The sequence below is a fragment of the Sphingomonas sp. S2-65 genome, from assembly GCF_021513175.1.
Lineage (GTDB): Bacteria > Pseudomonadota > Alphaproteobacteria > Sphingomonadales > Sphingomonadaceae > Sphingomonas.
The window spans coordinates 2155800-2213307 of record NZ_CP090953.1 but is presented as its reverse complement, the minus strand read 5'-3'; the positions used below and the strand labels follow the sequence as shown (position 1 = coordinate 2213307).

The 57508-nt window shown below is 62.3% G+C and carries 48 protein-coding genes (1 of these 48 running past the window's edge); 21 read left to right on the top strand and 27 right to left on the bottom strand.

Going from position 1 to position 57508, the window contains the following annotated elements; translation table 11 throughout:
• On the bottom strand, positions 1–963 hold the 5' portion of the coding sequence (locus LZ586_RS10400; RefSeq protein ID WP_235076230.1) for an alkaline phosphatase D family protein. The gene continues 849 nt to the left of window position 1, outside the view; the window shows 963 of its 1812 coding nt (coding positions 1–963); the start codon lies at positions 961–963; its stop codon lies beyond the left edge, outside the window.
• Positions 964–1161: 198 nt separating this feature from the next.
• On the opposite strand from LZ586_RS10400, the gene LZ586_RS10395 reads away from it, so the two are divergent.
• Together LZ586_RS10395 and LZ586_RS18300 are read left to right on the top strand one after the other, a co-directional pair.
• Positions 1162–1749, top strand: coding sequence for a TetR/AcrR family transcriptional regulator (locus LZ586_RS10395; RefSeq protein ID WP_235076229.1), 588 nt, complete (start codon positions 1162–1164; stop codon positions 1747–1749).
• 212 nt (positions 1750–1961) lie between these two features.
• Positions 1962–2159, top strand: a complete 198-nt coding sequence (locus LZ586_RS18300) for a DNA -binding domain-containing protein (protein ID WP_413777339.1) — start codon at positions 1962–1964, stop codon at positions 2157–2159.
• 222 nt (positions 2160–2381) lie between these two features.
• Here the strand turns inward: LZ586_RS18300 and LZ586_RS10390 are convergent, their stop codons facing one another.
• Positions 2382–2747 carry a hypothetical protein gene (locus LZ586_RS10390; RefSeq protein WP_235076228.1) on the bottom strand — a complete coding sequence of 122 codons (366 nt, stop codon included), beginning with the start codon at positions 2745–2747 and terminating at the stop codon, positions 2382–2384.
• A gap of 140 nt (positions 2748–2887) precedes the next feature.
• Between LZ586_RS10390 and LZ586_RS10385 the strand changes: the two genes are divergently transcribed.
• The 3 genes from LZ586_RS10385 (at position 2888) to LZ586_RS10375 (ending at position 4120) form a co-directional block, all read left to right on the top strand.
• Positions 2888–3238: a hypothetical protein gene (locus tag LZ586_RS10385; RefSeq protein WP_235076227.1), complete on the top strand. Its 351-nt coding sequence runs from the start codon at positions 2888–2890 to the stop codon at positions 3236–3238.
• Positions 3239–3394: 156 nt separating this feature from the next.
• A complete protein-coding gene (locus tag LZ586_RS10380) occupies positions 3395–3619 on the top strand; it encodes a hypothetical protein (protein WP_235076226.1) in 225 nt (74 codons plus the stop codon).
• A gap of 309 nt (positions 3620–3928) precedes the next feature.
• Positions 3929–4120, top strand: a complete 192-nt coding sequence (locus LZ586_RS10375; RefSeq protein ID WP_235076225.1) for a DUF6961 family protein — start codon at positions 3929–3931, stop codon at positions 4118–4120.
• A 200-nt stretch (positions 4121–4320) separates the two neighbouring features.
• On the opposite strand, the gene LZ586_RS10370 is transcribed toward LZ586_RS10375, so the two are convergent.
• The 6 genes from LZ586_RS10370 to LZ586_RS10345 form a co-directional block, all read right to left on the bottom strand.
• Positions 4321–4521 carry a hypothetical protein gene (locus LZ586_RS10370; RefSeq protein WP_235076224.1) on the bottom strand — a complete coding sequence of 67 codons (201 nt, stop codon included), beginning with the start codon at positions 4519–4521 and terminating at the stop codon, positions 4321–4323.
• A 672-nt stretch (positions 4522–5193) separates the two neighbouring features.
• Positions 5194–6186: an acyltransferase family protein gene (locus LZ586_RS10365; RefSeq protein ID WP_235076223.1), complete on the bottom strand. Its 993-nt coding sequence runs from the start codon at positions 6184–6186 to the stop codon at positions 5194–5196.
• A 51-nt stretch (positions 6187–6237) separates the two neighbouring features.
• The gene (locus LZ586_RS10360) at positions 6238–8391 is read right to left on the bottom strand and encodes a BNR-4 repeat-containing protein (RefSeq protein WP_235076222.1); all 2154 of its coding nucleotides are present in this window, start codon (positions 8389–8391) and stop codon (positions 6238–6240) included.
• 462 nt (positions 8392–8853) lie between these two features.
• On the bottom strand, positions 8854–9078 hold the full coding sequence (locus tag LZ586_RS10355) for a hypothetical protein (protein ID WP_235076221.1): 225 nt from the start codon (positions 9076–9078) through the stop codon (positions 8854–8856).
• Positions 9044–9379 (bottom strand): hypothetical protein, encoded by a 336-nt coding sequence (locus LZ586_RS10350; RefSeq protein WP_235076220.1) that lies wholly within the window; start codon positions 9377–9379, stop codon positions 9044–9046. The genes LZ586_RS10355 and LZ586_RS10350 overlap by 35 nt, the downstream gene beginning before the upstream one ends.
• 651 nt (positions 9380–10030) lie before the next feature.
• A complete protein-coding gene (locus LZ586_RS10345) occupies positions 10031–10204 on the bottom strand; it encodes an HNH endonuclease (protein ID WP_235076219.1) in 174 nt (57 codons plus the stop codon).
• A gap of 995 nt (positions 10205–11199) precedes the next feature.
• Between LZ586_RS10345 and LZ586_RS10340 the strand changes: the two genes are divergently transcribed.
• Complete coding sequence (locus LZ586_RS10340) at positions 11200–11340, top strand: hypothetical protein (protein WP_235076218.1); 141 nt, start codon at positions 11200–11202, stop codon at positions 11338–11340.
• Positions 11341–11423: 83 nt separating this feature from the next.
• Here LZ586_RS10340 and LZ586_RS10335 read toward each other — a convergent pair whose 3' ends face one another.
• On the bottom strand, positions 11424–11699 hold the full coding sequence (locus LZ586_RS10335) for a hypothetical protein (RefSeq protein WP_235076217.1): 276 nt from the start codon (positions 11697–11699) through the stop codon (positions 11424–11426).
• A gap of 229 nt (positions 11700–11928) precedes the next feature.
• Here LZ586_RS10335 and LZ586_RS10330 point away from each other — a divergent pair, with 229 nt between their 5' ends.
• Entirely contained in the window at positions 11929–12297 is a 369-nt protein-coding gene (locus tag LZ586_RS10330) for a cupin domain-containing protein (RefSeq protein WP_235076216.1), read from the top strand.
• A gap of 252 nt (positions 12298–12549) precedes the next feature.
• Here the strand turns inward: LZ586_RS10330 and LZ586_RS10325 are convergent, their stop codons facing one another.
• Both LZ586_RS10325 and LZ586_RS18295 read right to left on the bottom strand, forming a co-directional pair.
• On the bottom strand, positions 12550–12693 hold the full coding sequence (locus tag LZ586_RS10325) for a hypothetical protein (RefSeq protein WP_235076215.1): 144 nt from the start codon (positions 12691–12693) through the stop codon (positions 12550–12552).
• Positions 12694–12797: 104 nt separating this feature from the next.
• Entirely contained in the window at positions 12798–13184 is a 387-nt protein-coding gene (locus LZ586_RS18295; RefSeq protein ID WP_413777338.1) for a Crp/Fnr family transcriptional regulator, read from the bottom strand.
• A gap of 572 nt (positions 13185–13756) precedes the next feature.
• Between LZ586_RS18295 and LZ586_RS10320 the strand changes: the two genes are divergently transcribed.
• The 5 genes from LZ586_RS10320 to LZ586_RS10300 all read left to right on the top strand — a co-directional run bounded on the left by LZ586_RS10320 (position 13757) and on the right by LZ586_RS10300 (position 20759).
• Positions 13757–14020 carry a response regulator transcription factor gene (locus LZ586_RS10320; protein WP_235076214.1) on the top strand — a complete coding sequence of 88 codons (264 nt, stop codon included), beginning with the start codon at positions 13757–13759 and terminating at the stop codon, positions 14018–14020.
• A gap of 217 nt (positions 14021–14237) precedes the next feature.
• A complete protein-coding gene (locus LZ586_RS10315; protein WP_235076213.1) occupies positions 14238–14798 on the top strand; it encodes a hypothetical protein in 561 nt (186 codons plus the stop codon).
• Between the two features lie 76 nt (positions 14799–14874).
• Positions 14875–15624 (top strand): fimbria/pilus periplasmic chaperone, encoded by a 750-nt coding sequence (locus tag LZ586_RS10310; protein ID WP_235076212.1) that lies wholly within the window; start codon positions 14875–14877, stop codon positions 15622–15624.
• 8 nt (positions 15625–15632) lie between these two features.
• Positions 15633–18257 carry a hypothetical protein gene (locus LZ586_RS10305; RefSeq protein ID WP_235076211.1) on the top strand — a complete coding sequence of 875 codons (2625 nt, stop codon included), beginning with the start codon at positions 15633–15635 and terminating at the stop codon, positions 18255–18257.
• 1197 nt (positions 18258–19454) lie between these two features.
• Positions 19455–20759 carry a M12 family metallopeptidase gene (locus tag LZ586_RS10300; RefSeq protein WP_235076210.1) on the top strand — a complete coding sequence of 435 codons (1305 nt, stop codon included), beginning with the start codon at positions 19455–19457 and terminating at the stop codon, positions 20757–20759.
• Positions 20760–21100: 341 nt separating this feature from the next.
• Here LZ586_RS10300 and LZ586_RS10295 read toward each other — a convergent pair whose 3' ends face one another.
• Positions 21101–21997 carry an AraC family transcriptional regulator gene (locus LZ586_RS10295; RefSeq protein WP_235076209.1) on the bottom strand — a complete coding sequence of 299 codons (897 nt, stop codon included), beginning with the start codon at positions 21995–21997 and terminating at the stop codon, positions 21101–21103.
• A 149-nt stretch (positions 21998–22146) separates the two neighbouring features.
• Between LZ586_RS10295 and LZ586_RS10290 the strand changes: the two genes are divergently transcribed.
• Positions 22147–22872, top strand: a complete 726-nt coding sequence (locus LZ586_RS10290) for an SDR family oxidoreductase (protein ID WP_235076208.1) — start codon at positions 22147–22149, stop codon at positions 22870–22872.
• Between the two features lie 156 nt (positions 22873–23028).
• Here the strand turns inward: LZ586_RS10290 and rpsU are convergent, their stop codons facing one another.
• Together rpsU and LZ586_RS10280 are read right to left on the bottom strand one after the other, a co-directional pair.
• On the bottom strand, positions 23029–23229 hold the full coding sequence (gene rpsU / locus LZ586_RS10285) for a 30S ribosomal protein S21 (protein ID WP_235076207.1): 201 nt from the start codon (positions 23227–23229) through the stop codon (positions 23029–23031).
• 289 nt (positions 23230–23518) lie between these two features.
• Positions 23519–24433 (bottom strand): HNH endonuclease, encoded by a 915-nt coding sequence (locus LZ586_RS10280; RefSeq protein WP_235076206.1) that lies wholly within the window; start codon positions 24431–24433, stop codon positions 23519–23521.
• Positions 24434–25076: 643 nt separating this feature from the next.
• Between LZ586_RS10280 and LZ586_RS10275 the strand changes: the two genes are divergently transcribed.
• The 3 genes from LZ586_RS10275 to LZ586_RS10265 all read left to right on the top strand — a co-directional run bounded on the left by LZ586_RS10275 (position 25077) and on the right by LZ586_RS10265 (position 28711).
• Positions 25077–25982, top strand: coding sequence for a VOC family protein (locus LZ586_RS10275; RefSeq protein WP_235076205.1), 906 nt, complete (start codon positions 25077–25079; stop codon positions 25980–25982).
• Entirely contained in the window at positions 25943–27409 is a 1467-nt protein-coding gene (locus LZ586_RS10270; RefSeq protein WP_235076204.1) for a Gfo/Idh/MocA family protein, read from the top strand. The genes LZ586_RS10275 and LZ586_RS10270 overlap by 40 nt, the downstream gene beginning before the upstream one ends.
• A 108-nt stretch (positions 27410–27517) precedes the next feature.
• On the top strand, positions 27518–28711 hold the full coding sequence (locus LZ586_RS10265; protein WP_235076203.1) for an alpha/beta fold hydrolase: 1194 nt from the start codon (positions 27518–27520) through the stop codon (positions 28709–28711).
• 138 nt (positions 28712–28849) lie between these two features.
• On the opposite strand, the gene LZ586_RS10260 is transcribed toward LZ586_RS10265, so the two are convergent.
• The 3 genes from LZ586_RS10260 to LZ586_RS10250 all read right to left on the bottom strand — a co-directional run bounded on the left by LZ586_RS10260 (position 28850) and on the right by LZ586_RS10250 (position 34310).
• Positions 28850–30244, bottom strand: coding sequence for a glucoamylase family protein (locus tag LZ586_RS10260; protein ID WP_235076202.1), 1395 nt, complete (start codon positions 30242–30244; stop codon positions 28850–28852).
• A 103-nt stretch (positions 30245–30347) separates the two neighbouring features.
• The gene (locus LZ586_RS10255; protein WP_235076201.1) at positions 30348–33299 is read right to left on the bottom strand and encodes a TonB-dependent receptor domain-containing protein; all 2952 of its coding nucleotides are present in this window, start codon (positions 33297–33299) and stop codon (positions 30348–30350) included.
• Positions 33300–33326: 27 nt separating this feature from the next.
• Positions 33327–34310 (bottom strand): LacI family DNA-binding transcriptional regulator, encoded by a 984-nt coding sequence (locus LZ586_RS10250; protein ID WP_235076200.1) that lies wholly within the window; start codon positions 34308–34310, stop codon positions 33327–33329.
• A gap of 190 nt (positions 34311–34500) precedes the next feature.
• On the opposite strand from LZ586_RS10250, the gene LZ586_RS10245 reads away from it, so the two are divergent.
• The gene (locus LZ586_RS10245; RefSeq protein WP_235076199.1) at positions 34501–36786 is read left to right on the top strand and encodes a glycoside hydrolase family 3 N-terminal domain-containing protein; all 2286 of its coding nucleotides are present in this window, start codon (positions 34501–34503) and stop codon (positions 36784–36786) included.
• Positions 36787–36837: 51 nt separating this feature from the next.
• On the opposite strand, the gene LZ586_RS10240 is transcribed toward LZ586_RS10245, so the two are convergent.
• Positions 36838–38145: an MFS transporter gene (locus LZ586_RS10240; protein ID WP_261345997.1), complete on the bottom strand. Its 1308-nt coding sequence runs from the start codon at positions 38143–38145 to the stop codon at positions 36838–36840.
• A gap of 1571 nt (positions 38146–39716) precedes the next feature.
• On the bottom strand, positions 39717–40679 hold the full coding sequence (locus tag LZ586_RS10235) for a TauD/TfdA family dioxygenase (RefSeq protein ID WP_235076197.1): 963 nt from the start codon (positions 40677–40679) through the stop codon (positions 39717–39719).
• Positions 40680–40917: 238 nt separating this feature from the next.
• On the opposite strand from LZ586_RS10235, the gene LZ586_RS10230 reads away from it, so the two are divergent.
• Both LZ586_RS10230 and LZ586_RS10225 read left to right on the top strand, forming a co-directional pair.
• Complete coding sequence (locus tag LZ586_RS10230; RefSeq protein WP_235076196.1) at positions 40918–43389, top strand: AMP-binding protein; 2472 nt, start codon at positions 40918–40920, stop codon at positions 43387–43389.
• 299 nt (positions 43390–43688) lie between these two features.
• Positions 43689–44249, top strand: coding sequence for a helix-turn-helix domain-containing protein (locus LZ586_RS10225; protein WP_235076195.1), 561 nt, complete (start codon positions 43689–43691; stop codon positions 44247–44249).
• A 43-nt stretch (positions 44250–44292) separates the two neighbouring features.
• Here the strand turns inward: LZ586_RS10225 and LZ586_RS10220 are convergent, their stop codons facing one another.
• The 3 genes from LZ586_RS10220 to LZ586_RS10210 form a co-directional block, all read right to left on the bottom strand.
• On the bottom strand, positions 44293–45162 hold the full coding sequence (locus LZ586_RS10220) for a glycosyltransferase family 2 protein (protein WP_235076194.1): 870 nt from the start codon (positions 45160–45162) through the stop codon (positions 44293–44295).
• A gap of 136 nt (positions 45163–45298) precedes the next feature.
• Positions 45299–46450 carry a glycosyltransferase family 4 protein gene (locus tag LZ586_RS10215; RefSeq protein ID WP_235076193.1) on the bottom strand — a complete coding sequence of 384 codons (1152 nt, stop codon included), beginning with the start codon at positions 46448–46450 and terminating at the stop codon, positions 45299–45301.
• Between the two features lie 81 nt (positions 46451–46531).
• A complete protein-coding gene (locus LZ586_RS10210) occupies positions 46532–48025 on the bottom strand; it encodes a lipopolysaccharide biosynthesis protein (protein WP_235076192.1) in 1494 nt (497 codons plus the stop codon).
• A gap of 304 nt (positions 48026–48329) precedes the next feature.
• Between LZ586_RS10210 and LZ586_RS10205 the strand changes: the two genes are divergently transcribed.
• Together LZ586_RS10205 and LZ586_RS10200 are read left to right on the top strand one after the other, a co-directional pair.
• Entirely contained in the window at positions 48330–49280 is a 951-nt protein-coding gene (locus LZ586_RS10205; RefSeq protein WP_235076191.1) for a glycosyltransferase family 2 protein, read from the top strand.
• 74 nt (positions 49281–49354) lie between these two features.
• On the top strand, positions 49355–50344 hold the full coding sequence (locus tag LZ586_RS10200) for a glycosyltransferase family 2 protein (RefSeq protein WP_235076190.1): 990 nt from the start codon (positions 49355–49357) through the stop codon (positions 50342–50344).
• A 63-nt stretch (positions 50345–50407) separates the two neighbouring features.
• On the opposite strand, the gene galU is transcribed toward LZ586_RS10200, so the two are convergent.
• From galU to LZ586_RS10175, 5 genes are all read right to left on the bottom strand, one after another.
• A complete protein-coding gene (gene galU / locus LZ586_RS10195) occupies positions 50408–51268 on the bottom strand; it encodes a UTP--glucose-1-phosphate uridylyltransferase GalU (RefSeq protein ID WP_235076189.1) in 861 nt (286 codons plus the stop codon).
• An 84-nt stretch (positions 51269–51352) separates the two neighbouring features.
• Positions 51353–52756, bottom strand: coding sequence for an outer membrane beta-barrel protein (locus LZ586_RS10190; RefSeq protein ID WP_235076188.1), 1404 nt, complete (start codon positions 52754–52756; stop codon positions 51353–51355).
• Entirely contained in the window at positions 52689–54818 is a 2130-nt protein-coding gene (locus LZ586_RS10185; protein WP_235076187.1) for a GumC family protein, read from the bottom strand. Before LZ586_RS10185 ends, LZ586_RS10190 begins: the two co-directional genes overlap by 68 nt.
• Before the next feature lie 155 nt (positions 54819–54973).
• Positions 54974–56491 carry a GMC oxidoreductase gene (locus tag LZ586_RS10180; RefSeq protein WP_235076186.1) on the bottom strand — a complete coding sequence of 506 codons (1518 nt, stop codon included), beginning with the start codon at positions 56489–56491 and terminating at the stop codon, positions 54974–54976.
• Entirely contained in the window at positions 56481–57494 is a 1014-nt protein-coding gene (locus LZ586_RS10175) for a glycosyltransferase family 2 protein (protein ID WP_235076185.1), read from the bottom strand. The genes LZ586_RS10180 and LZ586_RS10175 overlap by 11 nt, the downstream gene beginning before the upstream one ends.
• Positions 57495–57508 lie beyond the last annotated feature (14 nt).

Below are 57508 nucleotides of genomic sequence, written 5' to 3'. Positions count from 1 at the left end.
CACGCTGAGCTGGCGGCTGCGTGCGAGCAGGCGGCTTTCGAGCATCACCAGCGTGGCGAGGTCGCCCAGCTCGAAGCTGCGGTTGATCGCCTCGAACGGCCGGCCGGCCTCGGGATCGCGGATTGGGATCCACTCATAATAAGCCCGCACCGCCGCGGTGCGCCGTGCGGCCCAGTCGCCTTCGTTCGGCTGGTGGTTCTGCGCGCCGCCCTGCCAGGCGTCGTTGGCGGTTTCGTGATCGTCCCACACGCAGATCCACGGCGCGCGGGCATGCGCGGCCTGAAGATCGGGGTCGCGCCGGTAACACGCATAGCGTTCGCGATAGTCGGCGAGCGTGATCGTCTCGTTCGCCGGAGTGGGAATGCGGCCGATCTTGAGCCCCACGGACATGCCCAGCTCGATGGGCGCGGTGCCGTAATCGTAGATATAGTCGCCGAGATGGAGGACCAGATCGACCCGCTCGAGCCCCGCGATCGCGCGATAGGCATTGAAGAAGCCGGTCGAATAGAAGGAGCAGGAGGCGACGGCGAGGACCATCTCCTTGGTCCCGCGGCCCTGCGGCAGCGTCGCGGTCTGGCCCGCCGGCGAGGTCGCGCCGCCGCTGCGGAAGCGGTAATGGTAGCGCGCACCGGGCTTGAGGCCGCCCGCATCGACCTTGACCGTGAAGTCGCGCTCGGGGCCGGTCTGCACCGTGCCGCTGCGCACGATCCGCGCGAACGCCGCGTCGCTAGCGACTTCCCACTGCACCGAGACCGGCGCGGCATTGCCGTCCGCCGGCGTGACGCGCGTCCACAGGATCACGCGATCGGCCAGTGGATCGCCCGAGGCGACACCGTGCGCGAAGCTAATCGAGGTACCAGGTCCGGCATCGGCCATCGCCAGGCCGGGAGTTGCAAGGGCAGGTGCGCCGAGCGCAGCCGCGCCCAGGGCGCGCACGAGGGCGCGCCGGTCGAGGTCGTTCATAACCGGACTCCGTGATATCGGATTGTTTGATGGTCGTGCGGACGACGCAGCAAGGCGCCGCCGCGGTGAGGTCACCGCCGCGTATCTATGATCATCTGCGCCCCTGATTGTTTTTTCTAATTACGATGCGAGTCCGTATCGGAATTATGTGACAGATTGGTGTTGTTTCGACATCAAAATGGATGCGAGGATATCGAAATGCATTCTGAGGCTCTAGACGGTGCCCGCCGGCGCGGACGCCCGCGCAATGCGGACCTCGACGACGCAATACGCGAGGCGGCATGGGCGTTGATCGCCAATGTGGGATGCGAGGCACTGACCTTCGAAGCAATCGCGCAGGCGGTGGGCTGCAGCCGATCGACGCTGTATCGCCGCTTCGCGACCAAGGCGGACATGGTTTCGCATATGCTCGACGAGACCGCGCGCTCGTTCGCGCCGCAGTTGCCGCCCGATGCGCCGCCGCGGGAGCTGCTGCTCGCGCATGCCGCGACCTGCTCGCGAATGTATGCGGGGAGCCGGGGCGGCGCGTTGCTCCACATCGCCGCGGCCGCCCGGCGCGATGCGACGATCGCCAGGGCATTTGACGCGCATCAGGGACTGGTCGCGCCGCATTACCGCGCGCCGCTGCGTCTCCTGGCAGCCGAGGCGTGCGACGCGTCACTGGACTTCGCCTTGCAGACGCTAATGGGCAGCGTCGTGCATCATGTCGCTACGCGCAGGCACAAGCTCTCCGCGCTCGAGATTGAGAGGCTCGTCGACGCTGCAATTAGCCTCGCCAATGCATGAGCTCGCGACCTTCCAGTCCAAGAAGTTTCTGGAAGAGCATCTTGGAAGATTATGAGGATAGCAACCGGCCATCTTGAGAGGCCTATTGGTGCAACACAATCGCGCGTGGGGTCGATGCCCATGTCCTGACACTCCGGCGCATGCTGGGGCTTTGCCTCACCGGGCGGTTCCCCGGAGCGCTCTATCCGCCTGAGTTCGGCCTGCCGCGGTGACTGGAGATACTACGTGTCGGCGATGCAATCGCGGCGGGCGCATCCTATCACGAAATGGCAGTCGCCCTTTATGGCGAGGAGCGGGTCCGCGCTGAATGGAAGGGACGCTCCAATTTCCTGATGTCGGGTGCCCGCCGGCGCGCGGAGGACGCTGCGCGCATGGCGGTTGGAGGCTGGCGAGCACTGTTGAGGAGTTGAGTCACAGTGCGGACTCGGTGCGCGCGTCGGAGCGGTGCTTGCAGGCTTCTGGCCAAATCCCGCCGTTCCGCAATGCGCCCAATAGTCGTCGTTCGCCCTGCCTCGCGGTGATCCCGAAAGCTGCCGCTCGTCCACGATGTGATGCGTGGATCGTCACGTCGTCCTGCGGCGGCAGAGGGGCACGAGGACAAGTATCGCGCCTGCGGGCAGATCGGCGCCCCATTACCACATGCCGGCCAGGCTATCGGCCGAGAGGGCCGTAGAGAGCACCACCCATTGCTCAGGCTCGCTCGGCTCCGACGGCGCAAACCTCAGGAGTGCAAAGCGGCGCCACCTCTCGACCCTTGCTCGGCGCCCGCGGCGGTCGACCGCTTCCGCCCCGCTGATCTCGATGACACGTGCCGTGGCAGCATCGTAAGGCTCATCATCCACGAGCATCACCCAGCGCCCATCCAGCACGAGGCCCGGCGTTACCCCATCGACGTGTCGAGCTGATCGCTCATCAACCCCGAGCTGTTCCAGTTCGGCTACGCTCAAGGCCCAAGCGGGTGCCGGCTTCATTTGGCCGGCGATGAGGTCCAACATCATCGTGTTATCCTCCTGTGAGCCCGTTAGAGTACAACTCGCTGTGAGGCGCTGTTTAGAACATTAGGGGAACGATTGCGAATCCTAGGGGCTGGCCGTAGTCTACTCTGCTACTCTCCCAATGCCGGTAAACTGAGGTTTCGATGCCCGATCCAAATCACGCTGCAAGCTACGAAGACAAGTTCGAGTTGGTCCGGAAGTTGGTCGTGCAAACCGCCGACGGGCTGGCCGAAAAGGCACCGGGCCGAAAGCTGACGGCCGATGACATGGTAGACGTCTGGGCCATGGCGCTTGGTGCGCTCGTCGCGAACGATAGCAATCTGAAAACCCCACGCGACTTCCGATTAACCGCGGAGACCGTGGCGGCGCATATCAACAAGCACGCCAAGGAGTTCAGGAAGCTGCAGGATGAAGAAGGTGGCGCGAGCACCTTCCAGCTGTTCCTCGCCTCGGCCCAGCTTGAGCGTCCCGCCCGCGGAAGCTCGTCGCACTGAGATGTGCAATCGGCCCGAAGTGGTCGACCTCCACGACACAAGAAGCTGGCGAAGGTGAGATGCGGTTCGAGGTGACAGGCCAACGCCTGTTCGCCACCGCCGACTTCTGGCAGCGGGGCTGGCAGCCGGGGTTAAGCTGGGCGGAGGGATGAGGTTATGGCTGAACACGTCGACCGCGAAGAATGGGAAGCCCTTCGGTTGCTCAACCGCGAGTCCGGCGCGGCGCCTGGTCCTTCGATGGTGGACCATCTGCAACGCCGGGGCCTAGTTGATGGGCAGCTTCTGGTGACTGATACAGGGCGGGCCTCACTCGAAGAGTATGCGGGCGCCTATCCGGAGCGGCAGGTGCGTCGAACCTTCATCGGGAGCGGACGCAGATGACCCTGATCGACCGCGCAGTCGCAGCGCTCATCGCGGACCTGCATCGGCAGGAGGACACTTCCGGATGCGTTGCTGAGGACAACGGCTCGCTGGCTCGGGTCGACGCCAGCTTCAAGGTTGAGCCTCTGGTCCGTGCGGTCATCCTTACGTTGCGCGAGCCGACCGAAGCCATGGAACAGGCTTGGGCTGGGAACTCGCCCGGGGGATCAACTGCACGGCGCGACTGGCAAGCGATGGTTGACGCACTGCTGGCGGAGCCTGCCCCCGGTGGCAACCTCGACGACTTTATCGACGGCGCGAGCAAGGGGGATGACCCCGGAAGAGAAGCGCCTGGCCGAAGCGCTCGCCGTCGAGCGCATCCACGGCGACAAGGCAGTGGAGTTCATCGCCAGCCCGGTGCGCGAACTGGCGCTTGTCGGCGACGAAGCGGGCGTCGAGCGGTGGCGCGAGATCGCCGCCGCCTATGACTTTCTGAACCCGCCCAGCCCCTTGGTTCAGTAAAGCAGGCGTTCGTAAGCCAAAGCCATGTCCATATGCGCCCGGAAAGCTCTCATCGTCCGCGATCGCATTGCTGCCAAGCGCTCACCGGCGGCGCGCTTTAGAAGGTAATCACGATCGTCCACGGTCGTCTCCATCTGACCGCGAAACTATACCTTACGATATATGAATGAGCACATCGGGACTTTCCCGGAAGCGGCGGATCAGATCGGTGGTTGTGTTGCTATCTCGCTCTTCACCGAAAGCGCCTGCCGCCGCGAAATCCCCTCGCCGCGCTCGGCCATACGCTCCCAGTTTTCGGCTGCGTGAATGCAGCGCGCACGAACATTCACCAGCGTAGCGGCTTCAGCGGCGGCGCGCTGTTCGCGCGCACGTTCACGGTAAAACTCAGGACCTTCAGCCATTCACCCCTCCATCGTCGCACCAACGTACTCCGCTGGAAAACGTTGCGGTCGTCGGAGTGCAGTGCGGGCAGTCCGCAGGATAACATAACCTAGGCACGTGCTTCCCGCGGCCCTCGATCAACCGCTCGAACAACGTCCCGGATACGGGAAAAAACGGAATGTTTACCGTGGCTTCTTGAGAGCTAGGGGGGGCTAGTTCGCTGGAGTTGACGCGTGATCACTATCTCAAGCGCAGCCTCGCTCGTTGAGTGCGAATCTGACCCCGAACCGCAGGCATCCCTCAGGGGCTTGCGGAACGGCGCAATCTTGTCATTGTTGATGTGGGCTGCGATTTTCACAGTCGCGTTTTGATGGGCTGAAAGAGGGCGCAATGAGCTTTCTTTGTCGCTGGGGGTTTCACCGCTGGCTTTGCAGAGAAGCAACTGCTCGTTCGGGGACCTTCGTCTTTCGCTGCATTCGGTGTTCGCGTGTGGTGGTCAAACATAAGCGGCGTAAAGCGCGCGTCGACTCTTCACAGCATTGAGGTCTGATTAACCGACTCGCCTTGACTCCCTTGCGCGGGTCGCTCGGTGCTTAGGTCGGGGCTGTCACTACGGAGCCCCCGACCTCGGTACGCCATATTCATGCTTTGTCGCAGTCGTGCTGCTCAGGCTGATCCACCTGTGTTGCCGGTCAATCTGGCTTCTTAAGCGTAGGCCCGATGCCGCCGCTTTTCCCAAGGAAAATAAAGCGCCCCGCTTCGAACTTGCTTAGGAGCAGGTAGGCTAGGAAGGGGGCGAGCAGCCCCAAGATAAAAATAAGGGGCTCAGGCGCCACATGCCGGAGATGCACCACGAAGAAGAGGTGCAGGAACATGATGACCAGCGCAGCGCGCCCCAGGGCCGAAGCGGCCCGGTTAATGGCCTGGCGCGAGGCCAGCGCCTGAGCAGCGCGCGTCAGTGCCGCAATCGCCCCAAGAGCGACTAGCGCACTCACGACCGGCCACCCGAACTGCATGTACTTCATGTCTATTGCAGGCACAAAAGCAGCCGCGGCGAGGAACACGGCAAGCCCGACGGCCCATCCCCGTCCTGGCCACGCAGCGGGCTGCGCTGCCCGGCCGGCCCAGAAGAACGCGAGTGCTTGAGGCACCTGGCCGCTACCGAGCGGCGAGGGGCCTGCCGGCAGCAGGAAGCTGAGCAGATACAGGGCTACGACGACGGCAATCGTCGCGGGCTTGAGCGGTCCACCGCAGGCCTGCTCAGCCGCGGCATAGGCGAGCGTAGTCAGGAATAGGCAGGGTACGAACCACGCCACGCCTTGGGACCCGGTCAGCAGTGACCCGCCGAATGCAAGGCTGCCGAAGAAGCGGCTGTACGGATGAAGGGGGAGCGTGTGGATGTTGTCGAACTTGAACGCGACCAAGTCGAGGGCGGTGACCAGCAGGAGGAAGGCGACATAGGGAATGAGGAGCGACCGGACGCGCTTCTTCGCCAGGACGCGGAAAGGCTCTGGCCTAAAGAGGAAACCGGAGAGAAAAAAGAACAGTGGCATGTGGAAGAGGAAGATCACGTGATGCGCCGCGGGCGCACTGAACACGTGCCCCGCAACCACAAAAATGATGCCGACGCCTCGGAGTGCGTCGATCCACTCGACGCGGTTTTCTGATCGCTCCCTTTCGCTCACCCGGGCGAGGGTAAGATCCTCTTCGTCCGGGGTCTATGTTCTTTCGCGGCTTTAGACGTCAGCTCCGGCCGCTTTAGCAAGCCGCCGTGCGCTGTTGGCGACTACGTTGCTCATCAGGTCGTTCATCCCATTGCCCTCGTAGAAGACCTCGATTTTTCGCGGACCAGGCACGGACGACGCGTCCAGGCCGTAGAGCCGGAGGTCCCCATCTGGGACGCCAGCAACTGCCGCGTTTCCGGGCGTCGACTGAACGCCGTTGGTCCAGACCTCCGCCGAGGTTCCCCCGGTGCGGCGGAAGTGCCGCTTGCCGACAGCTGTAGTCGCGACAGTGCCCCCAACGTGGGTGACGCCCTGCAGCTGCACCGCGCACTTGTCGTCTGTGCCGCGGATCCGGATGGCAAAAGGCTGGCTTGCTGAGCTGACGAAGCCCGCGTCCCAACCATCACTTCGGCCCTCGCCGCTGTTGATCAGCCCCAGCCCGCTTGCCGTTCCGGTCATCGGCGAGCGCGGAGTATAGCCCGTGAGGGTGACGTAGCCCGGACCGCCGGTGCGAGGGAACCCGACGCCGCGTACCCATGTGCCAAAGCCGCCGACCGGCGCCAGGGGCTGATCATACGCGGCGGTCACTGAGAATCGGGAGAAGCGCTCAACGAGGACTGCTCCGACATCGGCCTGGACGCCATTATCGTAGATCCCGTCGAAGAACTCATCCAGCGAACGCTTGTCGTCGTCGTTGTCGAGCGTGGGGTCACGCGCGATCGCCAAAGCGGTTTGAGGGTGGATGCCAGACCTCTTCGTTTCGATGAGGCCGCCCGCGCCCCAGGCGAACAGTTTGCAGATGCCACCATGCATGTTGAGGCTCGACGCGCCGGCAGTGTTCCCGACCGGCGGGGACATTGCAGCCTCGGCAAAGACCATCCGCAGGTTCGGGTGGCCGTCCTTGACCATCATCGCGCGGTCATAGGGCAGCAGGCTCTTCGAGGTGAGTTGCTTGAGCCGGGCCGAGCTCCAGGCGCCGCCCGGAGACCGGACTGCCCTAATCATATCGCCAGCGCGACCCCATCGGTTGGCGAAGGTGGGCACACCGGCATAGAAGACCTCAATGCTGCCGTCGGGCGCCTGTCCGACCGCCACGGCCGTGTATCTGCCATTCGCCCGGACGCTGCTGACCCGCTCTGGAGGCCCCCAAACCTTTGCAGCCATGTCGAACTTCCGCACGATCACGTTCCTGGGATCGGCAAGCCCGTCGGCGGCCGACACATAGTCAAGGTAGGCGCACCAAATGTCTCCGGCGCGGTCGACGCAGAAGTGTGCGTGTCCGCTCCATGCTCCAGCTGCCGATTGGTCGATCTCGCGATAGTAGGTGTCGAGGATTGCCTTGTCCGTAAGCGGAAGCGTGTCCGTCCGGGTGCCCGCTAAGTTGCTGACCTGGTGCGGAGCGTCCTTGTCGAACACGATAAAATATTGGTCTCGCCGGGCCGTGTCGTCATAGTTCGCCCACTGCAGGAGCTTGATGATCTTCCGACCGCGCTCGGCCGCTCCGAACTGGTAGACGCGCGCGTCCGTCCCAAATTCGATGCAGCTCTCCTCGGTCGGAGCGGTTGGCGTCATGGTGGCGCCGCTGACGCTTGTGAAACGGTAGCGGACGAGCGGCATGGTATTTGGCTGGCTGCCACTCTGCTTGCGAGCGAACAGCCAAAGGCCGGCATCAACGCCGACCGGGTTCGGGTAGGATAGGCTCGCGCCGAGACTCCCGTGCGAGGTCCAGGCGGTATAGTCGTTCACGGCGTTGCTGCGCGAAATCCGGATCGCCGTGGCGTGTGCATTGCCGAAGGACCAGAACCGGCCATCGGGCGCACGCCAGAGCGCCGCGATCAGATGGTCTTCGTTTGCGATCGCGTTGCTCAGCTCCAGATTGTAGGTGCCCAAAACCGCACCAGTTGCCGCGTTCACCGCAAGGAGCATTTGGCGGCGGGAAGAGGCTGCCTGCTCGATCTCATAGCAGATCAGCGTCGTGTTCAGATCGGCATAGTGGACTGCCGAAGGCTCAATTACGTGGCCGTAAAAGACCGACGTCGCTCCATTGCTGATCAGGTAGTCCGGACCGGTGTATGGCGTGCGCGGTGGTGATGACGCGCCGCCTGCTGCAGCCGCACGGACCGACGAAGATACGCCGAGCCGGAATAGCCCAAGAGCGAGGCTCATGAGCACCACCCTTCTGGACAGCAAGTACGCCATAACACTGCCCATACGACGAGAGCCAGGATTGGCCCAGAGAGGAAGCACCCCAATGCCACGGAGAGACGTTGTGGCTCCGCACCGGAAGATACGCCCATCATGCGTCCATCACAGCGATCTTCTCTCCGGCCCTGGCGGCAGCGAAGTCTCGGGTCCGCCCGTCCAACAGGATGCGCTGTGGGCTCTTGGCGTCGGGAGCATCGCCGAATGCTATGAACACCGCGCCGCCTCGAGCAGTCACCGTCCGGACTTCCGACGTGCTCCCCGTGAGGGTGCCGCCGGCAAGGGAGCTGGCGCTGGTCAAGGTCTCCGACGCCCGCGGTGAGGAGGCAACAAGCGGAAAGTCTGCCGACATGATCCCGCGCTTCACGATGGAGCTGAGTTCTACGTGCACAGTGGCCATGGTCGCTTTGGAGGAAAGGCGCTTGATCAGCGCCGGCAGATCGGAGGGGTGGTTCCGGTCGCGAACAGCGCCGCAGTGCAGTGCCGCTCCAGCTTGAAGCCGGCAGCGCGGTTGTTCGCGCGCTCGACGGCGCAGACCGCTTCGGCGTAGCGCTCGAGCGCCTCGTCCAGCCAACCCTTGTCGATGGTGACCCAGTGCACGCCGGGCGCTTGGTACTCAAGCGGCTCCTTCTTCTTCGGGCTTGTCTTCATCCAAGCTCCCGCCGCGCGCCTCCTCAATCCGGGCCATGCTCAAGTCGGTGAGGATGTTGTTGATCTCGGCATCGACCCGGGCGCGCAGCTTGGTGTCGCCCTTGGCGACCTCCGCGCCGACTGCTGCAACTGGGCCACGATCATCACGATCACGCCCGCGCCGGCGGCGACCAATGTCGGGAAGGGAAGCCAACTCCTTGGGGCGCTCGGCATTGTCCATCGCCTTGGCGTCTGCCTGCTCTTTGGCGAGGCGGGCCTGTTGCTGTTCCTTGTCGAGCGTGTCCGGATCCTGCTCCGCCACGCCGTATTCATCTGCGCCCAGGCTTCGATGTTCTCGAATAGCGATGCGCCGTGGGCGGGCAGGTCGCCCTTGGACCTGAGCTCGCCAACGCAGCGGCTGGACCAGCCGAACAGGGCGGCAAGCTGCGGCCGCGTGGGCTCATCGAGGTCGATCTGCGCCACTTCCCTGCTCCAGGTGGTTCAAAGCCGCAGAAAGCCGCCGTTTCTGGGGTCAGGGAGGAAGAACTATAGGCGATCTCGCGCCTAGCAACTTTCTGCGCCTTTGCCCCCGTATAGCTCAGGCGGCCCGGAAGGACCCAGGCGGCGCCCTGCATGGGGCGCTTCGGGCTCGTGCCTGAACAGCGGCCCAATTGGAGTATGCATCCGCCGTGAAGGAACTCGGCGGGCAGTCCCGCGAGCAGATACCGACATGTCACGGCGGCATCCCTTGTGGGAAGAGAGACCGCGATATGTTCACATCTTCGCAACGCATGTAATTTCGGAGAAATCACTTCTGAGCCACCGTGACTCATCCCGAAGCTTAGGCCTGCGGGTGGGGTTTCAGATGCTGCTGCGACCAAGTCACTCACCCCCCTAGGCGGCCGACCGGCATCTGAACTCCCCAAGGTTCCTCCAGGTAGTCTTGCTTTCTGCAGCAGGTGCACCCGCGCCATCACACATCCCTGTTCCATGGGTGTCTGGGCTGGTCGCCCGTCCGTCGCGCCTCGATGGGCGCCGCGTGTCCGAACTGCTCTGCGGTGACGATCTTGTCGCACGTCCCGCAGAGGTTCTCGGTATTTTCGTCGGTGTCAGGTCCGCCGAGGGCCAAGGGGATGATGTGGTTCACGATCGCCGCTAGGGGTAATGCGGCCAAGGCCGAAGCCATCCCAGCGGTTCAGCTCGGCGCAGCTCTCGCATAGGCCTTCGGTGCGTTCCAGCCGGCGCTTGCGCTCCCGCTGTCCTGCCCGCCCACGCTTGCGCTCAACCATGGCCACGCACATGGTGCGATCGCGCCGGCTTCATGAAGCCGAAGGCGGCCTCGTGTACGTCGTGAGCGATCTGCTCTAGGCGCTGGGTGATCGTCAGGAGCGCGGGCGTGGCTGCCATTGTGCCCCCGATAAATGTTGAAGACACAACTGGTTAGAGCGGATCGAACCCAGAGGCCGTACGTTAGCGCGCTCGGTCCGTTGGACGGCGAAGGATCGCATCATGCCGGATGGGTTCTATGTGATTATCGCGCTACTCGTGATCCTATTGCTGATCGGCGCTATAGCGTCCGCGAGAAGCATGAGGCGAAGGGCCGTACGCCAAGGACGAACCGGAGATCGGCTCGCGCCTCGCACACCGCCTGAGCCTTGAGACGCGGGCCGATACCGTCCCTTCCAAAATGCAGTCGCATCATGCCGCCGAAGGTGACTCGGGCAGTCTTGCGCGTGCTGCTCTCGACCATCCCGGTCATGCCGGCGCAACGCTCGCATAAGCCATGGGTGCCGTCCATGCGGCGCTTACGATCTCTTAGTTCCGCTCTGCCTCTTCGTCGCTCAGTTACGCGCACCTCTGATCGTGGAGCGTGAAAGGCACGCCTTGGAACCGATCCGGCCTGACCGCGGTTAACCTATAGCTTGAAGCGTCCTCCCCTTCGGGGGGAAGGGTCGGAGAGCTCGCGACGCCCTATCGATTTCTGAATCGGTAGGGCGTCATACGATTGCGGAACTCGCCCGTGTCAGGCTAGTTCTTCTGCTGGCGAGCGCATGTTTGCCCCCCGGTAATGCGCTGGCTTAGCGAGAACGCCTCGCCACCCCCTCCGGCGAGGCGTTTTCGCAATGGGCTCGGAGCCTTGAAATGGCAGTCGCGATTGCGGTGACGATAGTGCTGCCAGCTGCGCTCGCGATGATCGTCGCAGGGAAGCTGACGAAGGCAATCAGCCGGCGCTTCAAGGATAAGCTGCGCAGGCGCAAGCTACTCAATTACTATCGGAACTAGCTGCTCGTTTTCAGGTAGCCTTCGGACTTCGCCCGGAGCGTATGCTCCTGCGTTGGTGGCGAGGCGGCTTTGCGCCAGTCCCATCAACTCGCCGAAGCCGCTTCATGCAGGCCGTGATGAATGAACGTCTGATGTCGGGGAGCGGGAAGGGCGGGCTGAGTGACCGCTTCTGGGTCCTTGTGGCCGCTAAGCTGCAGGTCGGCCTCCGCCCAATAGCGGAAGATCGCGATGATTCTGGCCATGCCTGTAGCGGACGCTAATCGCACGCTGATGAGAGTGAGAAAGAAGGCACTCTTCTGCGGATTAATCCCGGTCAGCGTGCTGCGCTTGGCAGCATGTTGGATCGCGGGCTCCATCATGACAGCGGGCAACGGATCTAAGGTGATAGCGGCGAAGCCACGACTACCTGCGTGCGAGCTGACGCGCCGTTTGACCTAACGCCTGTCAAACTGGGCATCAGGTGGAAATCGGACGGCTAACAATGATGCGGCCGGGACCCTTCCCTTGGGGCTTACGTTGATCCGACCGGCGCCGGGCACCTCCCCGCGCGCGACACAGCGTCCGAGCTGCTTACTCAAGGAGATCCCCATGGCGGTGTTCAACAAGGACATCATCGAGCTCGCGCTCAAGAACAAGAACTTCCAAAAGGAAGTTTATTACGATGACAACTGCCAGATCGTAATGATGAGCATCGAGCCTGGCGACGATATCGGCGAAGAAACTCACGACGCGGATCAGACCACATTCTTCGTCTCGGGCGAAGGTCAGGCGGTGGTCGACGGCAGCCGCACGAAGGTGATCGAGAACCGGCTGATCGTCATCCCGAAGGGCGCCAAGCACAACATCATCAACAAGGGAGAGGAGCCGCTGAAGCTCTTTACCATCTACTCACCTCCGGCAGAAGAACAGGGTATTAGCCACAAGACCAAGGCCGAAGCCGAGGCCGCAGAGGAATAGGCTGGGCATGGCTGGGCGGCGCGCATCTACGATGCGATCGGCCGGTCAGCCGCTGCTCAGGCAGGGTGGTGCGCGATCGACTGCCCACAGCTCGTCCCAGGCAGCAGTTTCCAAGTCGATCTCTGTGCTGGATCGAAGGCGCCCATCGCCGGTGCTCGCTTTGGACGCCGCTCAGCTCTTCTGTGCCGAGCCGCTGCCGCCGCGCGAGATCGTGCCTGTCGCCGTGGCGCTGATCGAGGCGACTGGCGCCGGCTAGCCATCGCCGTGCCTGAGGTCGAGCGGCTTCTTGCCAGCTCGCTTGATCTGCTCAATCGCCTTTAGCGCACGTTGCTGATCCGAGATTGCCCAACAATCCAGGCTTAAAAGGCGCGCAGCACCTCTGGCAGCGGCGATCATTGTGCAGCTCCCAAATTAGCCGACCTGAATTAGCCATGACATCCGCTGCCAGTTCTACGTCGGTATCTGGCACGCGATAGGCCAGGACCTTCTCCCTGATCGGATCAGAGGCGCCGCAGGCCGCGACCATTCCGCAGACGATCAGGAGAATTCAGATCACCAGCCTGCGAGAGCAGAAGCTGATCGCGAATACGAATGGACCCGCGAGTAGCCCTAATCGCTCCGATACCCTCCAAATGGTGGAGCGCCTCCGTCACACCGGGCCTACCCGTGCAGAGTAGTCTGGCAATGTCGTAATGCGTGATGTCAATTGTGTCCCCGTCGGTGCGCTGATGCAGCATTCGAATAAGACGTGCTAATCGCGTTGGAAGGTCGAAAGCCGCCCTGGCGGCCGATATACCTGCAGCCTGCACAAACAGCTTGCTCAGATAATCGAGTATCACCTTCCTGAAAGTTAGGTTTCGCTCGAATAATATCGTCGCCGACCGCATGTCTAAACCTCTAGCTACTAGAGGTCCGATCAATACAAGTGAGACACTCCAACGAGGACCATCGCTGAGGAGCTCGTCTATGCCACAGCAGCCCTCCCTTCCAACCAGTCCTATCGTGGCGTTTGGCTGGTCGGGTGAGGAAAACTCGAGAGACGTAATGCCATCATCAGGAAATATCAGATAACGACGTCCCCCGGAATCTCTTGTGTGCTCGCCCTTGTTGAAGTGCAGCACGAGTAGCTCCTCGGATGCGAACGTGCCGGGAGGTAATGCACGAAGCAGGATATTTCCGACTGCCGAGTATCCTCCTTCAAGATTGCTGCGGTTAAAGGACCTACCGGACGCCTCCATATGGAACCTCCCATCCCGTCCTCGTACGGGACGAGTTTCTGATCCAATTTGGAGCATGTTTTTCATTGGGCTGGCAAGTGCTCTGACCGGTTTGGTCCGATTCCGGACCAACGCTGTTAATAGATTGTTCAAGAGAGGAAGGTCCGGTCGATCAAACGAGTCGTAGAGTCGTCGATCATAGAAAAGCGCGAAACGACGACCGGTTTCTGAAAGGGCTCTTTATGCTGGTAGAAGCACGGGTCTGCTTCACCGTTCGTGAGCAGGAAATACTTGTGCGCCTAGCGCAAGGCCTCTCCTCCAAGGAGATCGCGAGAGACCTGAGCCTAAAACCTCGAACCGTCGAATGTCATATCGAACGCCTGCGCATCAAGACGGGGGTACGCAACCGCTTGCAACTCATGGTCGCGGCGATCCGCGCGGGTGTCGTTGATGCTGTTCCCACCCGGGAAGCTCACGACGTCCGCACTCCGATGCTCGGGCGGTGACGCTGTTGTTTCTACTTAGGTATGGTTGACGATGACCGACTCGCCAAAGTGAAATAGAACGATGTTGAGCGGAAAAGAGGAGAAGGTTGAACCCGACTTCAAGAGACCTGCGCTCTAAAAGGTCGTTGTTTAGCTTTCTTATTCGCTCATCCAGAACATCTTGTTTTGGATATCGCTGCAACCTGCCACTTTTCGGCACCTTCATTGGAGTGATGACATGATCAAAAGTTTACTAGCAGTTTCAACTGCCGTCGCGGCGCTGTCTTTCTCCGCTCCCGCGTTCGCGCAGGCAAGCGCACTGACGGTCAGCGGGACGGTCGCTGGATATTGCGACGTGCGCCTGGCGAACGTTTCAAGCGGGACCGCGACGATCGCGTTCACCAGCGACCAGAAGATTGCGAACCTCCAACTCGCGTGCAATCAGCCGGGCGGCACCCGCTTGGTGGTGAACCCGGCGAACGGGGATCTGACGAACTCGACCGGCCGCATCAACTATGCAATGCGCCTGGTCTCGCCGCAGGACTCCGCTTTCACGATCAACACCACCGACACCTCGCCGGGTGATGGTGAGGGGACTGGCCTCTTCACTCGCAGCCGGGCCGGCTATTCGCAGCCGATCGCGAACGGGGTTCCGCTCGAGCTCTGGCTCAACGTGAACGTACAGAACGAGAACGGCCCGGACGGCCCGGACTTCAATGGTCTGCCGCTATATCCCGCCAACGCTGCGCCAGCAGGCACCTACGCGGAAACCTTCAACTTCACCGTCACCGCCTTTTGATTGGCCGCTCCCTTCATAGGGAGCGGCAGGGCCGTCCAAGCGGGCGGCCCCTTTTTCGTTCGCAGGGAGACGAGAGATGCCGTTCCGGACGATAATGATGGGCGCGATCGTAGCGGTGACGAGTTTCTTGGGCGGACTGCAACCCTGCGCCGCTCAAGGCTACCAAGTGCAACCGATGATCGCGACGATGACGCCGTCTGGCTCAGGAGCTGCAACGCGCATATCGGTACGCAACACAGGATCTGTTCCGGTAACCCTCGAATTTGAGCCGTTTCGAGTTTCGGTCGACTTACAAGGCACTCCAACGCGTTCGGCTGAAGAAAACGACCTCCTGGTATTCCCGCCGCAAACAGTGGTGCAACCCGGCGCTGAGCAAGCCGTGCAGGTCCGCTATGTCGGGGACGCCTCCTTGACCGAGGCCCGGATGTACGGCGTACGCATCAGCCAAGTCCCGATTAACTTCGGGGGTGGGGTATCGAACAGCGGCGCAAGCGCTGACGTTCGCATGAGCTTCAACTTCCTGACGCATCTCATCATCTCGCCCGAAAGTGCGAAATCCGCCGTAGAGGTGGCAGAAGTGGGTCGCTCCAACACCGGAGAAGTCACGCTCACGCTCCTAAACAGCGGGAATGGCGTTGCCGTCCTCAACAACGTCAAATGGCGTATCACTGACGCAGCTGGCCAGGCTGTCGAACTCGCAACTGAGAAAGTGGATGTTGGCAACTTCTCCGCCCTGATGCCGAAGCAGCAACGGCGCGTCCGCATTCCCCCGTCGGAAACCGCCCAGCTCGCCGGACCTGTGCAAGTTGCGCTGGTGGCCCCCTGAGGCGGCCAATGGGATGGATCCTTGAGAAAGGCGTCGGGACCACGCTTGTCAGCAATTTGGTGCTGATCGCAGCGGCGCCTCCGAGCACGACGCACGATGTGATCGGACTGGCACTTCAGCACCGCACCGTTCACTATGGCTCCTGGTCATCAACGCCTCACACATCGCAAGACAGTGCCGCACTTGCCGGGCGGAACCCTGCTCCGAATCCGCCGCGCCAAAGTGGACCCGAGACCCCGCCATCGAAGACTGCCGAAAGCGTGAGCCAAAGAGAGGAGGCTGCGGTGGCCGCGGCGCGAGCACCTGTCCGCACGCCGTTGGAGGTGCCACTTGAGCTCAACGGCAGGTTTGTCGGGACGATCTCCGTGGAAGTCGATCTTCAGGGAAGTGGCCTCGTAGACGCTCTGCGGCTGATCAACATCTTGCGCCCGGCACTTGATCGCGCAATCGTCAGCGCGATCGAAGATCGAGTGGCTGGCCGCCAGAAGGTTGAAATAGCCGATCTCTCCTTCGATGGGTTCTCGCTGGCGTTCGACTCAGGCGCGCTTACGCTCCGAGCGCAGGTGTCGGTGTCCAATGTTGCGCAATCGCGCATTTCGATTGCCGAACCTGAGCCTGCGCCAGATCCAGCCGCATTTTCCCCGCAGGAGGATTTCGCTGCGGGTCTCAACCTGACTGCGGGTCAGCGGTACGCACATAACGATGATGGCGGTTTCGATCCTGTACGAGCCGCCCTCAACGGTTTCGTGAGTATCGGCGGCTTTGGTGGCGTGACGCTAACGGGAGGCATCGATTACGACTCGAGTGCGGGAGGCACCAGATGGCAGCGCCGCGAGGTCAGACTGATCAAAGATTTTTATAGCTCCGCGGTCCGTGCAACGGCCGGCGAATTCACGCCGCTCTCCTTTGGCTTTCAAGGGTCCGGCCGCATGCTTGGCCTCAGCCTAGAGCGTGCATACTCGACTATCAGACCGTTCCAGAACGTACGTCCGATCGGCCGTCAGACCTTCACCCTCGACCGGGAGGCTACCGTAGATGTCTTCATAAACACCATCCGGTCGCGCACCTTGTTGTTGCAGCCTGGCCGCTACGATGTGTCTGATTTCCCGTTCGCATCAGGAACCAACAGCGTGCGGCTCGAGATTGAGGATATTAGCGGTCGCCGGGAAATAGCCGCATTCGACATCTTCAGCGATACTGCCCTGCTGAGCACAGGTGTGACCGAGTTCGGGTTTGCTGCAGGCTTGCGAGAAGCGGGTAGCCAACTGACCTACGGGGGCGGGCCCGTGATCACAGGCTTCCTGTTAAATGGCGCGGCGGACAATCTAACCCTCGGCGCTCACGCGCAGGTCACCGAGTTCGCTGGTCAAGCCGGAGGCGTTTTGGTCTGGGGAACAATGATAGGCTTGTTCCAGATCGAGAACGCCGTGAGCCAAAGCCTTAACAAGGGAAAGTCGGGCTTGGCGCTCTCAATGGATTACCGCGGCGAGTTTTCGATACTAGAACGTAACGACCTGCGGGTGGTCCTGACAGGTGTGTATCGGACGCGATACTTTCAGGATTCCTTCCTGCAAGAACCTCGTAATCCCCAGATCTGGCAAATTGCCACTCAGGCCAACTGGCGTGCCCCTATCGGCTTGAGCTTAGGTGTGGGCTACGCCTATTCGCGAGGGCGCTCTCCATTTGGCGATGTCGAGCGGATCGATCTTTCACTGGGTCGAAGCTTCGGCCCCATTGGGCTGACGCTCGGAGTGTCGAGGATCGAGGACGAGCGAGGACGCAACTGGCGGATAGGTGGGGGGGCTTCCGTTCGTTTCGGGTCGCGCTTCTATGGCAACGCGCGATACGACAGTCAGCGCGAGATGAAGGAACTCGAGATCTCCCGAGCCCCGAACGGGGAGCTGGACGATGTCAACGGCTCGCTTCGGCTCGGCGACGATCAAGACGCGCGCGGATTATCTGGGCGGCTGAACTACGTGCATAATCGCTTCGACGCCATCGTGCGACACGATCGATCCATTGCACGCAGTGTCAGAGGTTCAAGCTTTGCGCAGTCCAGTTGGGCGATCAACACTTTCATTGGCTATGCGGGCGAGCAAATCGCAATCGGCAGACCTGCACCAGAGGGTTTCATCATCGCCTCACGCCATCCAACCCTCAGCGAGTCCAGGCTCGATGTCTCTGCGGGTGAGCGCGTAATCGCCCGCAGCGGCTTCTTTGGTCCAGCACTGGTCCCGATCAATCGCGCTTATGGAGTCCAGCGCTTCGAAGCCAAAGTAGAGCCTCTACCCATCGGGTACGACATCGGCGCTGGCGCCTTCAGCGTGTTCCCGAGCTTGGGCGCAGGATACCATTTCCAAATCGGAAGTGATGCTTCCCGAATGGCCGTCGGCACCCTCGTCTCGTCAAAGGGGCCCATTGAGCTAGCCGGCGGCACTGTCGAAAGGATCAGTGCCGGCAAGGCGATTTCAAGGCCCTTCTTTACCAACAAGATCGGACGCTTTGTCGCCGATGGACTTTCTCCCGGGCGGTATCGAATCGTCATCGGCGGACGTCCTGTAGGAGAGTTCGAGCTGCGTGAGGATCAAGAAGGGATGATCAATGTCGGAAAGATCGAGGCTCGTCTGGATTGAGGCGGCCGCGGCGTTGGCTGCCTTGTGCTGGATCAATGCCGCTGACGCGTGTCAGTCGCGCATAATAGCGCCTCCAGCGGAGGCGCTGATACCGTACGACCCCCTGGTCCTAGTGAAGGCGCCCGTCGACATAAGCTTTACTCTGTCTAATCCGGGAGACGAACGATGCAGCGTCGAAGTGGCAGTCGTAGATCAAGATCGACATGCGCTTGCCACGTTGGATTTCGCGGATAACGCTCTGACAATCGAAATTAGGCCTGGTCATGGCGGCAGGTTGGCGCCTACTGCCGCACCGGGAATCTGGGTTGTGAGTCTTTCAGCCCGTGAGGATCTGCAGCTTCAACTCGACGCGTTTGTTGTTAAAGACGGAGTTCCTTTGGCAGGGCGCCATGAGCGCCGCCTTCAGCTAGAGCTCCGTGAGCCAGGTGCGGCCGTGCCACTCGGCCCTGCCGTGCCAGTGGTGCTTGTACTCGATACACCCGCACGCTCACAGATGAACATCGCTGGAGCTGCGGGCGCGTTCGGGGAGGGCGCTACGGTCACATCTGTTGACCTGGGCGTCTTGACCAAAGATCTCGTCCATCGAGTATTCCTGCAAGTTCGATCAAACGTGCAGTTCTCCAGGCTGACAGTTAAGTCCGAGCACAGCGGCTTCCTCATGCCGGTCGTGCAGGAACCTACCCCCCAGGCGTCGGGCTTGGCATATGCGCTCGCCATTTCCAATCAGCCGGTTGATCTAAGTGTGCCGTATGAAAGGCAGATCGAGGCTCCCCGGTCTATCGTAGGCATGTCGCTGCCGTTGGACATAATCGTAGGCGACGTCGCTGGCCACATGGGGGGAAAATATCGGGATGTACTTACATTTCAGTTGAGCCCACTTTGACGATCGACACAATTGTCTGGTCGATCCACGTTCGGAGGCACGCAAGCCCCGCCTGGAAGCTGGAGATCGACTTGGGGCCAGAGCCGGTAAGGGATCGGTCTCGGGCGCAGGGCGCTTGGTCGGGCGGTAGATGTCGTGCGGCCGCCGGATGGAGCCGTTCGTGTCGGACGTGCCGATAGCACACAAGTTGCTCGCTGCGGGATAAGCCGCTCGACATTACGATCCCGCCTCGACTTTCCCCATAATTGGTTATTATGGTGTAGAAGGCAAATATGGGCGAGTCGAAGGTGTTGAGGGGGTGTACCATGAGCAGAATGTCGAACATTATCTGCATTTTACTTAGTGCTGTGTTGTCGCCATTAGCATATGCCCAGAACAGAGAAGCGTTGGCAGTACCAGTCGAGGTGCTCCCCGACTACATCACCCGCCGAGTCATTTCCGATGCTCCGGAGCAAACACTTAGCGAACTTGCTCGAACAGGTAGCGTCGAGCGTGGCATTATCGTCGGTGCCAAGCGGTGGGACGTCGGAGTTCCCATAAGCGTATGCTTTTTTGGCGGAAGTCGCGAACTTCGTCGGCATATTGTGGAAGTTGCTAGCATTTGGGAGCGGCAAGGCGCTCTTGTCAGCTTCGATTTCGGCGATCGAATTGATCCGAACCTCTGCCGCTCCAATCGGGTGTATGACATTCGGATCGGGTACACGCAGCCAGGCTACTGGTCGATGATCGGACAAGATAGCTTGGTGCATGTCGGCCAGCTGGAGGAGAGCATGAACTTCCAGCGCTTTGACATCTCGCCACCTACAGAGACCGAGTTCCAGCGTGTCGTTCTTCACGAGTTTGGGCACGCGCTAGGCTTCTATCATGAGCATCAGCAGCAGGACGAAGGTTGCGAGGGCGAGCTCAACTGGCCTGCGGTATACCAGTATCTGGGTGGGCCACCGAACAACTGGTCACAGGAGACGATCGACTTCAACCTGCGCAGCAGCCGCTATATGACGGGCGATATTAAGACGGATTTCAACGTCAAATCGATAATGCTCTACACCTTTCCGATCGACTTTTACCGTGATGGTGCGCGAAACCGGTGTTACTCGCCCGGCAACACTGCTCTCTCGCCAGGAGATACGCAGCTGTTGCGAATGGCCTACGGTAATGAAGCGATCACGCGTGCCTCGAGCACGGCTGCGATCACTGCCGCGGTCGCATCCTTCTCAGCGCCAGAGCGAGCAGCGCTGCGCACCCGGTTGAACCTTTTCAAGGCGGATCAAGCAACCAAGAACCAAATCCTTCGAGTTGGAAACGCGCAGTTCACCGACGTTGATATCAAAGCTTGCTCTACCGCGCCGGCCACGCTTGCGTCGGTCGAGACAGTGACGCAGTTCCTCAACGCCGAACCTAAAGTCGGCATGCTTCGATACCGTGGGACCGTCGCCCCAGCGGGCAATGAGCCGGGCATCATGGTCCTTGCCGATGCCGATCATCCCGAGATCACCGATGCGAGGCGCATTGTCGCGAGCCTCAGCTCGCGGTATGGCAAGCAGGTAAGTCTCGCTGAGAACCCCGGTCGCGATCGTTGGCTGCTGACTATCGTCGTTTGCGGCGGCTTGCGCCCCTGACAAACAGACGAACTGAACCGGCTGAAGCGGACTCGCCATCGGACGGCTCCGGTAGCGACGCTTGAGCGCACCTGGAGCGACATGGCTGCACGTATTTCGACATCATCGATGGCAAGCCCCGGGGCGTCGGCGCTGAAACACCATATGTGCGTTTGAAGCGATGCTCGCCTCCAGAACTGGCGGCTGGCGCTATGGTAGGTAGGCGATTCTGATGCCCGTTTTTTCGCTTCAGGCGAAGCGATTGCGCGAACCTCAGCTCGCGCCGGCAAGAATGCCGTTGACCATCCGTGGGCAATGGCGGCTAAGTTGTGACCGCTTCTGGGTCTCACTGGACCGAGGCGCTACACTGGCGTGAGCAGATTGCCGCTAAGCTGCAGCTGTTCGATATTGCGGCGAGGAGGAGCACCGAACAGGCGCGCATACTCTCGGTTGAATTGCGATGGGCTTTCATAGCCGACGGCAAAGCCTGCGTTGCTCGCGGTCGTGCCTGCTGACAGCATCAGGCGCCGCGCCTCCTGTAGGCGCAACTGCTTTTGATACTCCAGGGGCGTCATTCTCGTCACTGCCTTGAAATGTTGGTGAAGCGACGATGGGCTCATACCCGCCGCATTGGCGACTTGCTCGATCCGCAGCGGCCGGTTGAAGCCCGTTCGGATCGTTGCGATCGCGCGGCTGACCTGATTGAGGCGGCTGTCGGCGACTGCCATGTAGCGAAGCGCGGGACCGTGCGGGCCCATGAGCAGGCGGTACAGAATCTCCCGCTCGATGAGTGGCGCCAGCGCGGGGATGCTGGCGGGCTGGTCCAGCAAGCGCATCAGCCGGCATGCCGCGTCGATCAGATCGTCGTCGCTGCGATATATCGCCAGCGCCGGGAAATCGGCCTTGGGGGCCCGACCGCCCTCCGCCACGATGAGATCTGTCAATGCCGCTTGATCAATATCGATCTTGCAGCAGAGGTACGGTGCCTCGCGATCTGCCTGGATAACGTGCCCGAGGAGAGGCAGGTCGACCGAGACCAGCAGATAATGCGCCGCATCGTAGACCAGGCTTTGCTCGCCAAGCGAAACGCGCTTTGTGCCTTGCGCGATCAGGCAAAGCGAAGCTTCGTAAACAGCGGGTAAGGGCACGGTCGGCTCGTCGGCTCGAAACAACGACAACCGATTTATCGAGGTGCTCAACATACCCGTGCTGGGCACATGGCGGGCAACAAGAGCGGCTAGGTTTGCGATCGACTGCATGGCGAAACTCTGTTCGCTGCCACCGCTCCTCGCAAGCATGGCGACATCATTTCGGAGGATCGTGCAATGATTTCGGGGGATCGCTCTTACGGTTACGGCTCGTACCGTTCCATCTGTGCTCTGCCTCAGGGCGATGGAAAGGAAGCAACATGAACGACGTCATCGACAAGACTGTGCTGATCAGCGGCGCCTCCAGCGGCATCGGCGAGGCCACTGCGCGCGAGCTCGCGAGTAAGGGGGCTCGCGTCTTCATCGGCGCGCGTCGGACCGATCGCCTACGGACGCTTGCCGCAGAGCTCGGCGCCAATGTGGCGTGGCACACGCTGGATGTAACCGACGGGGCGAGCTTTGCCGCCTTTGCCGACGCGGCGGAAACGCGGTTCGGCCGCGTGGACGTGCTAATCAACAATGCGGGCGTGATGCCGCTGTCGCCGCTCGCCGCGCTGAAGCAGGACGAGTGGACGCGCATGATCGACGTCAACATCCACGGTGTGCTGAACGGGATCGCTGCCGTGCTGCCGCGTTTCATTGGACAAGGGTCGGGCCATGTAGTGAACGTTGCATCGATCGCCGCGCACTTCGTGATGCCGAGCGCCGCCGTTTACTGCGCGACGAAATATGCGGTTTGGGCGATCACGGAAGGGCTGCGACAGGAGCATGATGACATCCGCACCACGCTTATCTCGCCGGGCGTCGTGGCGACCGAATTGGGCAACGACATCACCGACCAGACTATCGCCTCCGCACTGACGCAATGGCGCAAGAAGTCGCTGACGCCTGATGCTATTGCGCGGGCGATCCGGTACGCACTGGAGCAGCCCGAGGGCGTCGACATCAACGAAGTCATCGTCCGCCCAACCGCAGCTGGGATGTAGCCGGGTGGGGAACACCGTCCGGGCGAACTGGTCGTCTGCCCGGATGGTCGCCCTGTTTCAGTCGTCGCGTGAGACACCGGATGAACCGTCGTCGGCTATTGCAGCATGCAACCGAAGCCGTGAATGTCTGCAATCGGAGTCTGAAAGCCGTAGCGTTTAGCGATCGCGCTCAGCTCGCTTGCGTTCTGCCTTCCGGGCTCGACTCACAGCGGCCGCATGCTCTCGCGCACGCTTCTCGGAGGGTTTCTCATAGTGCCGACGAAGCTTCATTTCGCGATAAACGCCCTCCCGTTGAAGCTTCTTCTTCAACGCTCGGAGCGCTTGGTCGACGTTGTTGTCGCGCACGATGATCTGCATATCTTCTCACTTCTGCCTGCGTGGAGGCGGTTACAGGGCGTCGCGTTCTAGGTTGCCGGCAGAAGCTGCACGAGCCGAAAAGTTGCCGATGACCAAACGTCGAGATTTGGCTGGAGGACGAGCTTCGCAGAATGGCGGATTGTGGTCTGCTCGGAAGCTCTGGTCGAGGTCGCCCGAATCAGGGCGTCGGCTCCTTCCGCGAACAGCCGCTGAGATGATACTGCCTCATACCGCTTGGCCGGCATGTCGGCCTGCCCGTCATAGGTGACAACGACGTCCAGGCAGCCGTTCAAGCGTTCAGGCCTGCGAAGCGGGCACGATGCCAGGCAACATAGTCGTGGCGCGGGTAAAGCCGAGGATCGGCAGGCAGGTGGATCCGCTCCCCTGGTTGCGGGAAGAGCCGGATGAGCTCAGACGGCACCTTGTCGTGCGACACCAGTAGCCGGCATTCGTCGTCGAGGCTGATAAAATGGCGGTCGAACAACCAGTGCGCGGTCGTGGACAGCGCGATGCCGTTCTGCACGACGTCCGGCCCGCCATCAGCGACGCTCCAGATGTGCGCGGCCTGGGCTTCGGCCTTGCCGCCACCATCGACCATACGCAGCCCCGTCGCGGCGCAACGATTATCATAGGCGTCGAGTACGTGGCCGCAGAAGGCAGCGCGGCGCACCTTGCGGTTGACCAGTAGCTGCGCGACGCGCCTCTCGTCAGGCGGTGAGGCCAGCAATGCGGCGGTGGGAGCATCAATATGCCGTGGATCCAGCTCAAGCCGGATCGCTTGTTCGGGTGATAGCGTGTCGACCAAGCCGACGTTCACGATGGCGGCAAAGTCGGCATCAGCGATGGCGCGTACCGATCGGCCGCGCAGCGCCCAACCCGCGGTGGCCGGGTCGTCCACTTCGCGCAGCATACGCTCCCGAAATCGGCCGTCCGGATCGCGGTACGGCACAGGGCGGTCGAATTCGATGAAGTCGCTGATACGGGCAGAGAAGAGCGTGCAGTCGGCGGGATCGGGATCGATGCTGTGCACCAGACCGGCCGCCACATAGGCCTTGCGGCCGCCCGCGGAGCCGGTTTCTCGATAGACGACCCAATCGCCCACGCACGCCTCGGCGGCGCGCAGGTAGATGCCCGGGAAGTGGTAGCGCGCAGCAATGAGGTCATCGTAGCGCCACGCACCGCTGATGTCGAAAACGCCCTTCATGTCGGGATCGTGACGCCATTCTCATGCTGGGGCAATATCGAGGCTGGTCATGAACAGGCGGACGGACGGCAGCTTACCGCGTGTTCTCCGACATCGGTCGCTCGACCGACGGTAGTCAGGGGAAGAGGTACGAGCTGTACTCCGCATCCTGCTCGATCTTGAGCATGTAGCGTGGCGCTCGCGTGCCGGTTTGCGAACTGCACCCATACCGACGAGCCGGGATGCGCGATCCGGGCCGCAATGGGGAAGGAGATCTTGATCCCGCTCGTGTCGACCGGTGGCGTAAGCTTGCCCAGAAGGGTGCGGCGAACAGCGGCGCGGCGGCGGTTCGCCGCTCACGCGCACGAAGCGCCGGGAACTGGAATGACATGGGCCAAAGCTGAGGGAGTGGCCTGACTAGCATTGCTTGTTGGGTGGTGTCGCGGTGAAATCGAGGGCTTTGTACGCTGCCCGACTGACGAATTTACGGACGTGGCTTGCATGCTAAAGAACTCGACCCTGCATCCGCTCATCGGACGCAGGCGATGAAGACCGTTCCTGCGGCGATGACACTCCGATGCTGGCCGCCTTGTGGGCCTCGCTGCCGCATGTCAGGTAACGCCTGAGAATAAAAGGAGAGGGGCCGATGATCCGACGAGCGATAATGCTGGCAGCTATCCTGACCGCAGGTCCAGGCATGGCACCGGTAAAGCCGCCGGTTGATCGACCCGCGATCACCGGCGTGTCGCATCTGGCGATTTACGCCACCAATCTCGCCGCTGCCGACGACTTTTACGGTCGCGTACTCGGGGCCGAAAAGGTGGCCGATCCCGAAAGTCCGAAAGGCGCCCGGTATCTGTTCAGCGAGACGCAGTTCGTCGAGGTCCTGCCGCTGCCTGCAGGCCATGGAATAAGCCGGCTGGCACACGTCGCCTACTCCACGACTGATGCGGAAGCGCTTCGCCTTTATTTGACAGGTCGCGGCGCGAACGGCGTTACGGCGCTGTCCACCAGCAGGACGGGCGAGCGTTGGTTCGGCATGCGCGACCCGGAAGGCAACGAAGTGCACTTCGTTCAACCGCCGAGAACGGCTAGCACCACATCGGTCGCTGTCAGCGGACGTATCATACATGTAGGCCAGGTTGTGCGAGATCGCGCCGCCCAGGATAGCTTTTACCGCACGCTGCTCGGGTTCCGCCCTTATTGGTTCGGCGCGATGAAGGAAGGGGCGACCGACTGGATCTCGCAGATGGTCCCCAACGGAACTGATTGGCTCGAGTATATGATGGTCGGGACAGGTTCGACTGTGGACGCCAAGCACATCGACGGGCGCCTTCTGGGTGTGTTCAACCACTTGTCACTCGGCGTGTCCGACATGAAGGCAACGGTTGCTCGTCTCACCGCGGAAGGCCGGCTGAGCCCCCGCCATGACGGCCCGCAAATGGGGCGCGACGGCAAGTGGCAGGCGAACCTCTATGATCCCGATGGGACGCGTGTCGAACTGATGGAGTTCCAGCCGGTCGCCGAACCTTGCTGCTCGCCGTTCACTGCGGACAGCCCCACTACGTAAAAGGGTACCGCATGAAAGAACAACGAGCGAGTCTCGCCCGGCGCGATTGGCTGACAGGCGCTGCAGCCAGTGCAGGAATGCTGACCCTTCCCAGCGCCGCCTTCGCGCGAAAGATCGCGTCGAGCGACCGGGTCAATGTCGCGGTGATCGGCGCTGGCGGCATGGGCGCGCAGAACATGGCGAAGCTTACTGGCCAGAACATCGTCGCGCTAGCTGATGTCGATCTTGCCCACGTCGCTGCGGCATTCGTGGATGACAAGGGCGCCACGCGCACCAACCTTCTGCCGCTCAAGGCAGCCTATGATCGGGCCGTGAAGTTCGCCGACTATCGACGGATGTTCGACGCCCGAAGGGACATCGACGCAGTAGTGATTGCCACGCCAGACCATCATCACGCGGTGGCGGCCAAGATGGCCATGGAACGCGGCATCCACGTCTATGTGCAGAAGCCGCTAACATATACGGTTCGCGAAGGGCGCGTGCTGCTCGATCTTGCGGCGCGAAATCCAAAGCTGGTCACCCAGATGGGCAATCAGGGGCATTCGGGGGATGACGGCCGGCGCGTGGTGGAACTGATCCGCGGAGATGCGATCGGCCGCGTGCGCGAGGTTCATGCTTGGACGAACCGGCCGCTCTGGCCCCAGGGAGAAAAGCGGCCGGCTGCCGTACCAAAGCCGGCCAGCCTGGACTGGGACGTTTGGCTTGGTCCAGCGACGGTCGATTGGGGCTATCATCCCGATTATGGGCATTTCAACTGGCGCGGCTGGGTTCCGTTCGGGATCGGCTCCCTGGGCGACATGGGCGCCCACCTGGTCGACTTCCCCCTCTGGGCACTAGAGCCAGGCCTGCCGACGCGGATCGAGACGCGACACAGCCGCTGGGGTGGCGACGACAACATCTGGGATGGTAAGCCCCCGGCGGACCTAGGCAGCTATCCGCTGGCCAACATCACGACCTACCAGTTCGGCCATGCCAGGCACGGTCCGCTGACGATGACGTGGTATGATGGTGGGTTCATGCCGCCAACGCCTGCGGGCATGCCGGAGACTGCACGGATGAACCCTGATGGCGGTGTGCTCTATGTCGGGGATCGGGGCATGCTGATGCACGACACTTATGGGCAGAAGCCGGTGCTGATCGGCGAAGGCGTCGAAGCACGGGCCGCCTCCGTTCCATTGTCGCTGCCGCGGATCCAAGGCGGCCGCGATGGTCATGAGATGAACTGGATCCGTGCGATCCGAGGAGAGGAGGCGATTTCGTCGCCCTTCTCCGTTGCGGTGCCCCTGAATGAGACCATGCTGCTCGGCATGGTTGCCACGCGCGCAGACCAGCCGATTGAATATGATGGTGTCACCGGACGGATCACCAACCTATCCGAAGCCAACCAGTTTCTAGACCGAAACTATCGTCGAGGATGGGAACTATGAACGCCAACGCTACCGCCATTCTGTAGCTTCGGATTCGACGCCGCTGCAGTGCCAACGCGGACTGGCGGGCAGGAAATCTACGAACTGCCCGGCGGCCAGGAAAGGAGTTTGCTTATTCGCATTCCCGCTCGCCTCGGCGTATTCACCTTGCCGTTCGCCTTCGTTGCTCCGCCAGTCTCTGCACAGCAACCGGCGGCTTCCGCCACAGCGCCTTCATCCCTCCTGATAGATCGAGACGGGCTGGAACAGGCAAGAGAGATCGTCGCCGATATCCAAAAGATCGTCACCCCGGCGGGCATCGACGAGACCGTGATCGTTACCTTGGGAGGTGCACGACAGGTGGTGAATATCCGCGGAGCCGACCGTGCCAACCCTGTATTGCTCTACATTCATGGCGGCCCTGGGTCAGTGGAGATGCCGATGGCCTGGAGCTTCCAGCATCCGTGGGAAGATTTCTTCACCGTGGTGCAATGGGATCAGCGCGGCGCTGGCCGGTCCTATCCGCTGAACGATCCGGCCGCGATCGCGCCGACGTTGAGCCTCGAACGCTATAGGGACGACGCCATCGAGTTGATCGAGCAGCTCCGTGCACGCCTTGGGCAAAACAAGGTCTTCGTTCTTGGCCACAGCTTCGGATCGGCCGTTGGCTTGGCGCTCGCGGAAAAACGACCGGACTTGCTGCACGCCTATATCGGCATGGGGCAGATCATCGACTTTCGCGAAAACGAGCGCGTGGGCATGCAGCGCACGCTGGAGGAGGCGGGCAAGCGCCATGACACCGAGGCGGACCGCGCGATCCGGGCACTTGCACCGTATCCAAATGCCGGGCCATTCACGATTGGCAAAGCGGATGGCTGGCGTAAGTGGGCCAATCGTTACGGTTCGCTTGTCGGTCGCCGGCCCGATGCAAACTTTTACTTCAACTCCACCAAGCTCTCACCCCTCTACACCGCTCTGGATCGGGAAAGCTGGTCCCGCGGCAGCGCCTTCACCACAACCACATTATGGCCGAGATTGGCGGACGTGTCCTTCGCGGAGGTCCGTCGGTTGCATGTGCCAGTCGTCCTACTGCTAGGACGTCGCGACACGACGACGCCGTCCGGAATAGCGGCGGCTTGGCTTCAGCAGGTCTCAGCGCCGCGACGCCAACTCTGCTGGTTCGAAGAGTCAGGTCACCTCCCGATGATTGAAGAGCCTGGTCGGACGTTCTTGGCGTTGCTCTCCGTCCGGCACTTCTCTGACCAAGCTTCCTCGCAGATCGTCAGTCCGAATTGCTCAGACCTTCCGGGAAAGGGCGGCTAAGCAGAAGCGTGTGGAGGACGCGCTACAAGACGGGAATTCCCTTGCGGCCTGCGTTGCGAATGGCTGCTGCCTTATCGTTGAGGATACACCGCGACGCTGCGCGCCGCAAACCCGGCAGCCCGAGCAACAGCGCACCCCTTATCGAACCAACCAGCCGCCGCTGAACCCGGCGCGCAGCAGTCCGTCACGAATGGCGGGCGAATTGCGCATGTGCTTCCAGACGAAATCACGTTGATGATTGGCGATCATCGCCAGGATCGGACCTTGGTCGATACCTAGATATTCGTCGTCGAACCAGCCGAGCTCGGGATCGACGATCCCCTTCTCGACGTGCAAGCCCGCCCCAGCCAGCGTGGGGTTAAAGCTGTCGAAGAAACCGTATTTCTCATAAAGCCGACGCCCATAGCGCGCATGCATCGCTTCGGCGCAAGGTACTACGATCTCCGGCGCAAAGGCGATCGAGCCGAGCGCGGCGGTGGGCGCCAGCGTGCCGTCGTCGAACTCGTCGGGCAGGCCCTGCGGTCCGCGTGCCGAATAGGTGCGAAACTGGCGCGCCTTCCCATTCACTTTGTGCGTGCCGCCCAGCGGCCCGTCACAGGCGGTCAGACCCCAGATATCGGCGGCATAGCCCTTCCACCCCCCAGGGTTGCGCATCGCGTACGCGCGCTGCGCATAGGTGGCACGCCGGCTGTTCTCGAAATAGTCGAACCCCTCCGCGCGCATCACGGCGTCGCGAATACCGCGGAAGTCGATCCACGTGTGGCTGTATTGGTGTCCGAAGTGGGGGCCAAACGCCAGGTGCCTTCCTTGCCCCTGGCCGCGCCAACTTTGGGGATAGGTGGCGGTCCAGGCATGCCAGGCGTCGGTTCCCAAGCGGCGCGCCGGATCGGGTGCCCCCATACCGAGGACGTAGACGAGCATCGCCTCGTTATAGCCCTTCCAATCGGATGCGATGAACCCGCTCTCCGGATGCCACCCCATAGAGACCAGCGACCCGCGCGCCTGCATCCAGCGCCAGTCCACACGATTGTAGATCTTGTTGGCGAGGTCGCGGATTTCATGCTCCTCGGCGCCAGTTCCCTTGAAAAACTCGGCTGCGAACAGGATGCCGCCAAGCAGGAGGCAGGTGTCGACCGAAGAAAGTTCGGTCACCCCGAAGCGCAGCCCCTGCTCCATATCGATAAAGTGGTAGAAGAACCCCTTGTAGCCGGTCACGCCGCGGGCAGCCGGCCCCTGCGGCGCATTCCAGAAGAAGCGCAGCGTCGCTAGCGTCCGCTGGGCGGCAGCCTCGCGGCTGATCCAGCCGCGCTCCACTCCGATTGGGTAGGCAGTAAGCGCGAACCCCACAGCCGCGATGCTGCAGAAGCCGGCACTCGGCCACCGATCAGGCGCCAGTCCATTTGCCGGTTTCGTGGTCTCCCAGAAGAAGCGAAAAGTCCGTTCGGCGACATCGTCGATCAGCCTGGGCGGGGCACCGAGCGCCGGTAGCGCCACCGGGGGGGTGCAGGCACCAACCGCCCCGCCAGCAACCATGAAGGAGGTGCAAGCGAGAAGCGAACGGCGCGTGATCAAAATCGGTCTCCAGAAAGCAGGCGAGGCCGCCAAGGGGTAGCGGCCTCGCCCAGGGGAGGTTTGGTTAGAAGCGGTAGCCCAGCCGGAACTGGATACGCCGGGGCAGGGTGATGGTGTTGCGCCCGATCTCGGCCGCGTCGAGCGGATCGGTCACAGCACCCGTCGCCGGGTTGATGGTGTTGTTGAAGAAGTCGTCAAACCCTTCGAAGTTCTTGTTGTTGAACACGTTGAGAACGTCGACCGATGCCTGGACGCGATCGCCGCCGAACACTTCGAAGTTCTTGGCGAGGGTGACGTTGACTTCGCAGAAGGCGAATAGCCCCTCGATGCAGTTCTTCGCCGGATAGCGCGCCGTGAAGCTATTGAAGCCCGAGTCCGCGCCGTTGGTGCCATCAGTGACGCGGAAGGCCTGACCGCTGCCCAGGGTAGTGAGCGTCGAGAACTGGAAGCCGAGCGGCAGGTCGACAATGCCCGAGATCACCAGCCGGTGCCGCTCGTCGCCGCTGCGCGGACGCCAGCCATAATCGTCGGGCGTCACAGCGTCGAGGCTGAACAGGTCGCCGCCATTCTGCTCGCCCTTGGAGAGCGTATAGGCGATGTTCAGGCCCCAGCCCGAGCTTTCGGTATAGTTCTTGTCCAGTGTGACGAAGAGCGCCTTGTACCGAGTATCCAACCCGTCATAGCCGATCAGCGCATTTGCATAGCCGAAGGGCACGACCGTGGAGGTGTTGCAGCACGTGCCCAGCCCGTTGTTGTTCCGGGTGGCGAACAGGTTGGTATAACCGTTGCGGCCGCGCTGATAGGACCCGGTGATCGACGCCTGGAACACACCGACCTGCTGGCGGACGCCCAGGCTGATCTGGTCGTTCACCGGCGGGCGCGCGTTGTTCTTGACCGCGAACAGCTCCGGCAGGCCGGCGCTTTGCGAACTGGCGCGCAGGGCGAGCAGCCCTTCGCGGCTCAAATAGCTATTGTTCCAGGCGATGGTCGGTAGCCCGCCGCGCGGCGCACCGTCGGGGGAGAAGCGGAAGACGCCGATCGGGTTGATCGTGCGCGACAGCTCGTCGACCGTGTTGTTGAAGCTGTTGCGGTCATAATAGCGCCCGAAGCCGCCGAAGAGTACGGTCGAGCGGTTGCCGGCGAGGTCCCAGGAGAAGCCGAAGCGCGGGGCGATGGCGCCGCCAAAGGGCTTCCGGTTGTTGCCGTCGGAGATGTAATCTTCCGGGTTGAAATAGTCGGTGCTGGGGAGCGAGCGCAGCGCCGCCGCGGCATTGGCCGGGGTGCGATAATCATTGTTGAAGCCGTTGGTCTCGTAATCCCAGCGCACCCCGAGGTTCAGCTGCAGCCGGCTGGTGATGTCCCAGTCGTCCTGCACGTACAAGCCGACCTGGGTGTTGGAACCCTGAATCAGGCCGTTGCCAAGGCCGAGACGGGCTTCCGCAGGGAAAGCGAAGTTGAGATTGTTCTGCGGTTCGCGGCGGAAGGTAAAGCGCGGCTGGATGTACGCCTGGTTGGCGAACTCGATGTCGGTCACTTCGACGCGCCCCCCAACCTTGATCGCGTGACCGTCGAAGCCGGTATAGGTGAGGTCGTCGCGCAGCGTGTGGCCCTTCTGAACCTCGCGCCGGGTCGAATCCTTGCCGCCGAAGATGATGACCGAGTCGTAGTCGAAGGTTGCGAGATCGGGGTTCAGCGACGTCGGGTTGAACGTATAGTCCAGATAGTTCGCATTGAATTCGTTCGTGAAATTATCCCCGCTATAGATCCATTTGAACAGATACGTGTCGACGCGGTTGATCTTGTTCTCGGCAGCTTCATAGGACGTGTTGCCGCCGAAGCCTTGGATGTCGGTTTCTTCGCGGCGGCTGAAGGACAGGTCGAAGGTCTGGCGATCGTCGGGAGTGAGCGTCAGCTTTCCGAAGTAGAAGTCGCCGCGGAACGGACTGACGTACGCGCCCTCGAAGTCGGCGAGACGTCGGCCGGAAAATTGCTCGAACTCACTGACCGCGGCAGCCGAGCCAGTGCTGTCGACGTTGAACGCGCGATTCTGGTCATTGCCTTCATAGGCGGCGAAGAAGAACAACTTGTCTTTGATGATCGGGCCGCCGAGCGACACACCGTACTGCTTGCGCTCGAACGCCGGTTCGGGCCGGTTCTCGCGCTTGTCGAAATAGCCCTTCTGGGTCAGTCCCTTGTCGGTATATTGGCCGAACGCCTCACCGTGAAAATCGTTCGTGCCCGACTTGGTGATGGCGGTGATGATGGCCGAGCCGGCCTGTTCATATTCCGCTTTGTAGTTCTGGGTCAGGACGCGGAATTCCTGGACCGCCAGCTGACCGAAGGGGTTGCCGCGGCTGTTCTGCTGGCCGGCGATGCCGCCCTCGCGCAGCTTGTTCTTCAGGCTGACGCCATCGATGAAAACATTGACCTGGCTGGCAGTAGAGGCACCAGACTGGATGCCCTTGTCAGTTTCGCTGTCGTTGTAACGGACGCCGGGGGCGAGTGCGGCGAACGACAGGAAGTTGCGGTCTGTTTGCGGCAGGGTGCGGATCTGTTCCTGGCTGACGTTGGTGGCGACCTCGCTGGTGCGGGTCTCGCGCAGGCGTGATCCGGTGATGACGACTTCGTCGCCGCCGGCCGTTTCTTCCGGAGCGACCGCCGCTGCCGCACCGAGCGTCAGGTCGAGTGAGGCCGACTGCGCGACGCCTATGCGGATGACCTGATTGGCGGTGTCACCGTCCAGCGTGGCGATGACTTCATATTCGCCCGCACGAAGGCCCGAGAGCGTGTAGCTGCCATCCGCCTGCGTGGTTCCCCGGCTGGTCTGGTTCGTGGCGGTGCTTCGCGCGGTGAGCGTCGCGCCCGCGGCCGGCCTGCCCTCCGCGTTCACCACCTGCCCACGCAGCTGCGACGTGGTGACCTGTGCCGTTGCCGGCGCCGACAGCATGACGGCTCCCGCGCTCAACATCGTGGCTGCGGCCAAATAGGCGCGCAGTGCTCTTCCCTTAGCGTTCATGCTCCTGTCCCTTCTTGTTTCTGTTTTTCACGTCGTTGTGGCGCGCACCACGATGTCGGGCGCGTGCAATTCGGTCGCGGCGGGCTGGCCCAGGCCGCCAAGCTGGTCGGTAAGCCTCGTAACCGCGAGCGCCCCGATGCCGGCAATGGGCACGCGCATCGTGGTCAACTCCAGATAGCGAGCGACCGGAATGTCGTCGAAGCCGGCCACGGCAATTTGGGCTGGCACCGCGACGCCCGCCTCACGCAGTGCCAGCATGCAGCCGATCGCCATCATGTCGTTGGCAGCAAAGATGGCGTCGATGCGCTTACCGCCGGCGATCAGCGCCCGTGCAGCCGCAGCGCCGGCCTCCTCCGTGAAGTCGCCCGGCAGAACCAACGGGTCATCCACTCGAGCGTGTCGCCGCATCGATAGCCGGAAACCCGCCAACCGCTCTTCTGCGTCAAGATTTCCCGCTGGGCCCGTCACGTGCGCGATCGAGCGCCGGCCGCTCGCCAGCAGGTGACGTACCATAGTATCTACGCCGCCGACATTGTCGACCAGCAGCGCGGGGATACCGTGGTCCGCACGGCAATTCACCAGCACCGCCGGCACGTTGCGAGGCATGTTGCGCATCAGCTCTGCGGCATCGAGATGCGGCGCCATCACCACTAAGCCGTCCACTCGCCCACGCATGGCACGCAGCGCGTGAACGGCGTCATCGAGGTCGGCATGCATGTTGGACAGGAGCAAGTGAAAGCCGCGTGCGCTTGCCTCCTTGTCCATCCCGCGAACGATCTCGGAAAAGAACTCACCGTGCAGGTCGGGCAGAACGACCCCGATGGCATGTGCCCGCGCCATGCTCAGGCTGCGGGCGCCAGCATGCGGAACATATCCAAGCTTATCGGCCGCTGCGACTACCCGTGCGCGGGTGTCCGGATGGACGTTCTCCGCGCCGTTCAGCGCGCGTGACACCGAGGCGACGGAAACTTCCGCCTCCCGTGCCACATCACGAATGGTGGCTTGGCCCATTTAAGCTCTATCTCCCTACCGCACGCATGTGCCTGCGCTTCGGCTAAGTTTGGTTGCACCTATGAAACCGGTTGCGTCGCCGACAGTGCTACATACTATGTAACCGGTTACACAAACGGACCCAAGCAAAATTTGTCGTGGGTCTCAGGAGCAGCCGTCGCGGACGGAATCGGGTCTGGAGGAGAATATCATGGTGAATGCATGGATCTCGCGGCGCGCCGCGCTGATGGGTGCCGGCGCCGTCGCCGCCTGGACTGCAAGCCCGGCGGGCGCGCTCATGCGGGCGGCCGACGAACACACGCCCCCTGCATTCATTGACGCGCTCATCGCGCGGATGACTGTGGAGGAGAAGGCAGGTCAACTGACCCTGAACGCCGCGGCTTGGGCAGGGTCCGCCGCCACCGCACTCAATCCCCCTTCCGCGGGTGCCAGCTTCGAAGAGCAGTTGCAGCAGGTTCGTGCCGGGCAACTCACCGGCGTCTTCAACGGCAACGGCGCCGAGATGTCGCGCCGCATGCAGAAGGTCGCTGTGGAGGAATCTCGCCACAAAGTTCCCTTGATCTTCGCAGCCGACATCATCCACGGCCACCGTACCGTGTTCCCGGTGCCGCTGGGCGAAGCCGCCAGCTGGGAACCAGGCCTGGCCGAGCGTACGGCCCATATCGCTGCGACCGAAGCCGCGGCAGCGGGCATCGACTGGACCTTTGCGCCGATGGTCGACATTGCCCGCGACGCCCGCTGGGGCCGCGGTGTGGAGGGTGCCGGCGAAGACGTCTACCTGGGCAATCTTTTCGCCGCCGCGCGTGTCCGCGGCTTTCAAGGCAAACGCCTGACCGAGCGCGATGCGGTGCTCGCCTGCGCAAAGCATTTCGCGGCCTATGGTGCTGTAGAAGCGGGCCTGGATTATAACAGCGTCGACATTTCCGAGCGGACGCTGCGCGAAGTGTATTTCCCGCCCTTCCAGGCTGCCTTCCGAGCGGGCGCGCTGTCGGCGATGGCATCGTTCAACGAGCTGTCGGGCGTTCCCGCGACGGCCAATAACTGGCTACTCAACGACATTCTTCATGGCGAATGGAAGTTCGGCGGTCTAGTCGTCTCCGATTATACCGGCGACGAGGAACTCATCGCGCACGGCTACGCCAAGGATGGGCGCGACGCCGCGCGTCTCGCATTCTTGGCCGGGGTGGACATGTGCATGCAGAGCGGCCTCTTTATGAAGCATTTGCCTGAACTGGTGCAGGCCGGCGAGGTGCCCCTAACGCGGCTAGACCAGGCGGTCCGGCGCGTGCTGGTGGTGAAGGCGCAACTCGGGCTGTTCGACGACCCCTTCCTTCGCATCGATCCCCGGCGCGAAAAGGCACTGGTACTATCCAAATCCCACCGCGCGCTGGCGCGAGAGGCCGCCCGCCGCTCGGTGGTGCTCCTCAAGAACGAAGGCGATTTGCTCCCGCTCAAGAAGAACCAGAAAATCGCGCTGATCGGCCCCTTCGCCAGTGGCCAACATGATTTGGTCGGCCCGTGGTGCGTCTATGGCGACGACAAGCAGGCCGTTGACCTTGCCACGGGCATGCGGGCCGCCGCGGCCGATCCGTCGTTGATCACCGTCGCTACAGGGTCCGGCATCGAGGGGCCGCTTGCCGGCGGCATCGACGCTGCACTTGCCGCAGCACGCGCGGCAGACGTGGTGGTGCTTGCAATCGGCGAAGGCACGCGCATGTCAGGCGAAGCGCAGTCGGTCACTGACATCGTCGTCCCCGCGCCACAGATCGCCCTCGCGGAGGCCCTCGCCGCCACCGGCAAGCCGATGGTCGTCCTCCTCAAGAACGGGCGCGCGCTTGCGCTGGAAGGCGCCGTGGCGGCAGCCCCGGCAATCCTAGTCAGCTGGTTCCTGGGCACCGAGACCGGCTCGGCGCTCGCGGATGTGCTGTACGGCGCCTATAGCCCCTCAGGGCGGCTGCCGGTCAGCTTCCCGCGTGCAACTGGGCAGGTGCCCTATTACTACGGCCACAAGGCTACCGGGCGCCCAAACCCTGAAGGCGCTCTCCAGGAGTATAAGACGCACTATCGCGGCGTGCCTAACTCGGCCTTGTATCCGTTCGGACATGGCCTGACCTATGGCCAGGTGGTGTATTCCGACCTTCACCACAATGCGAGCCTACCGTGGAACGGCACGCTCACCGCCCGCGCTACGGTGCGCAACAGCGGCAGGCATGCCTGCGAGGAAGTAGTCCAGCTCTACATTCGCGACCGTACCGCCAGCATCACGCGGCCCGTGCGCGAGCTAAAGGCATTCCAGAAGATCGCGCTGAAGCCGGGGGAGACGCGGCAGGTTGAATTCACGATTCGCCGTGCGGACCTGGAGTTCGTAGGCGCGGACAATCGCCGGACGGTGGAGCCCGGCACATTCGACCTCTGGATCGCGCCTTCCGCCGAGGCTGACGGCATGGCCGCGCGCTTCGAGCTGGCGGCCGCCTGAGGGCAGCTGACCGCCGCGTATCGTAAGCAGCGGAGAGCCGATCAAGGACGCTTAGCGCCTCCGCTGCGCCAGCTCCGCAACAATCTCCGCATGCGCTTGGCGCCGCAGCGGACTTGCCATCATCAGGGCGATGGACAGCGCGACGCAGGTCAGCGGCACGAAGGCGATCGCTAAACGCAAGCCTTCTAGTGCTTCGGCAGATTGCCGGAGGTTTGCCTCATAGCCGATCATGCCGAGCGTGAGGCCGAACAGGCCGGTGGCCGCGCCGATCGCGCTTCTTTGCAGCAATGCCGCGAGCCCGAACACTGCGCCTTCCAGACGCGCGCCGGTCGCTCGTTCGCCCCACTCGACCGTGTTCGGCAGCATCGCCCAGAAGACGATGTGCACCCCGGTCAGCAGCAACTGGATCGCCACTAGGAACAGCTGCATCGTGCCGATGTCCCGCACCGCTACCAGCGCGAACCATCCCAGCAGTAGCATCGCCGGGGCAACTGCGAGGAACCAGGTAACACGCCCACCCGCTTTGCGGCAGATGAGGGTCCAGACTGGCACTGCAGCCGCGCCGATCAGCCCCATCGCTGCGAGAGCCACTTGCCCGGCCTGTTCGTTGCTCAGCTCGTATTTGTAATAATAGAGCACCGACTTGGACAAAAAAGTCGAGGCGATCGTGATCGCCGCCATTGCCGCGTTCAGCGTCACAAAGGCGCGGTTTGCAGCGAGAGCTGCCAGCGCGGCGCGAACCGAGACCGGCGCGTTTGCCGCAGGGGCCTCGCGCTCGGGCACCAGCCATCCTACGAGGAGCAGGATCAGCGATCCGACCGCTGCGAACACCGCCGCCGCCGCGACATAGGCGCTGGCTCCGGTGCCGCCGGTCAGCCAGCGGCCGACCGAGACGGTTCCAAGGCTTACCGTCACCATCGCCGCGGTTCCGAACAGCATGCGCAGCCCTGCAATCAGAGCGCGGTCGCCGGCATGCGAGCTGACCCGCGCGGTCATCGCCAGATAGGGCACGTTCACGGCGGCATACCCCGTTCGAAACAGTAGATGTGTGACGAACGCGAGAACCGCGGCCGAGCCGCCACTACCCACCGGCGGGAGATAGGCGAGCACGAAGCAGAGCCCCAGCGGGATCGCGCCACGGGTCAGATACCGGCGATAACCCTGTTCCCGGTGTCGATCTGCAAGCACACCAACGGCCAAGCTCACCAGTCCGTCCCAGATCAGCGCCGCCATGTACGTCGCTGCCGCCCACCCGACCGGCAACTGCAGCGCTTCGGTATAGTAAAACAAAAGGAAGAGCATGACGCTTTGCCAATAAAGATTGAACGCAAAGTCGCCTAAGGCAAATAGCACCAACATCCATGTGCAAGATCTACGGAAATATGGATTTGGCAAATGATTTCACCTCGCGCCAATGGAGGAGCCGCGAATTGCGCGATGCGGGCCCCTTAATAAGCTATGTATGAAGGCGGAATGTCCGCAAGATTAATGTCAAATCTGCAAACCAGCTCAGGAGAGCGGCAAGCGCAAGACCTGCAAGCCAGCCCTGCCAAGCACCCCTACGGAGGCCAATAAAGACGCCGATTGTGACTGGGACAGCGCACCACACTATCGCGACGCCCGTTAGCGCCCACCGCGCTCCAAGCGGGCTTAGTCCGCTGATGATGGCGTACATTGTCCGGCCCCACGTTGACGGCGGCAACTCAGCACACCGGCGCGGCACGCTAGTGCACGCACAAACCGGGACATGGACTAGCTGTCTCCGCCGCTCAGGCAGGATAGCTCGATTACAGTATTTGGCCAGCGACGCTCACCGCCGAGTCCAACTATCAACGGCGGCACTCATCCACGTAATCCACTTGTGGGTCTTGGACGCTACGCAGTAGCCGGATGGTCCTGCTAATCCACGCGCTGCTCAACGTCCGCTGACCACCAATCGCGGTCATCCCCGATCGACAAAGCAGTCGTCAAAAGCTGCCGGCCCGCTAACGCCCCAGTTACGGACGCTCAGGACTGGGTGTCCGGTACCTGAAGCGGACAACTATTCTGGCGACGCGGCGCGGCTGGATTGGGCGTTTGCCGTCGGTCAGCTTTCAGGGAGCGGCCCTGCGCGTCAACGGCAGATGACGTCCCAGCGTTGGACGTCGGGAAGCTGCTTAGCCCGCACGTGTGACCGCAGAGGCGAGCTGGCTGGACGACCCAAGTGTCAACGAGAGCACGCAGGAACCGCGTCCGGGCTACGTCGCCCTCTACCGCTGCGTCGCTGATGGGGTGGCGCGGCCGGGGTTGCTAGTTTCCGAAGCGTTTATTCCCCTGCCGGCGGAGCTTCTGACGCCTTCGCTTGCGGTACGTGGCAGCCCACCAAAAAGAGGGCCCCAAGATCAAACTAGCGATTAGCGCCCAAGCGATGATCTCTCGAGTAGCATCAGACACCTTGGATCTCCGGCTGCCGAGATGGTACGATAGCATGGTTTGTGCGATCTAGTCAGCGCGATCGGCGCGGCAGGAGCCTGAGCTGCCCGTTGGGCTTAAACGGCGCAGGGTATCGCGCCGGGGCAGGACTGCGGACGACGCTTACCAGTAGGCCGCCGCGAAGCGCCAGACCTCGTTTAGTCTTGCACCGTGGCGACAATGGCGTTCAGGTGCGAGAAGCTGGCGTTGCCGGTGTCGCGACGCGCTATGACAGGAACGAACCAGTTGGCGTCCGGCTCGACGTGGATCGTAGGTTTGAAGTCACCAACATGAAAGCAGATCGCAATCGATCTGCTTTGTTCGCGTTAGCGCGCGAACAATTTGCGAAGAAATACCGTCTCCACTTCACGACCTAGATCATCGCTTGGCTTTCTTGAGGAAACCGTGTCCTTCGCCGCCAAACAGACCGTACATTGTCTCATTGCGGTTCACGCGTAGCTGTCAGGCGGAACCTTGCCTCAGCTAAGAACGGGCAAGGGCAATACGCGTCGGACGGGAGCGCTTTCCTGCTTTGCCATCGCCACGTGCACCCGCCGTGAGCCCGCAAAAGGCAGCCTGCCATGAGCAAAACGCATATTGTCGAGGATGAGCAGGTCGCCCTCGCGCCAGCACATCGCGGTCTGATAGCGTTCGAATGCGGCACGGACGGCGTCGATCTGGTCAGTTTCGATTGGCGCGCCATCGCCGAAGGTCGCGTCGCGGGGCAGGCGCCCCGGGCCATAGAGCTTCTCAAGCCCCTGACGGATGCGGGGGTCGAGCAAGGACGAATGGAAAAGGTGCGATTGATTGAAGTAGATGAGCTGACCGTGCGCGGCGGTGACGCATCCCTGTGCCGTGTGCGACGTCGAGAGCGCGTCATTGGCCAGCCATTCGACCTTCATCCCGAAGCTGGCTCCGACCCTTTCCACGTCACTTCTGTTCTGCGTTTGGAACGCCTGTTGCCAGGGTATGTCGACGCCCTTCTGGAATGTCCTGTGATAGGTCACCCCCTTGCGATCAAAGAGCTCGAGCAGTGCTCCCAAAGCCGCGCTCACCGCGTCGATGTCGCAGACTGTGGTTTGTCCGCCCTCCGCTGCGACCTCGAGCGCGTGGAACGCCACGAAGCGCGGCCAGACCTTCATATAAGCCATTTCAGAATGAAGCTGAATGGTGCGCGGGCTCGGATATTCCGTCGCAGTTAAGGTCTTACCGAGAACCTTACTCCGCGGAGTCGACCAGAAGGCATCCTCGAGCAGTTGGTCTGATAGTACTAACAGCGCACGCTCCACTGCATCGGCAGCCCGTATATCGCCCCGGAGCAGTACGGCACCCGTTGTTGCAAGCGCTTCTTCAGCCGCCTCGCGCCACGCACCGTGTGCGAGCGCGGCGTCGTCGGTGATGGCGATCTGTGGTGCAACTTCGGCGAAGTTCTGCAATTTCATGAGACACCCCCTAGTTGTTTCTGAATTATTTCGGATCATGCCGCTGATCCGCGATTGCTGCAAGAGTGCGCGACGGGGCTGTTCCCACCTGTCGACGTCCGGCGGCATGCGGTTTCGCGTGAGCTATCGGGCGACGTTAGTCCCGCGCTTGTACGGGGCGTGGCACAAAAGCCTGGCAACTCACGGCGATGTGAGGGTATCGATCAGGTGAGCGTGACGGGTCAGCTCGGGGGAAACAATGGATCGTATCGCTGTCAGCGGCGTGTTGCTGCGCTCGTCCCTGAGTTTCATCGAGCACGTATTCTCGCTGCAGGCCGCGGGCCGCATTGCAGCACTGGTCCCGAACCGGGCCACCGCGGAGCGACTGGACGGCGTCATTCTCGACAGCTTTGTCGAGCCGGCGCAGGATTGGGGCTGGTTTGAAGGCAGGAGTCCCGACCTCTCGACGACAGGCCCGGCTCAAATCTCCTTCACCTCTGGTACGACGGGGCGACCGAGCGGTATCCTGCTCGACGGCACCGCAATTCACGATACGACCCTGCGCATCATTGCGGTAATGCACCTTGATGCGAGCGTGCGTGAATATGTTGGCGTTCCCTGCACCCATTCGTTCGGACTTGGCCGGTTCCGCGCGGTCGCGAGCGTAGGGGGCAGGGCTTATCTGCCGGAACATGGCTTTGACCCGGCCGAGTTCGCCGAGATGCTCGAGCGCGGGCAAGTCAATGCGCTCTCCGCAGTGCCCAGCCTGTTGCGCATCTTGATCGAACAGCCGCATGTGATCGGAGCCGCAGGCGCAAAGTTGCGATGGCTCGAGATCGGCAGCCAGCCGCTCGCCCTGGAAGAGAAGCACGCGCTAAAGCGGATGTTTCCCGAATGCCGGATCGTCCAGCATTATGGACTGACCGAAGCATCACGCACGACCTTTCTTGATCTATCGCTTGCTGCCGGCAAGGAGCTGGGCTCAGTCGGTCGTCCGACCGGTCGCGCAGAAGTCACGCTTGATGTCGAGGGGCGGGTGCGGATCCGCGGGCCGCATACGGCGCGCTACCGTATCGACGAGAGCGGTTGCCATGCGCTTCTCGACGGGGATGGTTGGTTGACCACCAGTGACCTTGGCCATGTCGACGACGAGTATTTGTACTTCGAGGGCAGGTTTGACGACGTTATCAATTGCGGCGGGATCAAGCTTTCTCCCGATCTAATCCAGGAGCGAATGTCAGGAGAGCTCGGAACCGCCCAGGGCTACGCCGTCGCGCGAACACCCGACGCGATGCGCGGCGACGGCATCCTCGTTGCGCTCGAGGTCGGTGCTGGGCTCGATCCAGAGACTGTTCGGCTCGCGGCCCTGAAGGTCGTCGCAGCAATGGGCGTACGTGCCGACAGCGCCTTGCATCTGACGCTTCTCGAGATGCTGCCGCGAACGGCGAGCGGGAAGGTTCAGCGCGTCGAATTGTCCAGGATCCAGCCGCCGGCGTTTCACGAGGCGCCCAAGGCCGCGTTCGAAGACGTGCCAATGACGCCATTATGCGCCGCCGTCGCGCGCGAGCTTGGCCGCGATCATGTCAGTTCCAGCGACAGCGTAACGTCGCTTCAAGTGGATTCCTTGAATTACATCCAGCTCTCGCTCTTGCTGGACCAGCTAGCCGGGCCGCTACCCGACGATTGGGAAACGCGCGCCCTGGGAACTCTCGAGCGCCGTGGTTCGACGATAGCCCGTAATACCGTTTCAATCGAGACGTCGACACTCATCCGCGGGATCGCGATCCTGCTTGTTGTACTCGATCATACCTGGCGGTACGCGACCTATGGCGCGGCTGTACCGCTGATGGTCGTGGCGGGCGCGAATTTCGCCCGCTTCCAGGTTCCGCTGGCACTTGATGGCCGGTTGCGGGAGATCGTGGGTCCGCTCGCGTGGCGCGTGATCCTGCCCTATTTTGCCATCGTCACCGTGGACCTCGTCTACCATGGCGTGCCAAGCCTTCTACCCTATGTGTTCCTGTCGAACCTGGGCGGCGGCGTGATCAATGCGGACGGCAACCGACTGATGGTGTCGTACTGGTTCATTGAAAACTACATTCTATTCGTGGCCGTTTTCGGCGCCGCTTTAAGTTGGCGGCCGGTCCGGAACTTCGCGCGCGAGCATGAATGGGAGCTCTCACTGGGATTGCTGGCCGCCTTTATCATGCTGGGCCTGATCGGCGTCTATCACCGGGACAGCGCGGCGTTCGATCAATGGACGCTGTTGTCGGTCGGCTGGGCATTTGTCCTGGGATGGTCGCTCCAGCGAGCGTCGAACCCTGGTCGCAAGATGGCCGTAGTCGCTACCTTGTGTCTGGTTCCTTTCCTCACCAATGACGACCTTCTCCTGATAGGCTCTATCGTCGAGCCTCCGCTCCACAACCAGGGCTGGCCAGTGGCACGGGTCATCATCTTCTATCTGACCGAGATGCTTCCGATCGCCTGGATGGTGTTCGTAACTCGGATCGAAATTGCCGCGCCCGCGGCAAAGCTGATTTCCAAAATCGCAAGTGTAAGCCTCTACATATATATTATTCACCCCTTCGTTCTGCACGTCACCGGCACAGATGCGGCGTTGCCGCGAGCGCTGTTCGGCGTGTTTGCCAGCACTGTCGCTGGCGTGACGCTGGCAAAGGCGATCGACTGGAGCACCGCGCGTGTCGCGCGCAGCCGCCTGATCGGGGCGAGCTAGTCGGTCGCGACGAAGAACATTGCAGCGCGGTTGCGCATTGGTCGGGAGCTGAGCAGACATGCCTCCACGGCGGACCTTCCGTCCAGGCTTTCCAGTGCTGGAACGATCATACACGGAGAAGAGATAGCGACAGAGCGAGGTCGGCCTGCGGGCCGCAGGCGTCGCACTCCCGCGACGTGGGAGGTTTGTTGATCGCCTGCTGACGTCGGTGGGTACATTGGGCTGGCTTTGCGCGTCGGCACCTCTATGCTGCGGCGCACAATCGTCTCGGTTAGGCGTGGCAGGTAGCGAGAGGCGGGATGATGATGTGGAGGACGAGTGATCCGTCGATCGCCGGCATCGATCTCGACGCATTGATGGAGCTGCTCGCTAGCTACGAGAACCGGATGATCGAAAGCCGGAAGCTGATCGAGGAAGGGCTGCGGGTGATCCAGGAAACCCGGACGCGCCTTATGGGGAGTCAGACAGGGCCGAGCGGCTATACCAGCGTCATCGAGGCGACCGTCGATGATCCTTTGAGCTCGACCGCCGATCCCAGGCTGTTGAGCTACCAGCCGGACGATGACAGCTACAGGATCGGTCGTCGGCAGGTGCCGCTGACAGCAACCGAACGGCGTGTGCTCGACATCCTGCGCAGTAGCAGCCCCGAGCCGGTCTCGCGCGAAGCCTTGTTCGAAGCGCTGTACGGCGACGACGTGCGACCAAACCATGGCGTAATAGACGTGTTCCTGTCGAACCTGCGCAACAAGCTCGTCATTGCGAGTGGTGGGCGCGAATTCATCGAGACGGTGCGACTTCGGGGATGGGCACTAAAACCCGAGGGCTGCGGCGAAATCTGGGCAATGCGCGACAATAGCTGATCCCGCCGAGCGACGGCGTCACGGGCGACATGGTCTTCCGCCCTCAGGCTCGGAAGAGCGCACGCAAGCCGGCAATGAGGAGGTGCGCGCCCATGCGCGTTGGCCGTCGCAGCAACGACTTGGCTACCTCGGCCAACGCCTTTCGCCGCGCGCCGAAATCCCATAGATAAATTTGGGCCAGCCGAATGTGGTGATAGGCGTCCACCCGTCGCAGCTGGGTAGAGGACATACCTTCGCGGGTTCGCTCGAAGATCACGCGGTGGCCCTCAAGAACCTTGTAGATATTCTTCGAAATTCGTCCGGCGTCGCTCTGATCGTAGATCAGCAAAGGCTCCGCGACTGTCGCGAACTCTCCGCGCTCGCGCAGGCGCAGCCAGAGATCCCAATCCTGGCAACTCGGCAGCGTCACGTCGAATCCGCCGATCGAGAGGAACGTCTCGCGGCGCACCATCGCCGTCGAGGTGCTGCCGAGAAAATTCATCAGGCGAAGATCGTCATAGCTCACCGAGGGCCTGTTCAGCGGTTCATCCCTAACCCCGTCTGGAAGCGCGTAGCGGATGCCGGTGAAGCACGCGACCGCCTGCGGATGTTGTCCAAGGGCCTCTGCCTGCTTCTGGTGTTTCGCAGTCAGCCATTGGTCATCCGAGTCGAGGAAGGCCAGCCACTCCGCCTGGGTCGCGGCGGCACCGCAGTTCCGCGCGTTATGGGCGCCCCGGTTCTCCTGCGATCGGATAAGCCGCACACGCGGATCGGCGCTGGCGAGGCGCTCCACGATCTCGGGCGTATCGTCCGTCGACGCATCGTCCACCACGATGATTTCGTCGACCGGCAAGGTCTGCTGCTGACAACTGCGGATGGCCTGCGCGACCAATGCAGGCCGGTTTCGCACGGGGATGATCACGGCCGTGGTCATGGTTGCGTACCTCGAACTCTGATGAAAGCAGGCGGCGCGGAAGTCGTTTCAACGCCAATGCTTGCGAAAGGACTCAGCCCGATCAGAGCAGTGGCTGTACCACGCTCGGATCTGGGCTGTGCCTGGGCCGGTATGATCATTCGAGAACCGCCAGGGCCTCGATGGTGCCGAGCAACTGGCGCGAGGTCGCCGCCGCGCGGTGCAGTTCTGCAAATTGGCGTATCCGCACTGGGTCGAAGGCTTTGCGGCTTGCAGCGAAGCGGGCGAGCGCAGCGGCAATCGCTTCGGGTGAGGCATTCTCGGCGAAAACGCCGCTCACACCGTCGTTGATCGCATCGACGACCCCCCCGACGGCAGTGCCGATCACTGGTAGTCCGCGGGCGGCGGCCTCGACATAAACCATGCCAAAGCCTTCGACATCGCTGCGACTTGGCCGCGGGGCGAGAACGAACAGGTCAGCTGACTCATATGCTCGATCGAGCGCTGCATCGTCGAGCCGTCCCATGAAATGGACGCGTTCGCTGATCCCGAGTTGCTTTGTCAGCGCCGTGAGGCGCGGCAGATCGTCGCCATCCCCGACTACAGAAAGCTCGGCGTCGATCTCGCCTCTGACGATCGCTAGCGCCTTAAGCAGGCCGTCGACATTCTTGCGGCGGTTCTTCGAGCTTAGACGCGAAACGGTCAGGATTTGAAGGCGCCCTTCGCGGCGTGGTCGCACCATGTTCTTGAAGTGGCGATCGTCGATGCCGGGCGCGACGACCTGCGCCCGATCGTCCGGCAGCCCGCAAAGGTCGAGGCAGCGCCCCCGGGTATAATGGCTATTGGCGAAGATCAGACGAGTGCGGCGAAGCCCCGTGATCACCCTTTTACGCCTCCACCAGCGGGCGGCGTGTGAGCCATCGCCGCCATCGCCCATCCGTAGCTTGCGCTCCAAGCGGTCGACCAGCGCAACCGGCCCGCTCAGCCCCGGCACCCAAGGGCTAATGAAGTCATTGCCATGGACGTAGGCGAACAGGGGGATCGCTTGCGCACCTTCGGCCACGTCCAGCAGCCAGCCGGCGTTGAGCACCAGCCATGCATCCACCGGCTGTGCCTTGATTAGCACGCGGTCTGGTCCTGGAAAGCCGGTCCAGCTTGCCACGTGCCGTACCCTGCCGGTGGGCGGCGCGGCCTGCGGCCACGTAATCAGCGTCACGTCGAGCCGCTCGGCAGCGTGTGCGATCAGGCTGGCGGCGTGCTGTTCCATTCCGCCGGTCGCAGGCAAGTACTCAGTTGCGAGGATGCCCAATCGCAAAGTCATCAGATTACTCTCCCCCGGGAAGGGTTTTCGCCACGTTGCGTAGTCGCAAAGCCGCACATCGGCGCCCCCTTATCGCGCGACGCGCATGACACGGTCGATCAAACCGCGGAGTATGTTCAGGCTGTCCGTCATCGTCGACCGTCCCTCCGAAAACAGGAACATCACCGCCAGATAAGCTGCGTAGGAAGAGGCCAGCGCAAGCCCGAGCAGTTCGATCGAGGGCAGCGATGGAACCCGCCGCAGGAGGTGGACGAGAATCAGGGTCGTGACGCACGCCGCGATATGAGGGGTCGTCGTCCGGATGATGTCCGAAGGCCGGACCGGGCCCGAGCGCGTGACGACCGCCCACAGCAGAGGCGTTCGTAGATACTCGCTGATCGCATAGGCGGCCGCCACGCCGAACGGGCCGGCCCAGAGCCCGCAAACAAAGGCGAGAATGCTCGTCGTCGAGGAAAAGAAGCCCCAGAGCATATACTCTCGGGTGCGGCCCTGGCTGACGAAAAGCCAGCCCGTTGGATTGTTGAGGGCCTGGACGAGCGCGGCATATCCCAGCGCACTGAAGATCTTGCCCGCAGCCACCCATTCCGGACCGAGCAGCGTAACGATCAGAACGTCTGAAGTACCGATCATGAAGATCACGCCCGGGAGTACGAGCAGCAACATTTGCCGCACCGAGTTCAGATAGGCGTTTCTGTATCGCTCGGGCTCGTCGACAAGCCTGGCGAGAACAGGCTGGAGGACGCGTGCGAGCGGTCCGGTTACCTGTTGTAATGGCATCAAAAGCAGTTTGTAGGCGCGATCGTAGGTGCCCACCGCCTGGTCACCCCATCGCCAGCCGATCAGAACATTGTCGAGATTGCGTGCGAAGAAATTTGCGAAACCGAAGCCCGTGATACCGCCGCCAAAGCCGAGGATTTCTCCAAGCCCTTCCGCCCGTGCGGGGCGACCCGGAATCCAGCGAACAAGGCTCCAGCTGCCGATTACCGGGGTCGCCGACAGGATCAGGCTACCGACGAACAGCGCCCAATAATTGTCCCAGAGGATGGCGAACAGCAATGCTCCGGCAAAGCTGAGGATAGCAGCGGCCGTATCGATCAAGGCCAGCGCACCGAAACGCATCTGGCGATTGAGCAAGGCCATATGCTGGGAGCCGAGCCCATTGACGAAGACCAAGCAACCGAACGCGACCGTTAGGGGGGCGATTCTTGGGTCGCCATAGAAGAGTGCAATCAATGGCGAGGCCGCGATCAGCAAAACCGAGAGAATGAGGCTGAACCCCAAGTTCATCCAGAAGAGCGAACTGACCTGTGCGTGATTGATATCCTTCTTCTGCACCGTCGCCTGCGTGAGGCCGAAATCCTGGAACATCATCACAAAGCCCAGGATCGGCGTGACCATCGCGATCAGCCCGTAGTCGACTGGCGTGAGCAGGCGCGCGAGGACGATGACGGAACTGGTCTGAACGACGAACTTGATCGCCTGGGCGACGCCCGTGATCACCGCGCCATTGGTTGCATGTTCCCGGAATCCGCCGCTTGGCGAATCGAAGGCCGTAATCGTCACACACCACTCCCATCGCCCGAGAATGATGGCGGAATTCCCGGCACCATGGCAGCGCAGGCCTGCGGCCCGCGAAATCCCGTTCAGACGCATCTCTCATGCGGGCAATGCCATAGCGAGCGCCTCACTTCCACCCGTGGGCGTAGCGCAATCTTACTGTCCCGTGCAGAGACATGCCGCCGTTTGTACAATCCGAACTCGCCTGATGCGGCTGGAGAGGCTAGGAGAAAAGATCGTCGCCTCTTTGTTTTGTACGGTGACATTGCCATGCCTGCTAAAAGGCATCCACTGGAGGGGGAGGGTAACGATGGTCGACGTCACCTTGATCCTCTGCACACGAAACCGCGCCGCGGGTCTTGGTGGCGCTCTCAACGCCTTGGCCGGCGCGGTAAGGCATGCACCGCCGGCAGCCAGCATCGAGCTTGTGATCGTCGACAATGGTTCGACAGACGGCACGGCGGCGGTGATCGAGCGGTTTCAGTGCCAGTTGAGCAACGTCCTGGCGATATACGAGCCCCGGCCCGGCCTTTCCGCGGCGCGGAACGCCGGCCTTGGTGTCGCAACTGGCAGGCTGGTCGCCTTCACGGATGATGATTGCGAGGTGTCGCCTGCGTATTTTGCCCAGATGCTAGAGCATTTTGGCGCCGACGAGGAACCAGCGATTCGGGGAGGGCGGGTCAACTTAGGCGATCCTCTGGATTTGCCGATTACCATCAAGGTGGCCGAGCACCCGGCAGAACTGACAAAGGACATGATGCCCGCTGGGTTCATTCATGGGTGCAATATGGCGATGCCGCGGAGCATCTTTGCTACGCTCGGAATTTTTGACGAGCGACTTGGGGCCGGCAGTCGCTACAAGTCTGGCGAGGACACCGACCTGTTTCTACGCGCCGCGCACGCCGGAATAGCTATACGTTACGTTCCCGACATGTCGGTGACTCATTTTCATGGCCGCCGGACCGTACCGGATCTCGCCAAGCTGACCCGGCAGTACGAATATGGCAACGGCGCGCTACTGATGAAGCATCTCCTTCGGTCGCCGATTTTGGCAAAGAGCTTCTACTGGAACGCAAAGGACGTCCTTCTCGAGCGTCTAGGTCGCCGGTCGAGCATCGTCGCGGAAACCGGTGTGAGCAGGTTCGGCATATTGTGCGAAAACTCGAAAGGCGCCGGGCGTTTTCTTCTCGAAAGCGTCCTCTCTCCGCTGCTCGGCAGGTCGCAAGTTGCGGAGGCGAAATCGCTGGTGGCGCCGCGATGAGGGATGAAGCGACGCCCTCGATGTTGCCCAAAATCGCGCAGGGAGATGCCCAGATTGCACGACCGGGGGCCTTGGTGTCCGTCGTCATCCCATATTATCAGCGCCGATCCGGCGTCCTGCTCGGAGCGCTCCGGTCGATCTTTGATCAGCGGCTTCCCGAAGGGCTTCATCTGGACGTGATCGTCGTCGACGACTCCTCGCCAATTCCCGCTCGAGGTGATGTGAAGCTGCTGTCCGATAGGGAAGCTGCAGGTGTACGGATATTGACTCAGGCAAATGCAGGGCCGGCAGCGGCGCGCAACGCGGGACTGGACGCCGTTCCTCACGACGCGCGATACGTCGCCTTCCTCGACAGCGACGACCGCTGGCATCCGGATCACCTCGACACGGCTATCGCGGCGCTCGAGGAGGGATACGACGTCTATTTCGCCAATAACTGGGTAGAGCCGGGTCAGGATTGGTTTTCCGCGCATCCGCGTTATGATATGATGCGGAAGTCACTCGGCGCGGCAGACCTTCACCTTCAGAGACTCACGTCCGGCGAGGCAGTTGACCTGCTGATCGAAGAGCCGCTGCTCCATTTATCTACACTCGTTTTTCCAGCAAGGCGGCATGGGTCGCTACGCTTCGAAGATGCGCTCGAGACGGGCGAAGATCATCTCTACAGCCTCGTTCTCGCCGACCGATCACTCGGCATCGCCGTCAACCAGACGCCGATGATGGCACGCGGTTCGGACGGTGTGAATTTTTACCGGGGTGCGCTCGACTGGAACAGTCCCAAGTCCGCCTGGCGCGCGCTTACCACCGTCGTCAAATATCGCCGGATCGCCGATCTTATGTCCCATCGCGCCTCGATCACGCGCCTCGCCCACGCCAAGGCGCGTGTCAGCCTCGATGAACTCGTTTATTTGCTGATGCGCAACGGCATGCGGTACCCCGTCGCCAGCTTCGCAGTGGCTGCGGCCGCCTGGCGACGTTGGCGATGGAAGATCTTCGGCGCGATCCCCATAGCCGTCTCGCTGCTTGCAAGGCGCCGCAAGGGATCGCTCGAGTTTCGAACCTGACGCTTTAGCTCGGCGGTGGAGAGGAGAGCAGTCGTATCTGCTCAGCCTCTCGTTTGGCGCGGGTCAGCGCCGCAGCCACGCCTCGATTTGCGGCCCTATATCGTCGCGCGCCATCGCGACCGCGATGTTGGCCTGGATGAAGCCCGCCTTGTCGCCGCAATCGTAGCGCGTGCCGGCAAAGGTCACCCCGTGGAAAGGCTGGCCGCCGATCATTCGTGCCATCGCGTCGGTCAGCTGGATCTCGCCGCCCGCACCGGCTTCCTGGGTTTCGAGCACGCGCATGACCTCGGGCTGAAGGACGTAGCGCCCGATCACCGACAAATTCGAGGGCGCGGTGCCGGGCGCCGGCTTCTCAACCAGCCCCGTCACTTCGGTCAGTGCGCCCGCGCGCATTCCTGGCGTTATGATGCCGTAGCGATGGGTCTGATCGTCGGGGACTTCCTCAGCGCAGATCAGGTTGCCGCCGATCTTGTTGTACGCGTCCACCATCTGCTTGAGACACCCAGGCTCTCCGACCATGAGGTCGTCGGCGAGCAAAACCGCGAAGGGCTCGTCACCGACGATGTCGCGGGCACACCAGACCGCGTGGCCCAGTCCCAATGGCTCCTGTTGACGGACATAGGCAACCGCACCCGGCTTGAGCCGCGTCGCGTCCAGGATATCGAGTGATTTGCCGCGCTGGCTCATCATCGTCTCGAGCTCGAAAGCGATATCGAAATGATCCTCGATCGCGCTCTTACCGCGGCCGGTGACGAAGATCATCTGCTCGATCCCAGCCTCCATCGCCTCCTCGACTGCGTATTGGATCAGCGGGCGATCGACGATCGGCAACATTTCCTTGGGCATTGCCTTGGTCGCAGGAAGGAAGCGAGTGCCGAGCCCCCCGACGGGGAATACTGCCTTTCGCAACGGCTTGATGCGCATCTCAATTCTCCTGGAGGACGCGAATCGCGACTGCAGCCCGAACTGCCACGGCCGACATCTCGGCGGGAGACCGGAGGTCGCGGGTCAAAACATGAAGCTGACGCCAACCGTCGCTCTGTTCGCAACATAGCGGAGCAGCGGATTGTCGGACGAACGGCGCCGGTGATTGTAGCGCGCGTCAACCCGCAACTGGCGCCCGATATAGTAGCGGGCTCCGGCGCCAACTTCGGTCTCGTCGCTGCTGCTATCGATGACGCTGATCACGCCGTCGGCAATCGAGGGGTTGATAGACGCAATGCGTGCGTCCGCCGTAATGATCAACGACCGGAGCAGTTCGTGGTCGAGCGAAATGCCGACCTCGTCTCGAAGATTTCCTGCCGTCACCGGCGACGTCGTCTCGTCGACGCGCCTCTGCGCCGTCGCGACGATCGTCGTCAGTGGCGTGACGTTCCATTTCAGGTCGACGAAATAGGAAAAGGCGTCGACATCGTTGAGCTTCGGATCGGGATATCTGAAGCTGAGGTAGCCGACGCGTACCGTTCCGTAGAGAAGCTCGGTGAGTTCGCGCGCGATCCCGGCCTCAAGAAGCGTGCTGCTGCCGCTGCGGTCGATTTGCGTCAGGGGATCAAAGCCCGGATCGTCGGGTCGAAGATCGTAGCGACGCTCTTCGAGCGTCCCGCGAAGAATGAAGCTGGTCAGCGAGTTAAGATCGTAACGGGCCTGCAGCGATCCGCTGAAGATGTCGAAGTCGCGAAAGCCCTGATCGATCTCGACACCGCCGGCGAGCAGCGCATCGCCATAGCTTACTCTTCGGAAGCGACCTTCGCCGCGCAGGCGGAGGTTGCCTAGATCCTGTTCGGCGGCCAGATTGGCGGTCGCGCTCGTATAGCGAACCGGCTCGGCAGACGCGGCGAAGCTCGACAGGCTCCCGCGCCGCTCGGCGTTGCGACTTGCCGTGACGCCTGCAAACAACCGCGTCTGCCTCGATATGTCGTATCGGCCATCGAGCGCCGCCCCATAATTGGAGACGTCCTCAGAAGTATATTTTGCGTGAATGTCGCGGTCGAAGAATCCAGAGAAATTCAGCGCGTTGCTCGACCAAGTCGATTGCACCGCGAGCTGGGGACGCACGGTTAGATAGACATCACCTCGGCGATCGGTGTCAGTCGCGTAGATATTGTCGTCATAGTTGGCCGTCACAGACAGTTGCGGACTGACGAGAAAGGCGCCGACCTGATGAGAATTATCCTCGACGCGCGCACGCTCACGCGACGTGACACTCTCGCCGCGCTTGTCGATCTCGGTCTGCGCCGAGGCTGGAGGGGCCGAAAGCGCAAAGCCCGCGACGGAAAAAAGCAACAGGCACCGGGGCGAGCAGACGCGCGCCAGTCTTGCATTCTTTGTCATCCAACCAATTCCCCTAGTTGGTGTAGTATCCGCGAAACTTCTTCTGGTAGCCATAGGCGTCTGTCTGACCCGTGCTTGCATAGCGGGTGATGTCCACCTGAGTGAGCGCAAGCCCACTTATCTTTGCACCCGCATCGAGCAGGACGTCGATGGCGGCCTCGACCGCGCTGACCGACGTCTTCGCCCAGCGTGAGATGACGAGCACGCGGTCGGCGCTCGCGGAGACTGCGCGCGCGTCGGCAACGCCAAGCACCGGCGCAGTGTCGAGGATGACGACGTCGAAGCGGCTGCGCAGCTCGCCGAGCAGCCGCATCATGTTGTTCGGAGTGAGCGGGTCACGTGCATCCTGCTGCGGGAAGGCCGTGCCCAGCACCCATGCCCCGCTCGGTTCGTCCAGAACAAGCGCCTCTTCCAGCGAAACCTCGCCGCGCATGTATTCGTAAAGTCCGGCGTGCTGGCCCTTGATCAGCAGCTCGCTCGACCCGCGCCGGCGCAAGTCGCAATCCACGAGCACTGTGCGCGCGCCGCCGAGCGCGGCGGTCCTCGCAAGGCAGGCCGAAGTGGTGGTCTTTCCTTCTTGAGGCAGGGCGGAGGCAATTGCGACTACGCGGGCCCCCGGCGTACGGCCACCGCCGAGCATCAGGAAGGCTTGAATAGCCCTAAAACTCTCCGCGAAGGCGGACAGCGGATGCGAGACGATGTAGTCCTCAGGCGGCTCGGTTGCTCGCATCCGTCCCAGCGTCGACTGGAGCGTAGGCACGGCACCGGCATAGCGAACCCGCAGACGCCTCTCCACGTCGCTCTTTGTCCTGACGCCTCCCTTGAGATATTCGGCAAGCGCGATTGCAATGAGCCCGAGCATTATACCGCCGCCCACTCCAGCGGCGGCTGCGAGCTTGTGATTGGGAAAGTCTGGACTCGACGGTACTTCCGCCGCCGCGGCGATGCGCGCGTCCGCCTGCTGAAGTCCCTGCTGCGCGCTGGTTTCACGCAGGCGGTTCAGGAAGGTCTCGTAGATCGCCTTTGCGGCGTCGGCGCGGCGCTGCAGTTCCATAAGGCCAACCGCGGCACTGTTGTTGCCGGCGAGCTCGCCGTTCGCCCGTACCTGGCTCGACTGAAGCGAGCCGAGCCGCGACGAGGCAACCTGCACGTCCGCTTCGAGATTAGAGAGAATCCGGTCGATTTCCTTCTGGATCTGGATCCGGAGCTCGGCCAGCTGGCTCTTCGCCTTAACCAGGTCGGGGTGAAGCGGGCCATAACGCGCCTCGAGCTGGGCGACTTCGGCACTCGCATTTGCTTCGCTCTGGCGCAACGTGCCGATGGTGCCCGACCCGAGCGCGGCGCCCACGTCGGCGCCCTGGCCGCCGGCGCGCAGCTGCGCACGCGCCGCGTTCAGCCGGCCACTCTTCTCAGCGAGTTCGGCCTTTGCCGCGGCAATCTGCGTATTGAGGGTCGAAACTTCCTGCTCGGCGTTCGTCGCGCCGTTGGCGCTGAGCAGACCATTGCGGATCTTGTACTGCTGCAAGGCGGCGTCGGCCTGGGAGGAAGCTGCGCGTAGGTCTTCGGTCCGGGTAGTCAGCCAAGCGCTCGCATGCTGGTTCGCGCCGACCTTGGCGTCGCGTTGCGCCGCGATATACTCACTGGCGAACAGGTTGGCGGTGTCCGCGGCGAACTGCGGTTCCGGTGATTCGGCTTGAATGTCGATCACAAGGGTTAGGCCTGACCGGTGGACGCTGACGATACCAGCCATCGTGGCGGCGAGCTCGTGGCGGGCCGCTGCTGCGGACCGCGGATCGCTCGGACGCAGGCGCGCATAGGCATCGGCGGCGCGGCGCGTGATCTCGGGCGAGCTGATCAGGCGAACTTGCGTGTCGATTATATCGCTCTTCGCGGCGAGATCGGGCGTGACTGCCTTGACGTTGATGACGTCGGAGCCAGCGGGCTCGATCAGCAGGCTGGCGCTTGCCGAGTAGATCGGCGTCTGGGTGAGCGTCCAGGCCGCGGCGGTGCCGACGACAGCGGCGAACACCGCAAGAAAGATCCAGATGTTGCGACGAAATACCATCCACACCACGCGAGGGTCGGGAAGAAGGCTGGCGCGCAGGTCGGCGGGCGGGCGCGCTTCCTGTGCTTCGTCGGGCAAGGCTTCGCCTGCAATATCTGGCTGGCTGTCCAGAGTGACGCTGTTAATGGCCCGACCCTTTTTTTAGGTGTTTGGAGTTGAACCTCCGGCTATACCTCGTTCGCAGACGCAGCAATACAAGTTTAATGAAGCTTGTGTGCAGATATTGGTCAACTTTAGATAGCTTGGAGCATCTCTCCCAGGCGAAGTGCCAGCGCGACAATGGTAAGCGTGGGATTTGCGTGCCCCCCGGTCGGCATCACAGAGCCGCCGCAGAGATAGAAATTGTCCGTTCCATGGACGCGTAACGATGCGTCTACTACACCGGTGGCCGCCGTCTCGGACATACGCGTCGCGCCGAGATGGTGATAGCTTTCGTGCATTTCGCCGGTTCGTAGCCCGCCATCTTCCTCGAGTCCCTCGATCTTGCTCGAAGCGCCGAGCCCCGCGCGATCGATCCAGTCACATATGCGCTGTGTGAAAAGGTGGCCGGTGCGGCGCTCGTCCTTGCCGATGCGCCAGTCGATCGCGGCGCTGCGCAGCCCGAGGGCATCGCGGCTCGCGTCTAGGACAATACGGCTCTCAGGATCGGGGGTCTGTTCGAGATCGATGACGAGCGATGCCGTTCCCGCGCCAAGCAACGGCTCATGTCCTCGCAGCCGGCGCACAGTTGAGGTCAGGGCGCGGTCCAGATCGCGGATCTGTCGCGGGATCGGGAAGGAAGGACCCGAGCCGGGATAGCGCAACACGGCTGAAGCGTTGAGCAGGCGGTGGCGCCGTTGGCCCGTTTCGGAAAGGCACAAGCCGCTTTCATATTGCGGGCCACGGTTGCGCTTGAATCGGTTGAACAGCTGCTGCAGCTGCCGCGACTGTTCTCCGTTCATCGCGATGCGGGCCGTGACCGCCCGCGGATGTTGCATGAAGTAGCGGCCGAGTACCGGTTTCACCTCCCCGAGCAACGACGGATCGTCCTCGGCGACGTTGAGCAGGAGCCGGGCATTCTCAATGCCTCCGCAGCACAGGACCACCTGGCGAGGCCGGACGGTCGCGCGCCGGCCGTCCGGAGCGCTGAGTGTCGCTGCCGTAACCCGCCTGCCGTCCGGCGAGGGCGTCAATCCGACGAGATTTGCCTGCAGCACGACGTGAAGGCTGCGCGATCGCCGGAAACTCAGGTGGAAGTGCTCTCCCCAGTTCTGATAGCTGTCGCGCCCGGTTCCCCAGAATCGCCAGACGAATGGAGCAAGGTCGTCGGGACGATCGGGAAGTGCCCGGATCCGTTCGAGCGACGGTGGGCTCTCGTCCCAGCCCGACTGAAATCCGCACATGGCAGCCGCTTGCGGATACCATCGCGCGAACGCGTCGGGCAAAACGGGCCAGCCACTGTGCGGCACCCACTCGCGCCTGGCAAAGTCGAGAGGGTCAAGCGGCGCACACCGCCCGGTCCAGGCTGTCGTCGTTCCGCCAAATACGCGAAATCGCCCTTCGCCGGCCGCAAAGGGTTCGCCTAGCTGGCGCGCCGCAAACAATGATTGAGCCGACTCCGCGACGCGAAGCCCCCCCGCCTCGGCGAGGACAATGCGCCGCCGCCCGTCGTGCAGCTGCGAGGCGAGGCTGATGCCCGCCGCTCCCGAGCCAATGATCAGGATGTCGCAGTCCATGCCGCGGTCCGGGAGCTCGCGAAGGTCACCGAACATGGGTGGCATCCACTTCTAGCGTCGGCAGCAGCAGAAACTCCTGTTCGCTCAGGAGCGTGCGCGGCCCACGCGTGTTCCCGGCATGTTGCTTTGAAGACTTATCGCGAAGCACCGCGCGCGCGATACGCGCCAGCGCGAGCGGGCGAGTGAGAAAGGGCGTAATCGCCGCGGCAAGGCCGGTGTCCCGCTTGTCATCAAGGAAGCGGCGATGGTCATACCGTACCTGCACCGAAGCGAGATGCCGCGCGACGAGCCTTGCCTCCACACTGCCGCCGGGCAGCATGCCCAGCAGCTTCGCATCGCCCGCAATCAGCCGCGCAAGATCTTCAGTTACGTGATTTCCGCTCAGGGACCCGGCGCGCTCGACCGCCACGTAGCCGCATGCCTCCGAAATCAGATAGCGCGCATTCTTCGCGAGCGCGGTTGCATAGAGCAGATAGTCCTCACCGAGCCGGACATCCTCGTCATAGCGCAATTGCAGGCTATCCAGCATCGAGCGCTTCATGACGGGCTTGAGGAAGCCGAGTTCAGCCCGAGGCCTTCCGGCAACCGGGATATTCCCGGTGACGAACTCGGCGAAGGCGAGATTTCGCCAACGAGGGCGAGGGGGCACCGATACGGGAGGAGCCCCCTCAAGCCCCTCGGGAACGAACAGGATATTATCTGCCGCCAAGTCCCAGCCATCGTGCGACAGAAGCCGCGCGAATCGCCCCGGCAGGAAGTAATCGTCGGAATCGAGGATCGCCACCAGGGGAGACCGGCTCGACCGGATCGCGAGGTTGCGCGCGGCCGACGGTCCGCGATTGGCTTCAAGGCGAAACACCTGAAGCCGTGAGGACCCATCGTCCGCGCGCCGCGCGGCGGCCGCCGTGTCGTCGCTTGAGTGGTCATCGACGACGATAACCTCCGCGACTTCGAGTTCCGCAAGTGCTGAGCTGACCGCGCGCGCGATCGAGGCCTGGGCGTTGAACGCGGGAATGATCACGCAAACGGGCGACGACATGACTTGGTGGCTCC

What these genes read in the sequence shown, in the direction of transcription:
- LZ586_RS10315 (WP_235076213.1), top strand. Translation starts at nt 14,238, where the DNA reads ATGATCAAAAGTTTACTAGCAGTTTCAACTGCCGTCGCGGCGCTGTCT.
- LZ586_RS10330 (WP_235076216.1), top strand. Translation starts at nt 11,929, where the DNA reads ATGGCGGTGTTCAACAAGGACATCATCGAGCTCGCGCTCAAGAACAAG.
- LZ586_RS10390 (WP_235076228.1), bottom strand. Translation starts at nt 2,747, where the DNA reads ATGATGTTGGACCTCATCGCCGGCCAAATGAAGCCGGCACCCGCTTGG.
- LZ586_RS10245 (WP_235076199.1), top strand. Translation starts at nt 34,501, where the DNA reads ATGGTGAATGCATGGATCTCGCGGCGCGCCGCGCTGATGGGTGCCGGC.
- LZ586_RS10335 (WP_235076217.1), bottom strand. Translation starts at nt 11,699, where the DNA reads ATGATGGAGCCCGCGATCCAACATGCTGCCAAGCGCAGCACGCTGACC.
- LZ586_RS10260 (WP_235076202.1), bottom strand. Translation starts at nt 30,244, where the DNA reads ATGGTTGCTGGCGGGGCGGTTGGTGCCTGCACCCCCCCGGTGGCGCTA.
- LZ586_RS10320 (WP_235076214.1), top strand. Translation starts at nt 13,757, where the DNA reads ATGCTGGTAGAAGCACGGGTCTGCTTCACCGTTCGTGAGCAGGAAATA.
- LZ586_RS18295 (WP_413777338.1), bottom strand. Translation starts at nt 13,184, where the DNA reads ATGCGGTCGGCGACGATATTATTCGAGCGAAACCTAACTTTCAGGAAG.
- LZ586_RS10305 (WP_235076211.1), top strand. Translation starts at nt 15,633, where the DNA reads ATGGGATGGATCCTTGAGAAAGGCGTCGGGACCACGCTTGTCAGCAAT.
- LZ586_RS10360 (WP_235076222.1), bottom strand. Translation starts at nt 8,391, where the DNA reads ATGAGCCTCGCTCTTGGGCTATTCCGGCTCGGCGTATCTTCGTCGGTC.
- LZ586_RS10280 (WP_235076206.1), bottom strand. Translation starts at nt 24,433, where the DNA reads ATGAAGGGCGTTTTCGACATCAGCGGTGCGTGGCGCTACGATGACCTC.
- LZ586_RS10205 (WP_235076191.1), top strand. Translation starts at nt 48,330, where the DNA reads ATGGTCGACGTCACCTTGATCCTCTGCACACGAAACCGCGCCGCGGGT.
- LZ586_RS10255 (WP_235076201.1), bottom strand. Translation starts at nt 33,299, where the DNA reads ATGAACGCTAAGGGAAGAGCACTGCGCGCCTATTTGGCCGCAGCCACG.
- LZ586_RS10180 (WP_235076186.1), bottom strand. Translation starts at nt 56,491, where the DNA reads ATGTTCGGTGACCTTCGCGAGCTCCCGGACCGCGGCATGGACTGCGAC.
- LZ586_RS10380 (WP_235076226.1), top strand. Translation starts at nt 3,395, where the DNA reads ATGGCTGAACACGTCGACCGCGAAGAATGGGAAGCCCTTCGGTTGCTC.
- LZ586_RS10385 (WP_235076227.1), top strand. Translation starts at nt 2,888, where the DNA reads ATGCCCGATCCAAATCACGCTGCAAGCTACGAAGACAAGTTCGAGTTG.
- galU (WP_235076189.1), bottom strand. Translation starts at nt 51,268, where the DNA reads ATGCGCATCAAGCCGTTGCGAAAGGCAGTATTCCCCGTCGGGGGGCTC.
- LZ586_RS10370 (WP_235076224.1), bottom strand. Translation starts at nt 4,521, where the DNA reads ATGGCTGAAGGTCCTGAGTTTTACCGTGAACGTGCGCGCGAACAGCGC.
- LZ586_RS10295 (WP_235076209.1), bottom strand. Translation starts at nt 21,997, where the DNA reads ATGCAGTCGATCGCAAACCTAGCCGCTCTTGTTGCCCGCCATGTGCCC.
- LZ586_RS10225 (WP_235076195.1), top strand. Translation starts at nt 43,689, where the DNA reads ATGATGATGTGGAGGACGAGTGATCCGTCGATCGCCGGCATCGATCTC.
- LZ586_RS10310 (WP_235076212.1), top strand. Translation starts at nt 14,875, where the DNA reads ATGCCGTTCCGGACGATAATGATGGGCGCGATCGTAGCGGTGACGAGT.
- LZ586_RS10250 (WP_235076200.1), bottom strand. Translation starts at nt 34,310, where the DNA reads ATGGGCCAAGCCACCATTCGTGATGTGGCACGGGAGGCGGAAGTTTCC.
- LZ586_RS10355 (WP_235076221.1), bottom strand. Translation starts at nt 9,078, where the DNA reads ATGAAGACAAGCCCGAAGAAGAAGGAGCCGCTTGAGTACCAAGCGCCC.
- LZ586_RS10230 (WP_235076196.1), top strand. Translation starts at nt 40,918, where the DNA reads ATGGATCGTATCGCTGTCAGCGGCGTGTTGCTGCGCTCGTCCCTGAGT.
- LZ586_RS10220 (WP_235076194.1), bottom strand. Translation starts at nt 45,162, where the DNA reads ATGACCACGGCCGTGATCATCCCCGTGCGAAACCGGCCTGCATTGGTC.
- LZ586_RS10240 (WP_261345997.1), bottom strand. Translation starts at nt 38,145, where the DNA reads ATGTTGGTGCTATTTGCCTTAGGCGACTTTGCGTTCAATCTTTATTGG.
- LZ586_RS10325 (WP_235076215.1), bottom strand. Translation starts at nt 12,693, where the DNA reads ATGATCGCCGCTGCCAGAGGTGCTGCGCGCCTTTTAAGCCTGGATTGT.
- rpsU (WP_235076207.1), bottom strand. Translation starts at nt 23,229, where the DNA reads ATGCAGATCATCGTGCGCGACAACAACGTCGACCAAGCGCTCCGAGCG.
- LZ586_RS10340 (WP_235076218.1), top strand. Translation starts at nt 11,200, where the DNA reads ATGGCAGTCGCGATTGCGGTGACGATAGTGCTGCCAGCTGCGCTCGCG.
- LZ586_RS10275 (WP_235076205.1), top strand. Translation starts at nt 25,077, where the DNA reads ATGCTGGCAGCTATCCTGACCGCAGGTCCAGGCATGGCACCGGTAAAG.
- LZ586_RS10300 (WP_235076210.1), top strand. Translation starts at nt 19,455, where the DNA reads ATGTCGAACATTATCTGCATTTTACTTAGTGCTGTGTTGTCGCCATTA.
- LZ586_RS10375 (WP_235076225.1), top strand. Translation starts at nt 3,929, where the DNA reads ATGACCCCGGAAGAGAAGCGCCTGGCCGAAGCGCTCGCCGTCGAGCGC.
- LZ586_RS10290 (WP_235076208.1), top strand. Translation starts at nt 22,147, where the DNA reads ATGAACGACGTCATCGACAAGACTGTGCTGATCAGCGGCGCCTCCAGC.
- LZ586_RS10235 (WP_235076197.1), bottom strand. Translation starts at nt 40,679, where the DNA reads ATGAAATTGCAGAACTTCGCCGAAGTTGCACCACAGATCGCCATCACC.
- LZ586_RS10395 (WP_235076229.1), top strand. Translation starts at nt 1,162, where the DNA reads ATGCATTCTGAGGCTCTAGACGGTGCCCGCCGGCGCGGACGCCCGCGC.
- LZ586_RS10175 (WP_235076185.1), bottom strand. Translation starts at nt 57,494, where the DNA reads ATGTCGTCGCCCGTTTGCGTGATCATTCCCGCGTTCAACGCCCAGGCC.
- LZ586_RS10190 (WP_235076188.1), bottom strand. Translation starts at nt 52,756, where the DNA reads ATGCAAGCACGGGTCAGACAGACGCCTATGGCTACCAGAAGAAGTTTC.